Origin of the sequence: Citrobacter sp. wls718, from assembly GCF_005280945.1 — a bacterium.
In the GTDB taxonomy this organism is placed as follows: Bacteria; Pseudomonadota; Gammaproteobacteria; order Enterobacterales; family Enterobacteriaceae; genus Citrobacter; species Citrobacter gillenii.
Genome location: NZ_SZWV01000010.1, coordinates 1 through 56619, shown reverse-complemented (window position 1 = coordinate 56619; position 56619 = coordinate 1). Strand labels below are relative to the sequence as shown.

Annotated in this window: 55 protein-coding genes and 1 pseudogene (1 of these 56 only partly in view); 25 read left to right on the top strand and 31 right to left on the bottom strand. The window is 51.9% G+C overall.

Going from position 1 to position 56619, the window contains the following annotated elements; all coding sequences use genetic code 11:
- From recG to gmk, 5 genes are all read right to left on the bottom strand, one after another.
- Window positions 1–1331, bottom strand: the 5' portion of a protein-coding gene (gene recG, locus FDW95_RS02010; protein WP_115257159.1) for an ATP-dependent DNA helicase RecG. The gene continues 751 nt to the left of window position 1, outside the view; only the first 1331 of its 2082 coding nucleotides appear in the window; the start codon lies at window positions 1329–1331; the stop codon falls past the left edge of the window.
- Window positions 1332–1336: 5 nt separating this feature from the next.
- Window positions 1337–2026, bottom strand: a complete 690-nt coding sequence (trmH, locus tag FDW95_RS02005; protein ID WP_096759065.1) for a tRNA (guanosine(18)-2'-O)-methyltransferase TrmH — start codon at window positions 2024–2026, stop codon at window positions 1337–1339.
- A 127-nt stretch (window positions 2027–2153) separates the two neighbouring features.
- Complete coding sequence (gene spoT, locus FDW95_RS02000; protein ID WP_096759066.1) at window positions 2154–4268, bottom strand: bifunctional GTP diphosphokinase/guanosine-3',5'-bis pyrophosphate 3'-pyrophosphohydrolase; 2115 nt, start codon at window positions 4266–4268, stop codon at window positions 2154–2156.
- A gap of 18 nt (window positions 4269–4286) precedes the next feature.
- Entirely contained in the window at window positions 4287–4562 is a 276-nt protein-coding gene (rpoZ, locus tag FDW95_RS01995; RefSeq protein ID WP_002442542.1) for a DNA-directed RNA polymerase subunit omega, read from the bottom strand.
- A gap of 54 nt (window positions 4563–4616) precedes the next feature.
- Window positions 4617–5240 (bottom strand): guanylate kinase, encoded by a 624-nt coding sequence (gene gmk, locus FDW95_RS01990; protein ID WP_005122601.1) that lies wholly within the window; start codon window positions 5238–5240, stop codon window positions 4617–4619.
- A gap of 261 nt (window positions 5241–5501) precedes the next feature.
- Here gmk and ligB point away from each other — a divergent pair, with 261 nt between their 5' ends.
- Window positions 5502–7181: an NAD-dependent DNA ligase LigB gene (ligB, locus tag FDW95_RS01985; protein ID WP_115257160.1), complete on the top strand. Its 1680-nt coding sequence runs from the start codon at window positions 5502–5504 to the stop codon at window positions 7179–7181.
- Here the strand turns inward: ligB and FDW95_RS01980 are convergent.
- Entirely contained in the window at window positions 7178–7795 is a 618-nt protein-coding gene (locus FDW95_RS01980) for a trimeric intracellular cation channel family protein (protein ID WP_096759068.1), read from the bottom strand. The two genes, ligB and FDW95_RS01980, sit on opposite strands and share 4 nt — an antisense overlap.
- Before the next feature lie 259 nt (window positions 7796–8054).
- Complete coding sequence (locus FDW95_RS01975; RefSeq protein WP_096759071.1) at window positions 8055–8918, bottom strand: YicC/YloC family endoribonuclease; 864 nt, start codon at window positions 8916–8918, stop codon at window positions 8055–8057.
- Between the two features lie 125 nt (window positions 8919–9043).
- Here FDW95_RS01975 and rph point away from each other — a divergent pair, with 125 nt between their 5' ends.
- Together rph and pyrE are read left to right on the top strand one after the other, a co-directional pair.
- Window positions 9044–9760, top strand: a complete 717-nt coding sequence (gene rph, locus FDW95_RS01970) for a ribonuclease PH (RefSeq protein WP_115257161.1) — start codon at window positions 9044–9046, stop codon at window positions 9758–9760.
- Window positions 9761–9825: 65 nt separating this feature from the next.
- Complete coding sequence (pyrE, locus tag FDW95_RS01965; protein ID WP_115257162.1) at window positions 9826–10467, top strand: orotate phosphoribosyltransferase; 642 nt, start codon at window positions 9826–9828, stop codon at window positions 10465–10467.
- 89 nt (window positions 10468–10556) lie between these two features.
- Here the strand turns inward: pyrE and slmA are convergent, their stop codons facing one another.
- The 3 genes from slmA to coaBC form a co-directional block, all read right to left on the bottom strand.
- Window positions 10557–11153: a nucleoid occlusion factor SlmA gene (gene slmA, locus FDW95_RS01960; protein ID WP_096759074.1), complete on the bottom strand. Its 597-nt coding sequence runs from the start codon at window positions 11151–11153 to the stop codon at window positions 10557–10559.
- Between the two features lie 116 nt (window positions 11154–11269).
- Window positions 11270–11728 (bottom strand): dUTP diphosphatase, encoded by a 459-nt coding sequence (dut, locus tag FDW95_RS01955; RefSeq protein WP_003827259.1) that lies wholly within the window; start codon window positions 11726–11728, stop codon window positions 11270–11272.
- Window positions 11706–12926, bottom strand: a complete 1221-nt coding sequence (coaBC, locus tag FDW95_RS01950) for a bifunctional phosphopantothenoylcysteine decarboxylase/phosphopantothenate--cysteine ligase CoaBC (RefSeq protein ID WP_115259885.1) — start codon at window positions 12924–12926, stop codon at window positions 11706–11708. The genes dut and coaBC overlap by 23 nt, the downstream gene beginning before the upstream one ends.
- 169 nt (window positions 12927–13095) lie before the next feature.
- Between coaBC and radC the strand changes: the two genes are divergently transcribed.
- The 4 genes from radC to mutM all read left to right on the top strand — a co-directional run bounded on the left by radC (window position 13096) and on the right by mutM (window position 15362).
- Complete coding sequence (gene radC, locus FDW95_RS01945; protein WP_096759076.1) at window positions 13096–13761, top strand: DNA repair protein RadC; 666 nt, start codon at window positions 13096–13098, stop codon at window positions 13759–13761.
- Between the two features lie 275 nt (window positions 13762–14036).
- Window positions 14037–14273 carry a 50S ribosomal protein L28 gene (rpmB, locus tag FDW95_RS01940; RefSeq protein WP_003024071.1) on the top strand — a complete coding sequence of 79 codons (237 nt, stop codon included), beginning with the start codon at window positions 14037–14039 and terminating at the stop codon, window positions 14271–14273.
- A gap of 13 nt (window positions 14274–14286) precedes the next feature.
- Entirely contained in the window at window positions 14287–14454 is a 168-nt protein-coding gene (gene rpmG, locus FDW95_RS01935; protein WP_003024094.1) for a 50S ribosomal protein L33, read from the top strand.
- 98 nt (window positions 14455–14552) lie between these two features.
- On the top strand, window positions 14553–15362 hold the full coding sequence (gene mutM / locus FDW95_RS01930) for a bifunctional DNA-formamidopyrimidine glycosylase/DNA-(apurinic or apyrimidinic site) lyase (RefSeq protein ID WP_115257164.1): 810 nt from the start codon (window positions 14553–14555) through the stop codon (window positions 15360–15362).
- A gap of 14 nt (window positions 15363–15376) precedes the next feature.
- On the opposite strand, the gene coaD is transcribed toward mutM, so the two are convergent.
- Together coaD and waaA are read right to left on the bottom strand one after the other, a co-directional pair.
- Entirely contained in the window at window positions 15377–15856 is a 480-nt protein-coding gene (gene coaD / locus FDW95_RS01925) for a pantetheine-phosphate adenylyltransferase (RefSeq protein WP_115257165.1), read from the bottom strand.
- A gap of 8 nt (window positions 15857–15864) precedes the next feature.
- Window positions 15865–17142 (bottom strand): lipid IV(A) 3-deoxy-D-manno-octulosonic acid transferase, encoded by a 1278-nt coding sequence (waaA, locus tag FDW95_RS01920; RefSeq protein WP_115257166.1) that lies wholly within the window; start codon window positions 17140–17142, stop codon window positions 15865–15867.
- 412 nt (window positions 17143–17554) lie between these two features.
- Between waaA and FDW95_RS01915 the strand changes: the two genes are divergently transcribed.
- From FDW95_RS01915 to FDW95_RS01900, 4 genes are read left to right on the top strand one after another with little or no spacing between them, the layout of a single operon-like run.
- On the top strand, window positions 17555–18679 hold the full coding sequence (locus tag FDW95_RS01915) for a glycosyltransferase family 4 protein (protein WP_115257167.1): 1125 nt from the start codon (window positions 17555–17557) through the stop codon (window positions 18677–18679).
- On the top strand, window positions 18672–19469 hold the full coding sequence (rfaP, locus tag FDW95_RS01910; RefSeq protein WP_115257168.1) for a lipopolysaccharide core heptose(I) kinase RfaP: 798 nt from the start codon (window positions 18672–18674) through the stop codon (window positions 19467–19469). The genes FDW95_RS01915 and rfaP overlap by 8 nt, the downstream gene beginning before the upstream one ends.
- Window positions 19470–19499: 30 nt before the next feature.
- Complete coding sequence (locus FDW95_RS01905) at window positions 19500–20519, top strand: glycosyltransferase (RefSeq protein ID WP_115257169.1); 1020 nt, start codon at window positions 19500–19502, stop codon at window positions 20517–20519.
- Window positions 20520–20564: 45 nt separating this feature from the next.
- Window positions 20565–21575: a glycosyltransferase gene (locus tag FDW95_RS01900; RefSeq protein WP_115257170.1), complete on the top strand. Its 1011-nt coding sequence runs from the start codon at window positions 20565–20567 to the stop codon at window positions 21573–21575.
- Window positions 21576–21602: 27 nt separating this feature from the next.
- Here the strand turns inward: FDW95_RS01900 and FDW95_RS01895 are convergent, their stop codons facing one another.
- From FDW95_RS01895 to rfaD, 7 genes are read right to left on the bottom strand one after another with little or no spacing between them, the layout of a single operon-like run.
- A complete protein-coding gene (locus tag FDW95_RS01895) occupies window positions 21603–22547 on the bottom strand; it encodes a glycosyltransferase (RefSeq protein ID WP_115257171.1) in 945 nt (314 codons plus the stop codon).
- Window positions 22548–23603 (bottom strand): lipopolysaccharide core heptosyltransferase RfaQ, encoded by a 1056-nt coding sequence (rfaQ, locus tag FDW95_RS01890; protein ID WP_137363395.1) that lies wholly within the window; start codon window positions 23601–23603, stop codon window positions 22548–22550.
- Window position 23604: 1 nt separating this feature from the next.
- Window positions 23605–24618, bottom strand: a complete 1014-nt coding sequence (locus tag FDW95_RS01885) for a glycosyltransferase family 2 protein (RefSeq protein WP_115257173.1) — start codon at window positions 24616–24618, stop codon at window positions 23605–23607.
- Window positions 24611–25894: an O-antigen ligase family protein gene (locus FDW95_RS01880; RefSeq protein WP_170972973.1), complete on the bottom strand. Its 1284-nt coding sequence runs from the start codon at window positions 25892–25894 to the stop codon at window positions 24611–24613. Before FDW95_RS01880 ends, FDW95_RS01885 begins: the two co-directional genes overlap by 8 nt.
- A gap of 16 nt (window positions 25895–25910) precedes the next feature.
- Window positions 25911–26879: a lipopolysaccharide heptosyltransferase RfaC gene (gene rfaC, locus FDW95_RS01875; protein ID WP_115257174.1), complete on the bottom strand. Its 969-nt coding sequence runs from the start codon at window positions 26877–26879 to the stop codon at window positions 25911–25913.
- A gap of 3 nt (window positions 26880–26882) precedes the next feature.
- Complete coding sequence (gene rfaF / locus FDW95_RS01870) at window positions 26883–27929, bottom strand: ADP-heptose--LPS heptosyltransferase RfaF (RefSeq protein WP_137363394.1); 1047 nt, start codon at window positions 27927–27929, stop codon at window positions 26883–26885.
- Between the two features lie 2 nt (window positions 27930–27931).
- The gene (rfaD, locus tag FDW95_RS01865; protein WP_115257176.1) at window positions 27932–28864 is read right to left on the bottom strand and encodes an ADP-glyceromanno-heptose 6-epimerase; all 933 of its coding nucleotides are present in this window, start codon (window positions 28862–28864) and stop codon (window positions 27932–27934) included.
- 214 nt (window positions 28865–29078) lie between these two features.
- On the opposite strand from rfaD, the gene kbl reads away from it, so the two are divergent.
- The 3 genes and pseudogenes from kbl (at window position 29079) to FDW95_RS01850 (ending at window position 32540) form a co-directional block, all read left to right on the top strand.
- Complete coding sequence (kbl, locus tag FDW95_RS01860) at window positions 29079–30275, top strand: glycine C-acetyltransferase (protein WP_115257177.1); 1197 nt, start codon at window positions 29079–29081, stop codon at window positions 30273–30275.
- Window positions 30276–30284: 9 nt separating this feature from the next.
- Window positions 30285–31310, top strand: a complete 1026-nt coding sequence (tdh, locus tag FDW95_RS01855) for an L-threonine 3-dehydrogenase (protein WP_115257178.1) — start codon at window positions 30285–30287, stop codon at window positions 31308–31310.
- 192 nt (window positions 31311–31502) lie between these two features.
- Window positions 31503–32540, top strand: a pseudogene (locus tag FDW95_RS01850) (glycosyltransferase).
- Here the strand turns inward: FDW95_RS01850 and FDW95_RS01845 are convergent.
- Genes FDW95_RS01845 through gpmM form a run of 3 tightly spaced genes read right to left on the bottom strand, consistent with a single transcriptional unit; the run spans window position 32541 to window position 36314 of the window.
- Window positions 32541–33473, bottom strand: a complete 933-nt coding sequence (locus tag FDW95_RS01845) for a divergent polysaccharide deacetylase family protein (RefSeq protein ID WP_115257179.1) — start codon at window positions 33471–33473, stop codon at window positions 32541–32543.
- A 3-nt stretch (window positions 33474–33476) separates the two neighbouring features.
- Window positions 33477–34736 (bottom strand): murein hydrolase activator EnvC, encoded by a 1260-nt coding sequence (gene envC / locus FDW95_RS01840; RefSeq protein ID WP_232058724.1) that lies wholly within the window; start codon window positions 34734–34736, stop codon window positions 33477–33479.
- A 33-nt stretch (window positions 34737–34769) separates the two neighbouring features.
- Window positions 34770–36314, bottom strand: a complete 1545-nt coding sequence (gene gpmM, locus FDW95_RS01835; protein ID WP_096759095.1) for a 2,3-bisphosphoglycerate-independent phosphoglycerate mutase — start codon at window positions 36312–36314, stop codon at window positions 34770–34772.
- Between the two features lie 248 nt (window positions 36315–36562).
- On the opposite strand from gpmM, the gene FDW95_RS01830 reads away from it, so the two are divergent.
- The 5 genes from FDW95_RS01830 (at window position 36563) to cysE (ending at window position 39710) form a co-directional block, all read left to right on the top strand.
- Window positions 36563–36994 carry a rhodanese-like domain-containing protein gene (locus FDW95_RS01830; RefSeq protein WP_096759096.1) on the top strand — a complete coding sequence of 144 codons (432 nt, stop codon included), beginning with the start codon at window positions 36563–36565 and terminating at the stop codon, window positions 36992–36994.
- 28 nt (window positions 36995–37022) lie between these two features.
- Window positions 37023–37274, top strand: a complete 252-nt coding sequence (grxC, locus tag FDW95_RS01825; protein ID WP_003024152.1) for a glutaredoxin 3 — start codon at window positions 37023–37025, stop codon at window positions 37272–37274.
- A 47-nt stretch (window positions 37275–37321) separates the two neighbouring features.
- Window positions 37322–37789 carry a protein-export chaperone SecB gene (gene secB, locus FDW95_RS01820; protein ID WP_096759097.1) on the top strand — a complete coding sequence of 156 codons (468 nt, stop codon included), beginning with the start codon at window positions 37322–37324 and terminating at the stop codon, window positions 37787–37789.
- On the top strand, window positions 37789–38808 hold the full coding sequence (gene gpsA / locus FDW95_RS01815; RefSeq protein WP_115257180.1) for an NAD(P)H-dependent glycerol-3-phosphate dehydrogenase: 1020 nt from the start codon (window positions 37789–37791) through the stop codon (window positions 38806–38808). The genes secB and gpsA overlap by 1 nt, the downstream gene beginning before the upstream one ends.
- A gap of 80 nt (window positions 38809–38888) precedes the next feature.
- Window positions 38889–39710 (top strand): serine O-acetyltransferase, encoded by an 822-nt coding sequence (cysE, locus tag FDW95_RS01810; RefSeq protein ID WP_096759099.1) that lies wholly within the window; start codon window positions 38889–38891, stop codon window positions 39708–39710.
- 179 nt (window positions 39711–39889) lie between these two features.
- Here the strand turns inward: cysE and trmL are convergent, their stop codons facing one another.
- The 6 genes from trmL to FDW95_RS01780 all read right to left on the bottom strand — a co-directional run bounded on the left by trmL (window position 39890) and on the right by FDW95_RS01780 (window position 46199).
- Entirely contained in the window at window positions 39890–40363 is a 474-nt protein-coding gene (gene trmL / locus FDW95_RS01805; RefSeq protein ID WP_115257181.1) for a tRNA (uridine(34)/cytosine(34)/5-carboxymethylaminomethyluridine(34)-2'-O)-methyltransferase TrmL, read from the bottom strand.
- A gap of 46 nt (window positions 40364–40409) precedes the next feature.
- Window positions 40410–41750: an aromatic acid/H+ symport family MFS transporter gene (locus tag FDW95_RS01800; protein ID WP_115257182.1), complete on the bottom strand. Its 1341-nt coding sequence runs from the start codon at window positions 41748–41750 to the stop codon at window positions 40410–40412.
- A 209-nt stretch (window positions 41751–41959) separates the two neighbouring features.
- Window positions 41960–43150, bottom strand: coding sequence for an FMN-dependent L-lactate dehydrogenase LldD (gene lldD / locus FDW95_RS01795; RefSeq protein ID WP_096759102.1), 1191 nt, complete (start codon window positions 43148–43150; stop codon window positions 41960–41962).
- Complete coding sequence (gene lldR / locus FDW95_RS01790; protein ID WP_096759103.1) at window positions 43147–43923, bottom strand: transcriptional regulator LldR; 777 nt, start codon at window positions 43921–43923, stop codon at window positions 43147–43149. The genes lldD and lldR overlap by 4 nt, the downstream gene beginning before the upstream one ends.
- A complete protein-coding gene (gene lldP / locus FDW95_RS01785; RefSeq protein ID WP_096759104.1) occupies window positions 43920–45575 on the bottom strand; it encodes an L-lactate permease in 1656 nt (551 codons plus the stop codon). Before lldP ends, lldR begins: the two co-directional genes overlap by 4 nt.
- 261 nt (window positions 45576–45836) lie before the next feature.
- Window positions 45837–46199, bottom strand: a complete 363-nt coding sequence (locus FDW95_RS01780; RefSeq protein WP_096759105.1) for a YibL family ribosome-associated protein — start codon at window positions 46197–46199, stop codon at window positions 45837–45839.
- A gap of 292 nt (window positions 46200–46491) precedes the next feature.
- Here FDW95_RS01780 and FDW95_RS01775 point away from each other — a divergent pair, with 292 nt between their 5' ends.
- The gene (locus FDW95_RS01775) at window positions 46492–46698 is read left to right on the top strand and encodes a hypothetical protein (protein ID WP_096759106.1); all 207 of its coding nucleotides are present in this window, start codon (window positions 46492–46494) and stop codon (window positions 46696–46698) included.
- A 12-nt stretch (window positions 46699–46710) separates the two neighbouring features.
- Here the strand turns inward: FDW95_RS01775 and mtlR are convergent, their stop codons facing one another.
- The 3 genes from mtlR to mtlA form a co-directional block, all read right to left on the bottom strand.
- Window positions 46711–47301 carry a mannitol operon repressor MtlR gene (gene mtlR, locus FDW95_RS01770; protein WP_096759107.1) on the bottom strand — a complete coding sequence of 197 codons (591 nt, stop codon included), beginning with the start codon at window positions 47299–47301 and terminating at the stop codon, window positions 46711–46713.
- Window positions 47298–48446, bottom strand: a complete 1149-nt coding sequence (mtlD, locus tag FDW95_RS01765; RefSeq protein ID WP_115257183.1) for a mannitol-1-phosphate 5-dehydrogenase — start codon at window positions 48444–48446, stop codon at window positions 47298–47300. Before mtlD ends, mtlR begins: the two co-directional genes overlap by 4 nt.
- A 128-nt stretch (window positions 48447–48574) precedes the next feature.
- Window positions 48575–50488 (bottom strand): PTS mannitol transporter subunit IICBA, encoded by a 1914-nt coding sequence (gene mtlA, locus FDW95_RS01760; RefSeq protein WP_115257184.1) that lies wholly within the window; start codon window positions 50486–50488, stop codon window positions 48575–48577.
- A gap of 530 nt (window positions 50489–51018) precedes the next feature.
- On the opposite strand from mtlA, the gene FDW95_RS01750 reads away from it, so the two are divergent.
- The 5 genes from FDW95_RS01750 (at window position 51019) to selB (ending at window position 56523) form a co-directional block, all read left to right on the top strand.
- Window positions 51019–51375 carry a DUF3302 domain-containing protein gene (locus FDW95_RS01750; protein ID WP_115257185.1) on the top strand — a complete coding sequence of 119 codons (357 nt, stop codon included), beginning with the start codon at window positions 51019–51021 and terminating at the stop codon, window positions 51373–51375.
- A gap of 2 nt (window positions 51376–51377) precedes the next feature.
- Window positions 51378–52514: an HlyD family secretion protein gene (locus FDW95_RS01745; protein WP_115257186.1), complete on the top strand. Its 1137-nt coding sequence runs from the start codon at window positions 51378–51380 to the stop codon at window positions 52512–52514.
- A 70-nt stretch (window positions 52515–52584) separates the two neighbouring features.
- Window positions 52585–53193, top strand: coding sequence for a glutathione S-transferase (locus FDW95_RS01740; RefSeq protein WP_115257187.1), 609 nt, complete (start codon window positions 52585–52587; stop codon window positions 53191–53193).
- Between the two features lie 97 nt (window positions 53194–53290).
- Window positions 53291–54682: an L-seryl-tRNA(Sec) selenium transferase gene (selA, locus tag FDW95_RS01735; RefSeq protein WP_115257188.1), complete on the top strand. Its 1392-nt coding sequence runs from the start codon at window positions 53291–53293 to the stop codon at window positions 54680–54682.
- On the top strand, window positions 54679–56523 hold the full coding sequence (gene selB, locus FDW95_RS01730; protein WP_115257189.1) for a selenocysteine-specific translation elongation factor: 1845 nt from the start codon (window positions 54679–54681) through the stop codon (window positions 56521–56523). The genes selA and selB overlap by 4 nt, the downstream gene beginning before the upstream one ends.
- The last annotated feature ends 96 nt before the right edge of the window (window positions 56524–56619 follow it).

Below are 56619 nucleotides of genomic sequence, written 5' to 3'. Positions count from 1 at the left end.
TCGAGATCGGCGTAGGCGGTCATTGCCAGAGTACGCGGGATCGGCGTGGCAGTCATGATCAGCTGATGCGGGTGGAAACCCTGCTGCTGACCTTTTTCCCATAGAGCCAGACGTTGATGAACGCCAAAGCGGTGCTGTTCGTCGATAATCACCAGCGCCAGACCATTGAACTGAACCTGCTCCTGAAAAATGGCGTGTGTACCGACAATCATCTGTACCTGCCCGCTGGCAATGGCTTCCTGTTGGGCAAGACGCGCTTTACCTTTCTGCTTACCGGCCAACCAGCCGACTTCAATGCCAAGTGGGGCAAACCAGCTACGGAAGTTATTCGCATGCTGTTCGGCCAGTAGTTCGGTTGGTGCCATCAGCGCTACCTGCTGACCGTGGGCAATAGCCCGTAGGGCAGCGAGCGCGGCGACCAGGGTTTTACCAGATCCGACATCACCCTGTACCAGGCGCATCATCGGGACATCCAGCGCCATGTCGCGTTCGATCTCAGCGGTCACCCGCGCCTGTGCGGCTGTGGGCTTAAAGGGTAACGCGGCCAGCAGCTGGTTTTTCAACGTATCGTTGGCACTCAGTGACTGGGCATGAAAACGCTGCGCCCCGGCGCGCAATGCCAGCATACTGAGGTTATGGGCTAAGAGCTCTTCGAGGATCAGGCGCCGCTGCGCCGGATGTTGTCCGGTTTCTAGATCGCTGAGCTGTAACGATGGCGGTGGACGATGCAGCGTGCGCAGCGCTTCCGGTAGGCTCATCATGCCCTGTAACAGTTCGGGCGGCAGCAGTTCGGCAATGGCGCAGGTATCGAGCAAATCCAGCGCCTGATCGGTAAGTTTGCGCAGCGTAGCCTGCTTAACCCCTTCCGTGGTTGGGTAAACTGGCGTGAGCGTTTCCTGCAGTTCCGGGGTGCTGAGATCGCCCTGTACGCGGTATTCCGGGTGGATCATCTCTGCCCCGTATTTCCCGCGCTTGGCTTCACCGTAGGCCAGCACTCGCCGACCTGTCGCCAGGCTATTTTTCATTGCCGCGCTGAAGTTGAAAAAACGCATCGTCAGGATGCCGGAACCGTCGCTTATCTGGCAGGTCATCATTCGCCGACCACCGAAGGTGACAGTGCAGTTCAGCACTTCTCCTTCTACGGTGGCGTAGACGCCCGGCAAAAGCTCGCCAATTGGGTACAGATGCGTGCGGTCTTCATAACGCAGAGGAAGGTGTAACAGGAGATCCTGTACGGTGTGCAGGCCGATTTTAGCCAGTTTACTGCTTTGCGCTGCGCCAACGCCCGTCAGGGAATTAAGTGGAATGGCATCCAGTAAACGGCCTTTCATCGGATTTATCTCGCTGACTGCATAGTGGCCCACCACGCGGCATCGGCTTCAATTTCGCCCTGCGTATTGACGTGGGGGTAAGGGAGACCTTTGCGCTTTGCGACGTTGGCCAGCACCGGATAACCCCCTTCGAAAAGCAGGCGCTGCTGCTCGTCTTCCGGCAGCATGCTGTTATCTCGCTGGTACATGCCGGCGTTTTGCCGCTGGCGCTGTGCTTCATACAGAATGAGTGCGGAGGCAACCGAGACATTCAATGACTGCACCATGCCGGTCATAGGAATGATGATATCCCGATCCGCAAGGTCTAACGCTTCCTGGGTGATGCCGGTTTTTTCCTGACCCATCAGGATGCAGGTGGGGCGCGTGTAATCAATTTCGCGGAAATCGACAGCTTTATCAGAGAGATGCGTCGCCAGAATCTGCATGCCCTGATTTTTTAAATGGGTGACCGCATCGCCAATAGTCGGGTGGGTCTTAACTTGCACCCAGCTGTTACTGCCTGCGGCAGAAGAGAGCATGGTGCGCATGCGGCTACCCGGCCAGACGGCGTGGACTTCGTGCACGCCGACCGCGTCTGCGGTACGAACGATCGCAGAAACATTATGAGGTTTATGGACCTGCTCCATGCAGACGGTCAGATCGGGCTGACGCCTGGCGAGCATTTCACAAATACGCGCATAACGGTTTGAGTTCATTACACTTCATCCTTCGAACTGCCTCGGCGTTGGCTGCACTTACTTACCCCAGTCACGTACTTCTGTACGCTACTGGGGATTCATTCGCTTGCCGCCTTGATGCAATTCGAATGATTTTGTGTAAGCGCTAATTTCTATTACGTGTGACTTTAATAACGTCCGGCATTACGCGGATTTTGCGCATGATATTCGCCAGATGCACGCGATCGCGAGCGGTCAGGCGGATAAAGGCGCTGTAGACGCGACCGTCTTTTTCTTCCGTATTCAGGCTTTGAATATTGGAAGTCGTGGTGTTGATTGCCGCCGTCAGGTTAGCCAGAGCACCCTGGTGGTTAAACATCTCCACCTTGATTTCGGTGATGAATTCCTGCTCCGTTTCTTTGTCCCATTCTACCGCCATAAACTTCTCTGGCTCTTTCTGGTAACCACGGATGTTACGACAGGATTCATGGTGAATGACCAGACCTTTCCCCGGGCTGACGTGGGCGATAATCGGGTCACCTGGGATGGGACGACAGCATTTCGCGAAGGTGATCAGCACACCATCAGCGCCTTTGATCGGCAGATGGCCGTGGCCGGATTGCGCAGGAACATTCGCAGATGCGTCACCCTGCTGGAGGTTCTTCGCTACCACCACGCTCATGGCATTCCCCAGGCCGATTTCCGCGAGCAGATCGTCAAGCGTGGCGAGCTTCATGCGCTCAAGCTCACGCTGGATGCTCTCCTGCGGGATCTCAGCCAGTTTACGGCTGCCGCCTAAGGCATGGTTAAGCAGACGGCGACCCAGGCTAACGGAATCATCGCGCTTGAGGTTTTTCAACAGCTGGCGAATTTTGGCGCGGGCTTTCGAGCTAACGACAAAGTTAAGCCACGCCGCATTCGGACGCGCGCCCGGAGCGGTAATGATCTCAACAGTTTGGCCGCTGGAAAGCGACTGCGAAAGCGGGTAAGGCTGTCTGTCGACGCGTGCACCGACGCAGGCATGACCGATGTCGGTATGCACGGCATAAGCGAAATCGACAGGTGTTGCACCGGCAGGCAGTTCAACAATGCGCCCTTCCGGTGTGAAAACATAAATCTCATCCGGGAAGAGATCAGATTTGACGCTTTCAATAAATTCAAATGAGCTACCGGCACTCTGCTGCAGTTCCAGCAGGCTTTGCATCCAGCGCTGTGCGCGGATTTGCGCTGTGGTGCTGCTTTCACCGCCGTGCTCTTTATATGCCCAGTGCGCAGCAACCCCCATCTCCGCCATTTGGTCCATGTCTTCAGTACGAATTTGTACTTCAACCGGAACCCCGTGCGGACCGATCATCGAGGTGTGCAAAGACTGATATCCGTTCGCTTTCGGAATGGCGATATAGTCTTTCACGCGACCAGGACGGGGTTTGTACAGGCTGTGCATTTGACCAAGTACGCGATAACAGGTGTCGGCGTCGTGGACGATAACGCGAAACGCGTAGATGTCCATGATCGAGTGAAAACGCTGCTCTTTGAGCACCATTTTGCAGTAGATCGAGTACAGGTGTTTCTCGCGACCGCTTACGCGACACGGAATGCCTGCCTCCTGCAAACGCCCTTCGATTTCCGAGAGGATTTTTTGAATCATCTCTTTGCGGTTGCCGCGTGCGGCTTTAACCACTTCTTTAATCACGCGATAGCGGTTCGGGTACAGCGCTTCAAAACCCAACTCTTCCAGCTCGGTTTTAATGTGATGTATACCTAAACGGTGCGCCAGCGGACTGTAGATTTCGAGGGTTTCGCGGGCAATACGGCGACGTTTGTCCGGGCGTAATGAGCCCAGCGTGCGCATATTGTGGGTACGGTCGGCAAGTTTGATGAGAATGACGCGGATATCCTGCACCATCGCCATAATCATCTTGCGAAAGTTTTCGGCCTGCGCCTCTTTCTTATCGCGGAACTTAAGCTTATCAAGCTTCGATACCCCTTCAACCAGTTCTGCAACGCTTTTACCAAAAAGCTGTTCCATGTCCTGGTAGGTGGCGGGGGTATCTTCAATCACGTCATGCAGCAGCGCAGCCATTAGCGTTTCATAGTCGAGTTTCATCTCGGCCAGAATGCAGGCTACTGCTACCGGGTGCGTGATATAGGGTTCACCGCTTGAACGTGTCTGGCCCTCGTGAGCGTCACGTGCAACGAGATACGCCTGCCGAAGACGCTTAATCTGGTCTTCCGGCAGGTAGTTTTGAATCAGTTGATTCAGGCTTTCAAACAGATACAAGGGCGACCCGCTTTGTGATTAACGACGACCTTCAGCAATAGCGGTAACGGCTTGTAATTCAGCGGCTTCCTGCTCTTGCTGTTCCTGGCGCTCACGCACGTCGAGGATCTGGTTGTTGATCAGACCTTCTTCGATTTCGCGCAGCGCGATTACGGTAGTTTTATCGTTTTCTTCTGGTACAAGCGGATCCTTTCCGCCTGTCTGCATCTGACGAGCGCGACGCGCGGCGACCAGTACCAGGTCAAAACGGTTACCAATTTTCTCTACAGCGTCCTGAACAGTTACGCGTGCCATACTTAAAATGCTCCACAGGTGAAGAAATGACTGGGCATGATACTGAATGTGGGTTCAGTCTGCCAACAGTTTGCTGATTAAAGCGTCATGGCGCTGCTTTTGGCGGCTCATGCGCAGACGTTCGGCGCGAATGATCGTTTTCAAATCGCCCAGGGCAGTATCAAAATCATCATTCACAATCAGATAATCATATTCGGCGTAATGGCTCATTTCTGCAACAGCTTGTGCCATACGTTTTGCGATCACTTCTTCGCTATCCTGACCACGCCCACGCAGGCGACGGTCCAGTTCAATCTTAGAAGGCGGCAAAATAAAAATACTGCGTGCATGCGGCATTTTTTCACGAATTTGCTGCGCACCTTGCCAGTCGATATCTAAAAAGACATCTACGCCCGATGCCAGTACTTGCTCAATTGCCTCACGCGAGGTGCCGTAGTAATTGCCGAATACCTCTGCGTGTTCCAGAAACGCATCTCTGCCAATCATGGTCCTGAATTCATCATGGTTCACAAAGAAATAGTGTTCACCATGCACTTCCCCCGGGCGCGGTGCGCGCGTGGTGTGCGAAACAGAAACCTGGGTGTCATACAACGGTTGGGTCTTTAATAAAGCCTGAATCAGGCTGGATTTACCCGCGCCACTGGGGGCAGAAACAATATAAAGCGTGCCTTGAGCCATGAGTATCTTATGTATGTGATTGTCGAAAGAGAGCCTACATACGGGCTTATTATACACGTAGCCGCTATACGACGTAGTCTTTGTCACACTTTTTGCGCAGGATTATTGCGTTTTGCGTATCTTTTTCCTGTTTTATCGCAGAGTTGCTGCAACAAGTAAAAATGACCGGAAAGCTCCTCGCAGGATGGCTTTTTACCACTCGGATTCTCTGCCGCTTCGCGCTATACCTGCCGCGTAATACAACCTACAGCGGAGGTAGTGATGGCAATAAGGAAATACATGGTGCTGATTTTGCTGCTAGGGCACTTACCCGTATGGGCTGTGTGCCCGGTCTGGTCGCCAGCCAGGGCTCATGAGGAAATTTCACAGCTACAACGGCAGATAACCCAGTGGGATGCCAGCTACTGGCAGCAGGGGGTCAGTGCTGTAGACGATGGCGTTTATGACCAACTCAATGCGCAATTACGGCAGTGGCAGCGCTGTTTTGATGAGGAGCCTCAAGCCGAGGTGGTTGCCCCACCGATTAGCGGGACGATATCGCATCCCATTCCCCATACCGGTGTCCGTAAACTTGCAGATAAACCCGCGATACAACAATGGTTACGTAACCGCAGCGATGTATGGGTACAACCGAAGGTCGATGGGGTTGCGGTGACGCTGATTTATAAGGATGGCAGTCTTGTCAGGGCGATTAGTCGCGGAAATGGACTTAAAGGGGAAGACTGGACCCAGAAGGTTCGTCGGATCCCTTCCATACCGCAGACAACTAAAGGTCTGCTGGCGAACAGCACCTTACAGGGTAAAATATTTCTACAGCAGGAGGGGCATATCCAGCAAAAGAGAGGCGGAATGAACGCCCGCTCGAAGGTGGCAGGAATGCTGATGCGTCAGGATAATCCAGAGTCACTACACTCCCTGGCTGTTTTCATCTGGGCTTGGCCTGATGGCCCAGAGGCGATGCAGGAAAGACTCACGCTGCTCGCTGATGCGGGGTTCGGTTTTACACAACACTATACTCAGCCCGTGAATAATGCAGATGAGGTCGAGCGTGCCCGTACACATTGGTGGACTTCTACATTGCCTTTCGTGACGGATGGTGTGGTGGTGCGCATGGCAAAAGAGCCGCCAGCACGAAACTGGTTACCCGGACAGGGCGATTGGGTGGTGGCCTGGAAATATTCTCCGGTCGCTCGCGTGTCCGAGGTCATGGATATTCAGTTTTCTGTTGGTAAAAGTGGGAAAATTGCCGTGGTCGCAATACTGGCACCTGTCATGCTGGATGATAAACGGGTGCAGCGTGTCAATGTCGGCTCTGTAAGGCGCTGGAATGAATGGGATATTGCCCCAGGCGATCACCTCCTGATAAGCCTGGCCGGACAGGGCATTCCTCGCATCGATGAAGTTGTCTGGCGCGGCACTCAACGTACTAAACCTACGCCCCCAGAGGGGCACTTCAATTCATTGACCTGTTTTTATGCCACGCCTGAGTGTCAGCAACAGTTTGTTGCTCGACTGGTCTGGCTGAGTGCAAAAGAGGTGCTGGATCTTGAGGGTATCGGCGAGGCGGGATGGCGGGAACTCCATCAGGCGTATCGCTTTGAACATATCTTTTCGTGGCTGGCATTAACCCCAGAGCAATTACAGTCCGCGCTTGGGGTAAGCAAGGGAGAGAAGTTGTGGCATCAATTCAATCTGTCACGGCAGCGTCCTTTTACTCGCTGGCTAATCGCCATGGGTATACCGTTAACACAGGTAACACTTAACGTCAGTCACAAGAGTACCTGGCGGCAATTACAGGCGTGCGATGAGAGCCGTTGGCGCCAGCTTCCCTCCACGGGGGAGCGTCGTGCCAGACAGGTGATTCAATGGCGGGATAATCGGCAAGTCAACGCGCTGAGCAACTGGTTGGCCGCTCAGCGCGTTACCGGATTTATGCCTTAGTGGCCTTCATGGTGATAATAGAACACCGGCAGCCCTAGCTTCAGGCGCAGCGCCAATAATCGCGCAGTAAAGCCGAATAGCAGGGTGGAGATAACGACCACATCGTGATTGGAAACATAATGTTGTAGCACGATGTACAGTACGGCAGCGGCAAATGACACCCCGGCATACAGTTCTTTCTGGAACACCAGCGGAATGCGTTTGCAGAACATATCGCGCAATACGCCACCAAAGACACCGGTGGTGACTGCTGCTACAACGGCAATGATTGGTCCATGTCCCATATCAAGTGCAACCTGTGCGCCGATAATCGAGAACACCACCAGGCCTAGTGCATCCAGTACGAGGAAAATCTTGCGCAGGTAGGGCATGACGGGAGCAATAATTGTGGTTAGCACCGCGGCGGTCGCCACAATAATGACGTACTCAGGATGTTTCACCCAGCCGAGAGGATAATGGCCGAGAAGAATATCACGGACGGACCCGCCGCCAATGGCTGTCGCGGTGGCAATAATAATAACGCCAAATGTATCCATGCGACGACGGCCTGCCGCCAGTGCACCCGTCATGGCTTCAGCAGTGATGCCAATTAAGTATAAAACGTGTAACAGCATGTATTCCCCCTGATTTCCTGGGGGCTAAGGTTAGCGATTTGTGCTCGTTGTCACGATTGAGATTTTCTAAGGCGAAGTGGTTTTAATAACTACAGCTAATGCGAATTTACTAAGCATGCCAGATGGTATGCACTTTAAGCTATAAAAACTGAGCATAGATGATGAGAAAATATAATTCGAAGTGGCGATAAAATAAGCGGATAGTTGAAAAGCAGGCGTAGCGCCGCCATTTTATCGACGGGCTACGTGAGGAGATGACCTATTCGATGTTCTGAATCTGCTCGCGCATTTGCTCGATCAATACCTTCAGCTCAATGGCTGAGTTAGTCACTTCGGCATTGATGGATTTAGAGGCGAGGGTGTTCGATTCACGGTTGAATTCCTGCATCATAAAGTCCAGACGACGGCCGACCGCCTCTTTTTTCTTCAGGATGTTATAGGTTTCTTTAACGTGGGCTTCCAGACGATCTAATTCTTCCGCCACATCGATACGCTGCGCCATCAGCACCAGCTCTTGTTCAAGACGGTTATTTTCCAGTTGAACCTGTGCGTCTTCGAGTTTGGCAACCAGACGTTCACGCTGCCACTGCAGGATTTCCGGCATATGCGCGCGGACTTTCGCCACTTCGGTGCTGACGCCTTCCAGACGTTGTTCGATTAACGCTTTTAGCGCCTGGCCTTCGGTTTCACGTGCGACAATAAAGTCGTCCAGCGTGCCATCGAGCGCGGCAAGGATCTCTGCGGCAATAGCGTCCAGGTCTTGTTCCTGGGCCGCCATGACACCCGGCCAGCGCAGGATATCAACCGGATTAATTTCGCCTTCATCGCTCTGCATCTTGACCCAGTTTGCGGCGGTGACGAGCTGTTTAGCGAGTTTTTCATTCAGGAGCAACTCACCTTGCGCGCTGGCATCAGGCTCAAAACGCAGCGTACATTCGATTTTACCGCGTGTCAGACGCGTGCGGATGCGTTCGCGTACAACAGGCTCAAGACTACGGAACTGTTCCGGCAGGCGAAAATAGGTTTCCAGATAACGCTGGTTTACCGAGCGCATTTCCCAGGTAGCGCTACCCCATTCACCCTTGATTTCACGCCGGGCGTAGGCGGTCATGCTGCGGATCATAGACGTTCCTGTTTTTGAAGATGAGATGGGAGGATTATAGCCATCCATGTCTTGTCAGGATAGGAATAACCGTCGGAACTCCGTATAATGCGCAGCCACATTCGTTTCAAGCCGGAGATTTTATCATGCGTCCAGCAGGTCGTAGTGCCAACCAGGTGCGTCCCGTCACCCTGACCCGTAATTATACAAAACACGCTGAAGGCTCCGTGCTGGTCGAATTTGGTGATACCAAAGTACTGTGCACCGCCTCGATTGATGAAGGCGTGCCGCGCTTTCTGAAGGGCCAGGGACAAGGCTGGATCACCGCAGAATATGGCATGTTACCGCGTGCGACTCATACCCGTAACGCGCGTGAAGCGGCGAAAGGTAAGCAGGGCGGCCGTACCATGGAAATTCAGCGTCTGATCGCGCGTGCGCTGCGCGCCGCCGTTGACCTGAAAACGCTTGGCGAATTCACCATCACCCTGGACTGCGACGTGATTCAGGCAGACGGCGGTACCCGTACTGCATCCATTACCGGTGCTTGTGTTGCGCTGGCTGATGCGCTGAACAAACTGGTTGCCAGCGGTAAGCTGAAAACCAACCCAATGAAAGGGATGGTTGCTGCGGTGTCCGTGGGTATTGTGAATGGCGAAGCGCTCTGCGATTTAGAGTACGTTGAAGACTCTGCGGCAGAAACCGACATGAACGTGGTGATGACCGAAGACGGTCGCATTATTGAAGTGCAGGGCACGGCGGAAGGCGAACCGTTCAGCCATGAAGAACTTCTCACCCTACTGGCACTGGCCCGAGGGGGAATTGAATCCATCATAACGACGCAGAAGGCGGCGTTAGAAAATTAATTTTAAAGGCGACTGATGAGTCGCCTTTTTTTTGTCTGTTATAAAGTGAGATGAGGAGCGAATCCATGAAACCGTATCAGCGCCAGTTTATTGAGTTTGCGCTTAGCAAGCAGGTACTAAAGTTCGGCGAGTTTACGCTGAAATCCGGGCGTAAGAGCCCCTATTTCTTCAACGCTGGACTGTTTAATACCGGGCGTGACCTGGCACTGTTAGGCCGTTTTTATGCCGAAGCGCTGGTGGATTCCGGTATTGATTTCGATTTGCTGTTTGGCCCTGCGTACAAAGGTATTCCTATTGCCACAACGACCGCCGTTGCGCTGGCAGAACACCACGATAAAGATTTGCCGTACTGTTTTAACCGTAAAGAGGCGAAAACCCACGGCGAAGGTGGTAACCTGGTCGGCAGCGCATTGCAGGGCCGTGTGATGCTGGTGGATGATGTGATCACCGCCGGTACGGCGATTCGTGAGTCGATGGAGATAATCCAGGCGAATGGTGCGATGTTAGCTGGGGTTCTGATTTCTCTCGATCGTCAGGAACGGGGTCGTGGTGAGATTTCCGCTATCCAGGAGGTGGAGCGTGATTATGGGTGCAAGGTCATTTCAATCATTACCCTGAAAGACTTGATTGCGTATCTGGAAGAGAAGCCGGAGATGGCGGAACATCTGGCCGCAGTGCGGGCGTATCGCGAAACGTACGGCGTATAATCAGAACTGCCGGATGGCGCTACGCTTATCCGGCCTACGCACTTTCTGTAGACCCGGTAAGCGTAGTAGCGCCACCGGGCAATCAGCGATTACTGCAATTGTGCGACTATCAGCGGCCAGCGGATGTCAAAATCGTCCGTTGGACGGTATTTAAATTCGCTGCGCACAAAACGAGACAGCATACCTTCACAGAAAGCCAGTAACTGGCTGGCCAGCAGCGTTTCATCCATGGCGTAACCTTCACCTTCACGCATCCGTTTTTCTCGCAGGACCTGACGCAGCTGGGCCTCGATGCGTTCAAACAACTGATTAATGCGGCCCTGCAGACGATCTTGCTCAAACATCAGTGCGTGACCGGTCAGAATACGCGTCAGGCCGGGGTTACGTTCACCGAACCCTAAAATCAGCAACACGATCAGACGCAGGCGTGCGCCGGTGTCTTTTTCATCTTTCAAAATCAGGTTGATACGGGTAATCAGACTATCTTCGATAAACTCAATCAGGCTATCGAACATGCGGGTCTTGCTGGGAAAATGGCGATACAATGCCGCTTCGGAAACGCCAACAGAGGCTGCCAGTTTTGCTGTCGTAATGCGTTGGCTTCCATCGCTGGATTCAAGCATCAGTGCCAGAGACTGAAGTATTTCTTCGCGACGATTCCTTTTCGCAGTTTGCTTTTCTACCATGTTACAAAATACCCCTGAAAATAAGCACTTGCCAGGCAGGCATCCACACAGCGACCGCAAACGACGGTTTGCGGTATGTTATTGCGTTATTACGCTGTGGGATACTTCTCTACGGGTTACTTGCGCCCGGAATGGCCGAAGCCGCCTTCGCCACGATCGGTGGCTTCAAATTCTTCCACCAGATTAAATTCAGCCTGCACGACCGGCACAAAGACCATCTGTGCAATACGCTCACCCGGCTCGATAGTGAAGCTGTCCTGGCCACGGTTCCAGACAGATACCATCAGTTGGCCCTGATAATCGGAGTCAATCAAGCCGACCAGGTTGCCAAGTACGATACCGTGCTTATGGCCCAACCCGGAGCGTGGAAGCATTACCGCCGCCAGCGAAGGGTCGGCGATATGAATGGCTAACCCGGTTGGCACCAGCGTCGTCGCGCCCGGAGCCAGTTCTACGGCGTCATCAAGACAGGCGCGCAGGTCAAGTCCGGCAGAGCCAGAGGTGGCGTACGTCGGGAGCGGAAATTGTTGCCCTACGCGTGGGTCCAGAATCTTAACGTCGATTTTTTTCATCATAACGGGTCACGATCTCGTCGAGTAATAATTGGCCCAGGAGTTCTTTACGCTCAAGCGGTAAGACTTTATCTCCATCCTGCCAGAAAAGGTGTAATGCGTTGCTGTCGCTGTTAAATCCTTGAGTAGATAGTGAAACATCGTTTGCACAAATCACATCAAGGTTTTTGCGGATACGTTTTTGCCGGGCATATTCTTCCACATTATTTGTTTCGGCGGCAAACCCAACGACAAAAGGACGATTAGCATTGAGTGCGGCAACCCCGGCGATAATATCCGGGTTTTTGACCATTTTTACTGTGAATTCATCACCCTGCGTCGCCTGCTTTTTGATTTTTTCATGGGCTACGGTTTCTGCGCGATAATCAGCGACGGCGGCACAGCCGATAAAAATATGCTGTTGCTGTACGACTGATTGCACGGCAGCTTCCATTTCGAGCGCCGTAACGACATCAATACGCTGCACCAAAGGCGGCGTGGCTAATGACACGGGACCTGACACCAGCGTGACATTAGCGCCGCGCTTTGCTGCCGCAGCGGCGATGGCGAAACCCATCTTTCCGGAACTGTGGTTAGAAATGTAGCGCACCGGATCAAGCGGCTCGCGTGTTGGGCCAGCCGTAATCATGATGTTGAGATGTTGCAGGGAATTGACAGGTGAAAAATGTTCCGCCGCCATATCCACAATGGTTAACGGATCCAGCATACGGCCAGGGCCAACATCGCCACAGGCCTGGCTGCCGCTGTCGGGTCCCCAAATGAGCAAGCCACGTGACGCGAGAACGCCGAGATTGTGCTGTGTTGCGGCGGCTCGGTACATCTGCTGGTTCATGGCCGGTAAGACGGCAACAGGCGCAGGCGTTGCCAGGCAGATCGTTGACACCAGATCGTTGGCCATGCCAGCGGCAACGCGCGCAATCAAATCAGCCGTGGCGGGGGCCAGGATAACTAAATCGGCCCATTTCCCGAGTTCAATATGACCCATCGCAGCTTCTGCTGCGGGGTCAAGCAAGCTGTCGGAAACGGGGTAGCCCGAAACCGCCTGTAAGCTCAGGGGCGTAATAAACGCTTTTGCCGCCTCGGTCATTGCCACGCGGACGTCTGCGCCACGTTCCCGTAAACGGCGTACCAGCTCGGGGGTTTTGTATGCAGCAATACCGCCACTGACACCAATTACGATTTTTTTACCGGCCAGGCTCATCATGATCTTTCCTGTTGGATTTCACCAGAAGGCGGATATTTTATCACAATCCTCAATGCGACGTGCTTTTGCCGGGAAGCACTTTGCGAGGCGTCACGAAGAAGTGAAAACAGGACGTCGCTTCATGGCGGGTGTTATGTAACCATTCGCGGGCTAAGGGAGGAGAAGCATGGAAGAGATGGAATGTTCGATGCCCCGGGAAAAAATGATGGCTCTGGGGGTAGATTCGCTGACGGATGTTGAGCTATTGGCACTTTTTTTACGTACCGGTTCGCGAGGGAAAGATGTCCTGACGCTGGCAAAAGAGATACTGCAAAATTTTGGTTCTCTGTATGGTCTGTTATCGGCCGATTACATGGATTTCAGCCAGGTTCAGGGTATTGGCGTGGCGAAGTATGCCCAGCTAAAAGGTATTGCCGAATTGGCAAAGCGTTACTACAACGTGCGCGTGATGGAAGAACGTTCGCTACTGAGTCCCGAAATGGCGCGTGAGTTTCTGCAAAGCCAGTTCTCGCAAGAGGAACGAGAGATCTTTCTGGTGATCTTTCTTGATGCTCAGCATCGTGTGATTAAACACAGCACACTTTTTTCTGGCACGCTCAGCCACGTCGAGGTACATCCGCGAGAAATTGTCCGTGAGGCGATAAAAATGAATGCGTCGGCGCTGATCCTTGCGCATAATCACCCTTCGGGGTGTGCAGAGCCGAGTAAAGCGGATAAACTTATCACCGAGCGTGTTGTGAAATGCTGTCAGTTCATGGATGTCCGGGTGCTTGATCATCTAGTAATTGGGCGCGGAGAGTACGTTTCTTTTGCGGAACGCGGTTGGATTTAACGCACTTTACGCGATCCATCGGGATCTTTGTCTGTTCGGGACTTGAGCACATCGCTGACTCAGCGTATACTACGCCACCTTTGAGAATCTCGGGTTTGGCATTTGGGCCTGGCAATCGAGAGTTCGCAAATATACGAAATCATTCATTCGGTATCCAACGTTGATGCAGTATGAAAGATTGAGTGTATTGAACTGCGATAACCGGGCTGAGAAGCCTGACGAGGCGCCAATACCCCATACGAAGCTCGAGCTAATTTGATTTTTGGAGAATAGACATGTCCCGAGTCTGCCAAGTTACTGGCAAGCGTCCGGTGACCGGTAACAACCGTTCCCACGCACTGAACGCGACTAAACGCCGTTTCCTGCCTAACCTGCACTCTCACCGTTTTTGGGTTGAGAGCGAGAAGCGTTTTGTCACCCTGCGTGTATCTGCTAAAGGTATGCGTGTTATTGATAAGAAAGGCATCGAAACAGTTCTGTCTGAACTGCGTGCCCGTGGCGAAAAGTACTAAGAGGAAATAAATCATGGCTAAAGGTATTCGTGAGAAAATCAAGCTGGTTTCTTCTGCTGGTACTGGTCACTTCTACACCACCACGAAGAACAAGCGTACTAAGCCGGAAAAACTGGAACTGAAAAAATTCGATCCAGTTGTCCGTCAGCACGTTTTATACAAAGAAGCGAAAATCAAATAATTTTCGCTTTGATGTAAAGAAAAACCCTGCCTCGGCGGGGTTTTTTGTTTTCTGGCCGTCCCCATATTAATGAGACCTGATACACCGCCGGAGATGCTATGCCTGAATTACCTGAAGTCGAAACCAGCCGCCGTGGTATTGAGCCGCATCTCGTTGGGGCAACGATTCTGCACGCCATTGTGCGTAATGGGCGTCTGCGTTGGCCGGTATCAGAAGAAATCTATCGTCTTAGTGATAAGCCTGTGCTTAGCGTACAACGTCGTGCGAAGTATCTGCTTTTAGAGCTAGCGGATGGCTGGATTATCATTCATCTGGGCATGTCAGGCAGTTTACGTATTCTTCCTGAAGAACGCCCGGCAGAAAAACACGACCATGTGGATTTGGTGATGAGCAATGGCAAAGTCCTACGCTATACCGATCCCCGGCGGTTTGGGGCGTGGTTATGGACCAAAGAACTGGCGGGACACAATGTTCTCGCGCATCTTGGCCCGGAGCCGCTGAGCGATGATTTCAACGCCAGTTACCTCCAGCAGAAATGCGCGAAGAAGAAAACGGCGATTAAACCCTGGCTGATGGATAACAAGTTAGTGGTGGGGGTTGGCAACATCTATGCCAGCGAGTCGCTGTTTGCGGCTGGTATCCATCCTGACCGCCTGGCATCGTCGCTGTCGGTATCTGAGTGTGAGCTGTTGGTGCGCGTTATCAAGGCGGTTTTGCTTCGCTCTATCGAGCAAGGGGGAACGACGCTGAAGGATTTTCTGCAAAGTGACGGCAAGCCGGGCTATTTTGCCCAGGAGTTGCAAGTCTATGGGCGAGAAGGTGAGCCTTGCCGTGCATGCGGCGCGCCGATCGTTGCGACAAAACATGCACAGCGAACGACATTCTACTGCCGTCGCTGCCAGAAATAGCGTAGATAACGCCTTTACTTCAGCTTGACCATTAACGCCTGGTGCACGTTCGCCGGTAAAAAGTGGGTCACGTCCCCCTGATGGCGGGCGACTTCTTTAACCAGCGATGATGAGATAAATGACCATTCTTTGGAAGGCATCAAAAAGACGCTTTCCAGCTGCGGCATCAGGTGGCGATTCATGTGCGCCAACTGCATTTCATACTCAAAATCTGCCACGGCACGCAGCCCACGAATCAGAACATTTGCCTGTTTATCGCGGGCGAAGTTTGCCATTAAGTCGCTAAACCCCAGTACTTCGACATTGTCGAGATGCGCCGTTGCCTGCTGTGCCAGCTCAACACGCTCTTCCAGAGTAAACATCGGTTTTTTACTGGGACTTGCGGCAATCGCCAGAATCACGTGATCGAACATGCTTGTTGCACGCGTCACAATATCGATATGGCCGTTAGTAATGGGATCGAAGGTTCCTGGATAAATTGCCCGTTTTTGCATGACAACCCTCAGTGCGTTTTGGGTGGCAGGTAAGGTTCCAGCAGCTGCAGCAGACGCTGTAGCGCGCCCTGGTTTTGATACAGAACTTCAACTGCATGACGACCATAGAAATTACGATAATCTGCATCGGTCAGCAACGACGAGATCTCTTTCACCAACGTGGTGGTATCGGTGACGGTGATCAATCCACTTGCCTGCTCAAGTCGGGCGCAAATATCTTTAAAATTAAAGGTATGTGGTCCCATCAGTACGGGAATCGCATGCGCTGCAGCTTCTAATGGGTTATGACCCCCACGTTCAACCAGTGAGCCGCCGACGAATGCCAGGTCGGCAATGCCGTACAGCAGCATCAGTTCGCCCATCGTATCGCCAATAACCACCTGAGTACCTGAGGACGGGACTTCTCCCGAGGACCGTGTGGTATAGCTTAGCCCAGCCTGGCGTACGAGGTTAATGGCATCCGGAAAACGTTCCGGATGTCGTGGAACCAGAATCAGTAACAGATTCGGGAACTGATTTAATAATGCCTGATGCGCGGCGACGATAATGCTTTCTTCACCATCGTGTGTGCTGGTAGCAATCCATACCGGGCGATGTGGTGCCCACTGGCGACGTAACGTGATCGCTTTAGCGGCCAACTGCGGGGTGACGGAAATATCAAATTTTAGACTGCCGGTGACGGTCACCTGATTGCTCTTTGCACCAAGCGTAATAAAGCGTGCACCATCTTCTTCATTTTGTGCGGCAATCAACGTAATACGACGTAGTAATCTGCCAACAAATTTACCCAGTTTCGCGTAGCCTGCGGCCGAACGGGCGGAAAGTCGGGCGTTAGCAATGACCAGAGGAATATGACGTTTGTGGAGTGCCGCGATCAGATTTGGCCACAACTCGGTTTCCATGATTAACACCAGTTTGGGGTCAACTTTGTTCAGGAAACGGTTGAGTGCATCGGGTAAATCGTAAGGTAAATAGACGTGTTGAACGTCAGTACCAAATGCAGACTGGACGCGCTCTGAGCCGGTTGGTGTCATGGTGGTAACCGTGATCGGCAGGTCCGGGTAACGATGTCGCAGGGCGCGGACTAATGGGATCGCCGCCAGTGTTTCGCCCACGGACACAGAATGCAGCATGATGCCGCCTGGCTTTAGTGGACGACGATAAAATCCGTAGCGTTCACCCCAGCGTTTACGGTAGGCCGGAGCCTTACGACCGCGCACCCAAAGCCGTATCCAGATCAAGGGCTGAATAAGGTAGAAAAGGGCGGTGTAAAGCAATTCGAGCATAATAGTGGCTAACCTAGGGATGTGCTGGGGATTCTATGTATTTAACTGTGGCTTTACCATCATTTTTATCCAGGTTGTACCAAAACGCTTGTGTTGACAAGGCATTGTTATGCCTGGCGGTCGTTTCAAAAAACACCTGCTTCCAATATTAGGGCTTAACTTCTCGTGCGATACGACTTTTACGATGAAATTGAATTTATATTATGTATCTGTTTTTTATATTAAATTTAATTTTTTTGTTCAAAAAACATTCAGTTCGGATTGAGTGATAATCAATGATATACTATTGCGCAATTTCTGGTAGTTTGCGGCCGAAGCATGTGGAGTAATCTTTGGGTAGCGCAAGTAAGGATTACAGTCCCCTTATGTATCTGGCTTGGTATGCCTGGCGACACGATGCGGATATTAATGCATGATCATTGCTTTTTGTTTGTACAAGTATTTTCCTTATGGTGGATTGCAGCGTGATTTTCTGCGGGTTGCGCAGACGGTTGCTGCACGGGGACATCATGTTCAGGTCTTTACCCAACAATGGCAGGGGGAGCGCCCTGAAGGCTTGGAAATTATACTCGTTCCAGTTACATCCAGAACAAATCATGGGAAAAATGAGCAATATCATCAATGGGTTCAACAGTATTTTAGCCAACATCCTGTTGATCGTGTTGTTGGTTTTAATAAAATGCCTGGGCTGGATGTGTATTATGCAGCCGATGTCTGTTATGCCGAAAAAGTTGCCCGTGAAAAAGGTTTTTTTTACAAGCTGACGCGGCGTTATCGCCATTATGCCTCGTTTGAAAAGGCGGTATTTCAGCAAGGTTCTCATACCACATTACTGATGTTAACCAACAAACAAATTGGCGATTTTAAACGTCATTATCATACCGAGAATCCACGTTTTCGTATTTTACCACCGGGTATTTACCCTGACCGAAAGTACAGCCAGCAGCCTGAAAACAGTAGACAGATTGTCAGGGAAAAAAATGATATTGGTCTCGATCAGTTCTTCCTTCTGCAGGTAGGTTCAGATTTCAAGCGTAAAGGTGTGCTGCGTACATTGCAGGCTCTGGTGTCTTTGCCTGAACCTCTACGCCAGCGTACGCGGTTGATGGTCGTCGGTCAGGATAAAGCAGATCGTTACCGTGCTCAGGCTCGCCAATTGGGTATTGAAAAACAAGTACAGTTTTTCTCGGGGCGGGATGATATCTCCGAATTGATGTCTGCTGCGGATTTGTTACTGCATCCTGCTGTTCAGGAAGCTGCTGGGATTGTCTTATTAGAGGCAGTAGTTGCAGGGTTGCCGGTGTTAACCACGGAAGTATGCGGGTATGCTGACTATATCAATGCTGCCCAATGTGGCGTGGTTATTCCTGAACCGTTTGTGCAGAACAACTTGAATTCAGCACTTTTCGATGCGTTGCAAAACAATGAGCAAAGAAGTCGCTGGGCCGGAAATGCACGGCATTTTGCTGATACAGAAGATCTCTATAGTCTGGCTGACAGGGCTGCAGACATCATTTTAGGCATTGAGAATGATTGAATTAAAAGAACCCTTTGCCACGCAGTGGCAGGGAAAAGATCCGTTTACAGAAGTCGCTAAACTGGATGGTGAGGTTTTTCGTGCGTTGGAAACGCGACGTACTCTACGTTTTGAGATGATGGGGAAAGGATATTTTCTTAAATATCATCATGGAACCACGCTCAAAGAAGTGGTGAAAAACCTGATTTCGTTACGTATGCCAGTGCTGGGGGCCGATCGAGAGTGGTTAGCTATTCATCGTTTGCAAGCGTTGAATGTTGATACCATGACCGGGGTGGCGTTTGGACAGAAAGGACTGAATCCATTAGAGCGTACGTCATTTATTATCACTGAAGATCTCTCTCCTGCTATCAGCCTCGAAGATTTTTGCGCTAGTTGGAGTGTTGAACGCCCTAATTTTGTATTAAAACGGACCATTATCACCCGCGTGGCAGAAATGGTGGGTAAAATGCATCGTGGTGGGGTGAACCATCGTGACTGTTATATCTGTCACTTTTTGCTTCAACAACCTATGCCCTCAAAAATTGAGGATATTAAACTCTCGGTGATCGATCTGCATCGTGCGCAAATACGCCAACATGTACCTCGCCGTTGGCGCAATAAAGATTTGATTGGGCTCTATTTCTCATCACTTGAAATCGGGCTGACATCAAGAGATATCTATCGATTTTTACGTGTTTACTTTGCCATGCCGCTACGTGAAATTTTCCGCCAGGAAGTTAAATTGTTTGAACAAGCCGTTACGAAAGCGCAAAAAATCAGACAGAGAACAATAAGAAAAGCGCTCTAAAGTACATATTAATTTTGAGGCCATTGCACTATGAACATCGATTTTCAGCAAGTAATTATTCAAAAGCATTTGATTGACAGTTCTACGCACGAAAAGAACAAAAAACTAAATATTGCGTATGGTGTTGATCGTAATTTTTTATTTGGTTCTGGCATCTCGATGACCTCAGTGCTGGTAAATAACCCTGATATTGATATCCACTTCTATATAGCAACAGACTATGTCGATGATGACTATCTGGAAAGTGTAAAACGACTGACGCAGATGTACAGTACGACGGTGACGGTTCTGGTTTTCGATAATACTGCATTTCGAAAATTACCGAGCACTAAAGCCTGGACCTATGCAATGTATTATCGCTACTTTGCATTTGAGTATTTAAGCACTGAAATTAGTTCAGTGCTGTACCTTGATGCCGATGTGGTTTGCAAAGGTTCTTTACGAGAACTTACTGAAATTAATTTTTGTGGGGAATATGCCGCTGTAATCAATGATATTGATGAAGTGCGTATTAAATCTGGTACCAGACTTGGCATTCCTGAGTTGAGTAATGGGTATTTTAATTCTGGCGTGGTGTTTGCCAACCTGGCCGTCTGGCGAGAGCAACAACTACTAACTAAAGCCTTTTCTATTTTAGAAGAGCGCCAAAGGGAGCTTCTTTATTTTGATCAAGATGTTCTTAATATATTATTTGTCGGTAATGTGATTTTCCTGAGAAGAGACTTTAACTGTATTTATGGTGTTGATCAGGAACTGAAAAATAAGAATGATGAAATTTACAAAAACTATATCACTGATGATACAGTGTTAATTCATTATGTTGGAGTAACAAAGCCATGGCATACATGGGCTAAATATCCAGTAGCTAAGTTTTTTATTGAAGCATATCAGAAATCCGCATGGGCGGAAAAATCTTTATTGAATGCAAATACGGCGAAGCTATATAAACGTAAATCGCGGCATGAAAAAGTGCAGCGGAAATATATCCGTTCTGTGCTAAGCCACGTTATGTATATAAAAAATAAACTACATAATGCACGGTCGCACTAGTTTGCTGTGCAGATAATTTTCAGATAGCATAAAAAGGTGTAGTACATGAATTTTGATTGTCATCAGTCTATCAAGGATACCATTGAGATCTGTGGTGCTCCAACAGATCATACCCCGCAGCTCAATATTGCATGGGGGGTTGATCAGAATTTTATGTTCGGAGCGGCAGTTTCGATGTCGTCCGTTTTACTACATAATCAAGATATCAGCATTCATTTTCACCTTTTTACTGATTATATTGACTTAGATTATCGGCAACGGCTTGAAAAACTAGCAAAACAATTTTCTAGTAATATAACGGTCTATGTAATGAATGCTGAAGGACTAAAGGTCTTGCCATGCGGAAATGCCTGGTCTCATGCGACTTATTTTAGATTCATTGCATTCGAATATCTTAGCGAAAAAATCGATAGTCTACTCTATATTGATGCCGATGTGGTATGTAAGGGTTCGTTGATTGATTTAACGAATATCAAATTTGGGCATCATGTAGCTGCAGTTATCCAGGATGTTGATGATAGTCGCTCATATGCAGCTACTCGTCTTAATGTTCCAGAGTTTAATGAGCAATATTTTAATGCTGGGGTTGTTTTTGCCAATTTAAAGGAATGGAAGGAGCAACAATTTTTCTCTAAAGCATTTTCTACTCTTTTAGATAAAACTAAGAAATTTGCGTTTCTTGATCAGGATGTTTTAAATATCATGTTTTTGGGGAAAACTATTTTCTTACCACGAATTTATGATGCAATATATGGTATTAAACAAGAACTTAAGAGCAAAGATCTTTCAAAGTATAAAGAGTATATAACACCTGAAACCATTCTGATCCATTATATAGGCGTGACTAAACCATGGAATTCCTGGGCTAACTACCCTTCTGCAGTGTACTTTGTTGAGGCATGGAAAGCCTCCCCTTGGGCGGATGTTCCCTTGCTGCCAGCCAGAACGCCAAAACAGTATAAAAAGAAATCACGGCATGAAAGGCTACAAGGAAAATATTTCGCTTCAATAATTAGCTATATCGGCTATTTACGTACAAAGTTACAAAGTAAGTAAAAAAACTCCCGAAAGGGAGTTTTTTATTTAGCGCAGTTTTGTCTTGAGATATTTCATATACCATTTGAAAGAAGCGCAGTAATTTCCCCTTTTGGCTTCCTGACGCGAGTAAACCCGATAATCAGTAGGCCTCATTCGCGGGGCATAAGAGCGCATTTCTGTGTTCTGCCATGGTGTAAAATGATGGTAGAAAAGATACAGCTGCTGTGAAAGCCCTGTGTGTTCTTTATACCATGGCTTTCTTCCACCGGTGAAATGGATAATGCGTGGCAGGTTATCTTTTTGATAGAAGAAGCTATCTTTCTGTTGATCGTTAAACCAGTTAAACAAAAAATTCCATCGATTATCAATAAATTTGACGTTGCCATCCATTGCAATATTTAGAGCATCTTGATCAAAGTAAGGTAGATTTTTTCCCTGTTCAAATAGTACAGTATTTGCTTTGTTTTCGATGTCGAATTTAATCCAATTCGCAATATTAATATACAAAAAACCGGCATTGAAGTAATGACCTGTACTGAGACCTAGGCGTTTGGCATTTTTTGTATCATGGATATCGAGCGAGTCGTGGCTGGCTGCGCAAATGACGTTACTGATATCAATACTGTTAATATCATTGAGTTTATCAAAACACAGAGTGTCGGCATCTAAATAGATAAAGTGCTCAACTTTATCTTTCAGTAAGCGCGGAACGGCAAGGCGCATATAAGTTGAACGGTTCAGGTGTTTGATTGCAAAGTCATTGTTATATTTTTCAATCTCTTCTTTATCAATATTGACAACCTGAATTTTATCACTGGTGGAGCGTAGCTTATCAATCTCTTTATCAGTGACGTCATAGACAAAAACGAAAAATGACAGGTCTTGTCCTGGGTTGTTCATTATGACGGACATAATGGACACTGCTACATATTCCAGATAGTTGGCATCTGTACAGTAAGCAATATTAATAACGTTATTTTTGTTGTCCATTTATGCTTTCTCATTGCCTTTATTATTGCCACTATCATGAAGTACCATATCGATAGCGTCAATCACAGCTTGTTCTGGTACCCATGTTAAATATTTTTTTGACCTGTCGAGTTCATCTCTGGAAGGCATTGGATGGTAATCGCCAGCCCAAATCAACACGGCTTTATCTGACCATGGTCTCCATTGCTGATAATTGGTAGCGCCAAACAGGCAGACCTGTGGTGTTCCTAACGCTGCCGCCATATGCATAGGCGCAGAATCGACCCCGATGTAAAGAACTGCATGGTCGATCAACGCAGCCAATTGCAGGAAGGTTGTTTTGCCTGCCAGTGTCAGGTCAGGAGAAACCTGGCACAGTTCTGCGATGCGTTGAACCTGCTGTTGCTCCCCTAATGCTGGCCCACAGGTAAGATAAATATGCAGGCCTTGTTGATGCAGATGGTCTATGACATGTGCGAATTTATCATCATCCCAACATTTAAACTCTTGCCTTGCCGTAGGCTGAATAACAACATATTTTTGCGAAGATAGTGCAGGCAGCTGGGATACTAAATGTTGATAGTCATCCGGACGATAACACAACGACATCTCTTTCTTGAGCTCTGCTTCACCAAAGCCAACCCCTTTCAATATAGATAAATTTTGCTCAACGACATGTGTTCCAACGGAGGGCGTTATGTGTGTAAAAAGCCGATTCCATTGATTTTTGTCACGTTCAAACGCAACCGAGGGACGATGCAGGGAGGCTATAAGGGCTGCAATAGGCCACTGCTCTGTTAAGTTGACGATAAGATCATAGTGATTTTTCTTTAGTTGTTGACGCACCGATAGGTAATTTTTCGTAGTCGCCAGCAAACCTTTCTTTTTCTCGATGAGGTAAAAATCATTGATATCTTTATTCGCGGCTACGATTGCTTTGGTATCTTTATATAGAAGCAGATCGATTTTAGCCTGCGGATAGCGGGCTCGAATGCTGGCAATGACGGGGGTGATCAACAGTACATCCCCGTAAAATTTGAGCTTGCAGATAAGAACTCTGTCCACTTTATCAAACATGTTAAAGTCCCTTTCGAAAAAATAAATTCTTGCAGGTATTTATAATTTTAAAACGTATTTCAGAAATGGAACGATCAATGTGTGGATATTTCATTTTATAAATGATCTTTTTCTTAATAATTCGCGTGTCGCAGCATGCCAGCGCGTTGTGAATATCATTTAGCATGCTTTCGTTATAGCGATAATAGCCTTTTTTCTTACGCAGTAGTTTGCGTCCTTCGAGAAAACAATTGATGATCATGAGCGTAGCAACAGTGCGTTTGGCACTATTTTCGTTGATATAGTTATACATTTTTCGCATGGCGAAGAAGATACTATCCGCATCGCTATCAATAATATTCTCGGTAATACTTTTATCATTTACCCGGTAGTAGTAAAGATTATTTTCGATCTTTAAAATCTTATGGCATTTAAAATATTGAAAAGGACAGAAAATCATATCTTCATAGCGACGATGTTCTTCAAATCGATCTTCACCGATCACATCACGATGAAAAATCTTCGTCATTAAGTGCCACTGACCGGCACGAAAAATTGGGAATAGTGGCGCATAGTTGTCATTTTCTAAAGTCACTTCGTGCTGGACGATAGTCTTTTCCGTATCAGAAGTATTCTTATGCAGATTTTTTATATTACGGGTTAGGTTAAATTCAATAATATCATATTTTTCGTCTCTTAATTTAGGGAGGAGAATAGAAAAATAATCACGGCAGACAATATCATCGCTGTCCACAAAACCAATATATTTTCCCGTCGCATGAGCCAGTCCAACGTTACGGGCGATTGCAACACCTTGATTATTTTTGCTTATATATCTGATGTTCTTGCAATTTTTTTCACGATAAAATGTACTAACACGTTCTTCGGTCAGATCGGTTGAGCCATCATTAACAATGATTACCTCCACATCGTCAGTGATACTCTGGTGTATCGATGCCAGTGTTTCTGCGATGAATTCCGCATTGTTGTATGTCGGTATAATAATGCTCAGTAAATAACCTGAAGCGTTAATCATGGCATCGCTCTCTCGTTGGATTCGAGGTCAGCATTGCTGCTATACACAATGCTAGTACGCTGCTCAAAGCTTCACCTTTGGCATATAATAATAAATCACTTAAGCCATAGATAGCGATAGCACCTGCGATGACAAACAACAGAGAACTACGTTGCCAGTAAGCCCTTAAGAACATGGCAGTATAGAGCAAGAGTAGCACAATCACCCCAAGGATGCCCTTCAGCGAAAAGGTATCAACGATTTCGTTATGCAGATGGACGTTAAGGAACTCAAGCGCCCCTTGCAGAGAGGTATCTTGCACAGTAAGACGCTGAATTTCTGCACCACGTTGTTCAAGTGACTGCCCCCAGAGATGTACTTTCCCTGCCTCAATACCTGCTCGTTGCATTGCAAGTCGCGCGCCAATAGAGGTATTACTATTGTTCTGGCTGTAGGAATGCAAATCGACCATCATGTTCTGGTAACGATTTTCAATAATTGATTTAAGCGGAATTGACGCTACCCCTACCAGTATCACGAAGCCCAATAATGCTTTGAACAACATGATACGGTTGTGACGATGGTGCATGAGAAACAGGCTGATACTCAGGATCGGGTATACCAAAATAGCCGCCCGAGTTTGCGTGGTAATAATAACCGCCAGCGATATTAAGAAATGTAACAGATACAGTGAAACGGTATGTTTTATACGCAGGTTGATAATGGCCTGAGATGCCAATAAGCCAATCAATGTCAGCGCATAAGCGGTACCAGTCTGGTGCTCAAAGCCGAGAGCAACACGATAATCCAAAGGATTAGGGGCACCGGCTAGCTGGTAGCCTGCAAAAAGATACAGGCCAATTGCCGTAACAATAACCCAGATGCTGGTGACACGGGTTTTGGTTTCGCTGGGTGCTCGCGAGGTTAATGCGGTGAGAACCAGTGCGGCAAAGATCATGACTTTACCCCCGTTCTGATACGAACGGTAGGCGCCGGTAAAGGCAGATCCGGGTTGCTTAAAGATGTCCACCCAGATAATTTGCACTAAGCCAAAAAGCAACAGCATAAAAGGCAAGATCAGATTTTTTTTGTTGCCGAGCACATACTTTATATTTTTGCCAATCAACGGCAGAGACAGGGCCGCACAGGCAATAAATACCTTCAGTGCCTCATCGGGATTGACCAGCACCATCGCAAGGGTGACAAGGATCCCCGTGTAAAATAGCTGATATAGAAAATTAAATGGGTTGTTTTTTGTATTATCGATAAAGCGAGAAAACATGTTTTGGCAAAGCATGGTTCATCTCTTAAAGTTAAAGCAAATTAATATCAAGCAATGATGCGTTGATGCTGCTGGCATCGAGATCCTGTAAATTACCGGATTGACTCTGCTGTGCGTATTGATTCTTCCCATACCCACCAATCAGCCCAGGGTCTGTTGGGCCATACAGGGTAATGTTCGGGCGATCCAGCGCTGCGGTTAAATGGCTGAGCCCTGTATCCACCGACACGACAAACTTTGCCCCCGCCAACACACTTGCGATCTCTTCCAGACTCATCCGCGGCAGGACATCGACGTAGTTAAAACCGTCAGCCAGTCTTTTGGCGCGCGCTTCTTCATGAGGCGCCCCCCAGGGCAGCTTAATGCGTATTCCGGCGTTATGTAACTGGCCAATCAGCTCCCGCCAGTTGGCTTCCGGCCAATGTTTATCGTCACGGGTTGTCGCGTGTAAAAATACCGCATATTGGCCTGCATCAGCATTAAGATCGTTCAAGAAATGCTGCGCGATAGCATAATCGCCCTGCGACTGTGGTTTGGTATACCCCAAACTTTTCGCAAACAGTTCCCGCGTACGTTCAACGGCATGCTGCTGCCTGGCAATATGATGCTTACAGTTATAAAACAGGCTTGCCAGTGGCTCGCGAGCCGTGCTCCAGTCCATGCCATGCTTGATGCCGCGCCCCAGACGCGTAACCAGAGCGGCACTTTTAACCAGACCTTGGGCATCGATTATCGCGTCATACTGCTGTAAACGCACCGCATTGCGAAACGCTTTACGCTCGGCTTTAATCGGTGCTGAAAACCAGGCTTTACGCCAGCGGCGAATCGCCACGGGGATCACCCGGTCAACGGCTGAATGCCAGGATGGGATTTGCGCGAACCCTTCTTCAACCACCCAGTCAAACTGAATACCTGGAATTGCCCGCTGCGCATCGGTTAGCGCAGGCAATGTATGCAGTACATCGCCCATCGACGATGTTTTAACGATCAGAACCCGCATCCGTCAGGCTTCCTCTTGTAACAACAGGTCGTTCAGTTCTTCAAGAACGCGCTGAGGAGTGATGTCAATCAGGCTCTGATGATACCCTTGCGCCGCATTGCCCTTACGCACTTTGTGATAACCCGTTATCAGGCGGATCACACGTGCTTTATGGGAAAGAGGCGGAGTAAAGTCCGGGCTGCTGGGGCCGTACAGAGCGACCAGCGGACGGTTCAACGCGGCGGCTACGTGCATTAATCCTGAGTCATTGGTGACTACCGCTTTACAGGCGGCGAGAAGAATAACGGCCTGCTCGAGCTGCGTTTCACCCGCCAGATTACGGCACCATGCCTGCTGTTCGGTGTTGAGTGTCGCCAGAATTTCATTACCGGCTTCATGATCTTTGGCTGAGCCAAACAGTACGATCTGATGACCTTCGTCGATCAGCTGCTTTGCCAGTTCCGCATAGTGATAATGCGGCCAGCGTTTGGCCGGACCAAATTCTGCCCCAGGACAAAAACCGATGATCGGGCGTTCAGCACAGAGAGAGAACTGGCTACAGGTCAGTGATTTTTCACCTTCGCTGACTTGCAGCTGCGGCCATAACAGCGGCTGCGGTAAATCTTTCGCTGAAAGCATTACGCCTTTATCGTAGGCCAGCGCTACATAGCGCTCGACCATCAGCGGCCAGGCTTCTTTATCCAGCACGCGTGCATCATTGAGCAGCCCGTAGCGCATCTCACCGCGCCATCCGGTACGATGGGGAATGCCCGCAAAGAACGGCACCAGTGCTGACTTAAATGAGTTCGGCAGCACGAAGGCACGATCGTAGCGTTTTTCACGCAGACTGTGGCCGAGTTTACGCCGTTCACCGATCTCCAGCGCACCGTGTCCTAGCGGCATGGCAATCGCGTCGTTGACTTCAGGCATGCGCGACAGCAGCGGACGACACCATGCCGGTGCCATCACGTCGATTATCGCCTGGGGATAGCGCGCCTTGAGCGTGCGATAGAGACTTTGCGACATCATCATGTCGCCAACCCAGGACGGGCCTATCACCAAAATTTTCATACTTACGCGTCGCGGTTCAGCCAGGCCATATATTCCGTTACGCCTTCGGCCACGGTCTTAAACGGCTTGTCGTAGCCTGCTGCGCGCAGGTTAGTCAGATCCGCCTGAGTAAACGCCTGGTAGCGGCCTTTCAGTTTTTCCGGGAACGGAATGTACTCAATGCTGCCTTTTTTATGGTAAGCCAGCGTAGCATCCGCCACGGCCTGGAATGATTCCGCGCGACCGGTACCGAGGTTAAAGATACCGGATACACCATTTTCCAGGAACCACAGGTTAACTGCGGCAACATCGCCAACATAGACGAAATCACGTTTGAAGTTTTCGCTGCCTTCAAACAGTTTTGGCGTTTCGCCATTGTTGAGTTGGGTATTGAGATGGAAAGCCACGCTTGCCATGCTGCCTTTGTGGCCTTCACGCGGTCCGTAAACGTTGAAATAGCGGAAGCCAACAATCTGCGAATCCGCTTCTGGCAGGATCTGACGAACATACTCGTCGAACAGGAACTTTGAGTAGCCGTAAACGTTCAGCGGTTTTTCATATTCACGGGATTCGATGAAGTCAGAAGTACGCCCGCCGTAAGTGGCTGCAGAAGAGGCGTACAGGAACGGAATTTCGCGTTCCAGGCAGTAGTGCAGCAGCTCTTTGGAGTATTGATAGTTATTGTCCATCATATACTTGCCATCCCACTCGGTGGTGGAAGAGCATGCGCCTTCGTGGAAAATTGCTTCGATATCGCTGAATTCTTCACCGGCCATAATCTGGATCAGGAAGTCTTCCTTATCCATGTAGTCAGCAATATTCAGGTCCACCAGGTTAACAAATTTAGTGCCGTCTTTCAGGTTGTCCACCACCAGGATATCAGTGATGCCTTTATCATTCAGTGACTTAACGATGTTGCTGCCGATAAAGCCCGCGCCGCCGGTAACGATGATCATAAATGTAACCTTCGAATTATGGAGTCAGAGACAATCTCAGACACGAATACTTCTATCATATCACTACATGGCCCTGGCTTCAGCCATTCACCGATAAGCCGTGCGGGTACACGTGATTTATGCTTCATTTTGAAGAAGTGATGACGCGTCATCTCGTATCAATGTATAGCTTTGGGTAATATGTGCTGAAATTTGCCCAGTCTGGAGAATTGCAATGCGTGGGAATTTTTACAAGCAGTTAACGAACGACCTGGAAACCGCACGTGCGGAAGGGCTGTTTAAAGAAGAACGCATTATTACGTCTGCGCAGCAGGCGGATATCACGGTAGCTGATGGAAGCCACGTGATTAACTTTTGTGCGAACAACTATCTGGGACTGGCTAACCACCCGGAACTGATTGCAGCGGCAAAAGCGGGTATGGATTCTCACGGGTTTGGCATGGCTTCGGTGCGCTTTATCTGCGGCACCCAGGACAGCCACAAGCAGCTGGAGCAAAAACTGGCGGCGTTCCTCGGTATGGAAGATGCCATTCTTTATTCTTCCTGCTTTGATGCTAACGGCGGCCTGTTCGAAACGCTGCTGGGCGCAGAAGATGCGATTATCTCCGATGCCCTGAACCACGCCTCTATCATCGACGGCGTTCGTTTGTGTAAAGCGAAGCGTTTCCGTTACGCCAATAACGATATGCAGGAACTGGAAGCGCGCCTGAAAGAAGCGCGTGAATCTGGGGCGCGTCATGTGCTGATTGCTACCGACGGCGTGTTCTCGATGGACGGCGTGATTGCCAACCTGAAAGGCGTCTGCGACCTGGCGGATAAGTACGATGCACTGGTGATGGTTGATGATTCCCACGCGGTGGGTTTTGTCGGCGAAAACGGCCGCGGTTCCCATGAATACTGCGAAGTGATGGGGCGTGTCGACGTCATTACCGGTACGCTGGGTAAAGCACTGGGCGGCGCGTCCGGTGGTTATACCGCAGCGCGTAAAGAAGTCGTGGAGTGGCTACGTCAGCGTTCCCGTCCGTACCTGTTCTCCAACTCACTGGCTCCGGCGATTGTGGCGGCGTCCATTAAGGTGCTGGAAATGGTTGAGTCCGGCCATGACCTGCGCGATCGCCTGTGGGCAAACGCCCGTCAGTTCCGTGAGCAAATGTCCGCCGCTGGCTTTACGTTAGCCGGTGCCGATCACGCGATTATTCCGGTGATGTTGGGTGATGCAGTCGTTGCACAACAGTTCTCCCGTGAACTGCAAAAAGAAGGTATTTACGTTACCGGCTTCTTCTATCCGGTGGTTCCGAAAGGCCAGGCGCGTATCCGTACCCAGATGTCTGCGGCGCATACCCCTGAGCAGATTACGCGTGCTGTTGACGCGTTCACACGCATTGGTAAACAACTGGGCGTTATTGCCTGAGGATGTGAAATGAAAGCGTTATCCAAACTGAAAGCGGAAGAAGGCATTTGGATGACCGACGTTCCTGAACCGGAAGTCGGTCATAACGATTTGCTGATTAAAATCCGTAAAACAGCCATCTGCGGGACTGACGTTCACATTTATAACTGGGATGAATGGTCGCAAAAAACCATCCCGGTTCCAATGGTTGTTGGGCATGAGTATGTCGGCAAAGTAGTCGGCATCGGCCAGGAAGTGAAAGGTTTTAAAATCGGCGATCGCGTGTCGGGTGAAGGCCACATTACTTGCGGGCATTGCCGTAACTGCCGTGGTGGGCGTACTCACCTGTGCCGCAATACGACCGGTGTCGGTGTAAACCGTCCGGGTTGTTTTGCTGAGTATCTGGTGATCCCGGCGTTTAACGCGTTCAAGATCCCGGATAACATCTCCGATGATTTAGCCTCAATCTTCGATCCGTTCGGCAATGCGGTTCACACGGCACTGTCGTTCGATCTGGTCGGAGAAGATGTGCTGGTTTCCGGTGCGGGTCCTATCGGGATTATGGCGGCAGCCGTCGCGAAGCACGTTGGTGCACGGCACGTTGTCATTACGGATGTGAATGAGTATCGCCTTGAGCTGGCACGCAAAATGGGTATTACTCGCGCGGTAAACGTAGCGAAAGAGAACCTGACTGATGTCATGGCCGAGCTGGGTATGACCGAAGGGTTTGATGTGGGTCTGGAGATGTCCGGTGCGCCGTCAGCGTTTCGCGCCATGCTGGATACCATGAACCACGGCGGTCGCATCGCCATGCTGGGTATTCCGCCGTCAGACATGTCCGTCGACTGGACGAAGGTTATCTTTAAAGGGCTGTTTATTAAAGGTATTTACGGTCGAGAAATGTTTGAAACCTGGTACAAAATGGCTGCACTTATCCAGTCTGGTCTGGATTTGTCGCCAATCATCACCCATCGGTTCTCCATCGATGAGTTCCAGCAGGGCTTTGACGCGATGCGTTCAGGTCAGTCAGGGAAAGTGATCCTGAGCTGGGATTAACCGTTTCTGATTAATGGGTTCTGTGTGCTGTCCCCGGATATTTATGTTCATTAAATACCCGGGGATTTTTTTCTGGCGCGATCCCGCTTGTCTGGCGCATTTTAGGTCAAAGATAAGAATAACTTTCTCTGATCTTCTGCCGCGTAATATGCTAAAAATTGCCGTTAATTACATTGTTTGGCAGGATTTTATATGACCTATACTCCAGGCCTATTGAGCGTCATTATGCCGCTTTACAATACGGGTGAACCGTTCATTGCGTGTATGGATTCGCTGATCGCGCAAACCTGGAAAAATCTGGAGATCATCATCGTAAATGATGGCTCTACGGATAACTCGGCAGAGCTTGCTCAGGCCTATGCGGATCGTTATCCACACGTCCATTTGCTGCACCAGCGCAACGGGGGCGTCTCGGCAGCGCGAAATACCGGTATGGCGGTAGCAAAGGGCGAGTATATCGCTTACGTCGATGGTGACGACATTGCCTATCCGGAAATGTATGAAACGCTGATGAATATGGCGCTGCAGGACAATCTGGACGTTGCCCAGTGTAACGCCGACTGGTGTATTGCGGAAACGGGTCATACCTGGGCATCTATTCCCACCGATCGTATTCGTTCTACCGGCGTCATGACCGGGCCGGGCTGGCTGCGCAAAGCACTTGCCAGTCGTCGCTGGCGGCATGTGGTCTGGATGGGGGTTTACCGTCATCAAACCATCCGCGACGCTGGGCTAACCTTTCTTTCCGGTCTGCACCACCAGGATATTATTTGGACGACGGAGTTTATGTTTAACGCCAAACGCGCGCGTTACACGGAGGTTCCGCTGTATAAATATTTCCTGCACGGCGCGTCCGTCAGTCGCCTGCCGCGTACCGGAGAGAAGAACCTGGCCTATCAGCGCCACTACATCAAAATTACCCGCCTGCTGGATAAGATGAATCATGATTACGCCGGGCGTATTCCGATTTACCCTGAATTCAAACAGTAGGTGATTTACGAAGCGCTACGCGTATGCCATTGCATCCGCAAAGAGCCAGACGAAAAGATTCGCCAGCGCATGATTGCCGAGGTGTTTGTATCGGGTATGTTCAAGCGAATGGTGAGCAATATTTGCAGCGTTAAGCTGGGTTATCAGGTGCTGTTATGGGCCATCCGGTTTAGCAAGTGGCGCGATAAATCACTGACGCCACGCCGTCTGGCCCATGTCACGCTGGGTCTGAAAGACTGATTACGACCAGCCCTGCCACTGCAGGCGCATATATTGTACCAGCGTGCTTTGGGTGATGCTCTCACCGAGCACGCTAAAGAATCGGCTGGCGTAAACGGGTTCTAACGGTTGCTTCGGTTTGCACAGTTTCACCCCGCGGAAAGGATTACGCGGCGCATCAGGCGTGCTGTTTTTCGGTGGCGTCAGATTTGGCGTAGAGGTATCTACCTGTGGTTCATTGAGCAGGCTGCTTGGGCGAACCAGCGTAATGTCAGCGGGCAGGTTATAAACCATTTGCTGCAATACGCGTACCGTCGAAGGATGAGGGTGCCCAATCGCGATAGCGGAACCGTTGCGGCGTGCCAGTTCGACCGCGCGGTTAAACTGGCGGCGAATGTCCGCTTCGTTTTGCGTGTCGTCGAGGAAGACTTTGCGTTTGATCACTTTCACGCCCGTTCCTCCTGCCGCACGCATGGACTGGCTGTTACCGATGGTCATACTGTCCAGGAAATAAAGATCGTACCGTTCCAGTGCCTGCATCACTTTCTGCATGCCAAACAGGCTGGAGGTCATCGCGCTGCCCATATGGTTGTTAAGCCCGACGGCATACGGCACTTTGCTTACCGCATCGCGAATAATCCGCTCAATCTCGTCGCTGCTCATCTCCGGGCGCAGGGTATCTTTCTCAAGCGGTTGTTTGCTGAGAGGCGCCATCGGCATATGGATTAAGACTTCATGTCCGCTGTTATGCGCTTTGGTCGCCATCTCCCGTGCATGTGGTGCATTGGGCAGAACGGCAACGGAGATCGCAGAAGGCATCGCCAGCACCTGATTCTCGTTGTGCGGACGATAACCGAAATCGTCGATCACGATGGCAAGCTTACCGGCAAAAACAGAGGGAGCGAATGCCAGCAGGCTGGCGAGTGAGAATATTATGCGGCGAAACTGAGGCAAAACTTATCTTCCCAACCACGGCTGTGGATTGACCGCCTGACCCTGGCGACGAATTTCGAAATAGAGTGCGGGTCTGCCCTGACCGCCGCTGCTACCCACCAGGGCAATCGGCTGTCCGGCACGCACCTGCGTACCTACGCTGACCAGCGCGCTTTGGTTATAGCCGTACAGGCTCATATCGCCTTTACCGTGCTCAACCACGACCACCAGACCATAACCCTGAAGCCAGTCGGCCAGAATAACGCGACCATCGGCAATGGCTTTCACTTCGGTGCCTTCAGATGCGCCAATGACCATCCCTTTCCAACGTAGCTCACCTTGCAGCTGTTCGCCATAACGATGCAGCGTTGGGCCACGGACGGGCCAGAATGCCTGACCGCGCGGCGAACCTAACCCCCCGGTACGGGACATCAAGGATTTTTCGTTTTCGGTCGGCTTGTAGGTCGACCCTTTGCGCGATGCATCCTTTTGCTTATCGCGCACCGCCTGTGCTTCGCGGGCTTCACGTTCAGCGCGCGCTTTGGCGGCGGCCTCGGCCCGTGCAAGGCTGCTGCGTAGGCGGGATTCGTTGGCGCGCAGTTCGCTGAGCTGCTGCTGGCCCTGCTGAATGGAGGACTCCAGCCCAGCGAGCGTTTTTTGGCGCTCGTTACGCGCCTGTTCCAGCTTGGCCTGTTGAGCGCGCTGCTCGTACAGCAGCGTTTGCTGCTCACTCTGTTTATCTTCCAGCTCGGCTTTCTGCGAATCGACCTCTTCGCGGGTTTGCTTCAACTGGGCGATGGTTTCCTGCCGCGCCTGGTTCAGATAGCCAAAATAGGCCTGCAGGCGCTGCCCGCGCTGACTCTCTTCGCCACTGAGGATTAACTGAATGCCGGTGTGCTCACCCTGACGAAACGCGGCGTCCAGTTGGGCGGCCAGGCTGCGTTCCTGTGCTGCTCGCTGCTTTTCCAGCTTCGCGAGGGCGGCGTTCATTTCGGCAATTTGCGCATTCAGTTGCGCCAGTGAATTTTGCGTTTCGCGCAGCTGTCGTGCCGCAACGGCGATGGCCTGTTCCTGGGCTTTAAGCTGGGCGAGGAGGGTGGAACGTTGCTGTTGTTGCTGGCGTACCGCGCGTTCTTTTGCCGCGATATCGGCCTGAATAGATTTGAGCTGGTCGCGTTCGTCCGCGTGGGCGGAAAAGGCGCACAACAATACGCCAGCGCTAATCACGCTGGCGTATAACAAGGGCCTGACTGAAAACCTACGCGGTTTTGCGGCCCATGTGATGGTATTAATCGCCTTTCCCCTCATGGGGAGGGATTATTCCACGATGAACAGCGGCTTACCAGTCATCTCTTGCGGGATTTCCATGCCCATCAGCGTCAGCATGGTCGGGGCGATATCGGAAAGTTTACCGCCATCGACAGCTTTGACGTTTTTACCACCGACATAAATCAGCGGAACCGGCAGGTTGGTATGTGCAGTATGTGCCTGACCGGTAGACGGATCGCGCATTTGCTCAGCGTTACCGTGGTCTGCGGTGATCAGCAATTGGCCGCCAACGGACTCAACCGCTTTGGCCACTTGCTCAACGCAGTGATCCAGCGCTTCAACCGCTTTAACCGCAGCATCCATTACCCCGGTATGACCGACCATGTCGCCGTTCGGGTAGTTACAGATGATGGTGTCGTATTTCCCGCTCTCAATCGCGGCAACCAGCTTCTCGGTCAGCTCTGCGGAGCTCATTTCTGGCTGCAGATCGTAGGTGGCTACTTTCGGCGAGTTGATCAGGATACGGTCTTCGCCTTTGAACGGCTCTTCTACGCCACCGTTGAAGAAGAAGGTCACGTGTGCATATTTTTCAGTTTCGGAAATACGCAGCTGGGTTTTGTCGTGCTTCGCCATCCACTCGCCGAGGGTATTCGCCAGAGACGTTGGTGGGTAAGCTACCGCTGTTTTGATGTCGGCCGCGTATTCGGTCAACTGCACAAAGTTGAGGTTAACCACTTTCTTACGCGCGAAGCCATCGAAGTCAGCGTTCACAAACGCGCGGGTGATTTCACGCGCACGATCAGCACGGAAGTTCATGAAAATCAGCGTATCGCCGTCTTCCATTGCGGCATCAGCCTGGCCTTCTGCGCGGATCACGGTCGCTTTTACGAATTCGTCGTTTTCATCACGAGCATAAGCGGCCTGCAGACCTGCTACTGCGGTGTCAGCCTGGAATTCACCCTGGGCCAGCGTCATCAGGTCATACGCTTTTTCAACGCGATCCCAACGGTTGTCGCGGTCCATGGCGTAGTAACGACCAATAATGGACGCAACGCGACCTTTGCCCAGCGCGGCAAATTTTTCTTCGAATTTTTGCAGCGACTTTTCAGCGCTGCGCGGTGGTGTGTCACGGCCATCGAGGAAGGCGTGCAGATAGATTTTTTCTGCGCCGCGTTCTGCCGCCAGCTCAACCATCGCCAGGATGTGATCTTCGTGGCTGTGTACGCCGCCCGCAGACAGCAGACCCATGATGTGTACTGCTTTGCCGCTATTTTTCGCCTGGTCGACCGCATCGGTCAGTACCGGGTTAGTGAAGAAAGTCCGTTCTTTAATTTCAACATCCAGACGGGTCAGATCCTGATACACGATACGGCCCGCGCCCAGGTTGACGTGACCCACTTCGGAGTTACCCATCTGGCGGTCAGGCAGGCCGACTTCCAGACCAGATGCGTCAATCAGGGTATGTGGACGTTTGGCCCACAGAGCATCCATAACCGGGGTTTTAGCATTAAAAATGGCGTTATCCTGGCTGTCTTCGCGATAGCCGTAGCCATCCAGAATCACCAGTACCATAGGTTTTTTAGAAACCGACATTGCGACAACCTCACACTTAATAGATAAAAATAATTGCGTAATTTTACTACAGCTGAATCGATAAAGTAGCCCCCGAAGATCAAATAATGGGGTATAGCACGTCAGGGAGGACTCGGATTTACGTTTTTTTTTCCGTAGCGCCCCGCAAAAATGCAATCCAATGCACGCTCTGGCTGTATTTGCGCCAACGCGCAGGTATACTCTTTCCCTGGTTTTTTTAATCACTGAGTCGGGAGTTGTTACCCCCCATGCAAGAAATTATGCAATTTGTTAGTCGCCACCCTGTCTTGAGTATCGCCTGGATTGCGTTACTGGCGGCTGTATTATTTACGACCATCAAAAGCCTGACCTCGAAAGTGAAGGTGATTACCCGCGGCGAAGCCACTCGTCTTCTCAATAAAGAAGATGCGGTTATTGTGGATTTACGTCAGCGTGATGACTTCCGCAAAGGCCATATCGCCGGTTCAACTAACCTGCTGCCGAGCGAAATTAAAGCCAACAACTTCGGCGAGCTTGAAAAACACAAAGCCAAACCGGTTATTGTGGTTGACGGTTCTGGCATGCAGTGCCAGGAATCTGCAACTGCGCTGATTAAAGCGGGTTTTGAGCAGGTGTCCGTGCTGAAAGACGGCGTAGCAGGCTGGAGTGGTGAAAACCTCCCGCTGGTACGTGGCAAGTAACACCGTAAGTTAATATCGGAGATAAGTCATGGCCAACATCGAGATCTACACCAAAGCAACCTGCCCATTTTGCCATCGCGCAAAAGCGCTATTGAACAGCAAGGGCGTGAGTTTCCAGGAACTTCCGATTGACGGCGACGCCGTGAAGCGCGAAGAGATGATCAAACGCAGTGGTCGTACGACGGTTCCGCAGATTTTTATTGATGCACAGCACATTGGTGGTTGTGACGACTTGTATGCGTTGGATGCGCGTGGTGGACTGGATCCCCTGCTGCGTTAAGGCGTACGGATAGTATTTAAAGGACAACACTAAAGGGTTTTCTAAACATGTCAGAACAAAATAACACTGAAATGGCTTTCCAGATCCAACGTATTTATACCAAGGATGTGTCTTTCGAAGCGCCAAATGCACCGCATGTTTTCCAGAAAGATTGGCAGCCAGAGGTTAAACTTGATCTTGATACTGCATCTACCCAACTGGCAGATGACGTGTATGAAGTTGTGCTGCGTGTCACCGTAACGGCTTCTCTGGGTGAAGAAACGGCGTTCCTGTGCGAAGTTCAGCAGGGCGGGATTTTCTCCATCAGCGGAATTGAAGGGACTCAGATGGCGCATTGCCTGGGTGCATACTGCCCGAACATCCTGTTCCCGTATGCCCGTGAATGCATCACCAGCCTGGTATCACGCGGTACGTTCCCGCAGCTGAACCTTGCACCGGTCAACTTTGATGCGCTGTTCATGAACTATTTACAGCAGCAGACTGGCGAAGGTACTGAAGAACATCAGGATGCCTGATGAATCAAAGTAATGCTTCAATGACTGTGATTGGTGCCGGCTCGTACGGCACCGCTCTTGCCATTACCCTGGCAAGAAACGGCCACCCGGTTATCCTGTGGGGCCATGATCCCAAACATATCGCAACGCTCGAGCACGATCGCTGCAACGTTGCGTTCCTTCCTGATGTGCCTTTTCCCGATACGCTGCGCCTGGAAAGTGATTTAGCCACTGCGCTGGCCGCCAGCCGTAATATTCTGGTGGTGGTGCCGAGCCACGTCTTTGGCGAAGTGCTGCGTCAGATCAAACCGTTGATGCGCTCTGATGCGCGCCTGGTTTGGGCGACAAAAGGCCTGGAAGCGGAAACGGGACGCCTGTTACAGGATGTCGCGCGTGAAGCTTTGGGGGATGCCATTCCGCTGGCGGTGATTTCCGGTCCTACGTTTGCCAAAGAACTGGCTGCAGGCATGCCTACGGCGATTTCGCTGGCGTCAACGGACGAGACGTTTTCTGACGATCTCCAGCAACTGCTGCACTGCGGCAAAAGTTTCCGCGTCTACAGTAACCCGGACTTCATTGGTGTACAGCTCGGCGGTGCAGTGAAAAACGTGATTGCCATTGGCGCAGGGATGTCTGACGGCATCGGTTTCGGTGCTAATGCCCGTACGGCATTGATCACTCGTGGGCTGACCGAAATGTCACGCCTTGGTGCGGCGCTGGGTGCCGATCCGGCGACCTTCATGGGCATGGCGGGTCTGGGCGATCTGGTGCTGACGTGTACCGACAACCAGTCGCGTAACCGCCGTTTTGGCATGATGCTCGGTCAGGGCATGGATGTTCAGGGCGCGCAGGACAAGATTGGCCAAGTGGTTGAAGGCTATCGCAATACGAAAGAAGTTCGTGAATTGGCGCACCGTTTTGGTGTCGAAATGCCAATAACCGAGGAAATTTATCAAGTATTGTATTGCGGAAAAAATGCGCGCGAGGCAGCATTGACGTTATTAGGTCGTGCACGCAAGGACGAGCGGAGCAACCACTAGCCGTAAGGAACCGTTTTACTATAACGACCCGACCCGCGTAGAACGGGTTGGTCGTTTTGCTACCTTCTGTGGAGTACGCAATGCCGTGTGAAGAACTGGATATCGTCTGGAAAAATATTAAAGCAGAAGCCCGGGCACTGGCGGATTGTGAGCCAATGCTGGCCAGTTTTTACCACGCAACGCTGCTCAAGCATGAGAATCTCGGCAGCGCGCTAAGCTATATGCTGGCGAATAAGCTTGCGTCGCCAATCATGCCGGCGATTGCTATTCGTGAAGTGGTGGAAGAAGCCTACGCCGCCGATCCGGAAATGATTGCCTCGGCGGCCTGCGATATCCAGGCTGTGCGCACGCGTGACCCGGCTGTCGACAAATATTCCACCCCGCTTTTGTACCTGAAGGGCTTCCATGCGCTGCAGGCTTACCGCATCGGCCACTGGCTGTGGCATCAGGGGCGTCAGGCACTGGCGATCTTCTTGCAAAATCAGGTGTCCGTGACTTTCCAGGTCGACATTCATCCGGCGGCAAAAATTGGTCGTGGGATCATGCTCGATCATGCCACCGGAATTGTGGTGGGTGAAACCGCGGTGATCGAAAACGACGTCTCGATCCTGCAATCCGTCACCTTAGGCGGGACCGGTAAAGCGGGCGGCGATCGTCACCCAAAAATTCGTGAAGGCGTGATGATTGGCGCGGGCGCAAAAATTCTCGGCAACATCGAGGTTGGGCGCGGGGCGAAAATTGGCGCGGGTTCTGTCGTCTTACAGCCCGTACCGCCACATACCACCGCCGCAGGCGTTCCGGCACGGATTGTCGGTAAACCTGACAGCGATAAGCCGTCCATGGATATGGATCAGCATTTCAACGGGATTCATCATACGTTCGAATGCGGCGATGGCATCTGATTTCGAGCTATCTTACTTGCCATATTGAACCTGGGCTGTGCTCGTCATCCTCACGTACTGCGTGTACGCTCCGGTGACTGTGCGCAGTCCGTGTGCAATCTGTCTGCGCCGATAACGCTCGAAACGAATAACATCAAATTAATGTAGGTCGGATAAGGTGCTAGCCGCATCCGACAAAATCAACTGCGTAATACGGCGCCCGGATACCCCAGCTGGCGCCAGGCCTCATACACCACCACCGACACCGCGTTAGACAGGTTCATGCTGCGGCTGTCCGGCATCATCGGAATACGAATTTTTTGTTCTGCAGGCAGCGCGTCGAGAATGCTGGCGGGCAGGCCGCGCGTTTCCGGGCCAAACATCAGATAATCACCATCCTGATAGCTTACCGCGCTATGGGCCGGCGTCCCTTTGGTGGTCAGCGCAAAAAGACGTTGCGGACTTTCTGCAGCCACAAAGGCGGCGTAATCAGGGTGGCGCAGTACGGCGGTAAATTCGTGATAATCCAGCCCCGCGCGACGCAGGCGCTTGTCGTCCCAGGTAAAGCCCATGGGCTCAATAATATGCAGACGAAAGCCGGTATTGGCGCAAAGGCGGATGATATTGCCGGTATTTGGCGGGATTTCTGGTTCGAATAAAACGATGTTAAGCATACTGCCCCCTTAATAACGGGGGGCAGGATAGCAGAAAGGACGGGTACTATGCGACGGTCAGAGGCTGCGGTTTATAGCGTTGCAGCTTATAAAGCGTTGCGGCAGCAGCCAGCAGCGCGGGAACGCTGAGGAACATCAATATGCTGTCAGCCTGCCATTGCAGAGAAAGTAATTGGGCGCTGGTCATGGTCCCGGCGACGCCACCAAAGCGGCCCACGCCCTGCATCCAGGCAATACCTGTTGCGCGACAGTGGGTCGGGTAAAACGTTGCCGCCAGCGTCTGTAGTCCGGACTGTGCACCGTTCATGGTGATCCCCATCAGGAAGATCAGGGCGCCAAACAGAATGATGTGGTTATGTTCAAACCCGAGCGCCAGTGCAAACAGCATTGTCAGGATAAAACCGATGGAGACGACTTTGTGTGCTTCCCAGCGATCCATCAGCCAGCCGGCCAGCAGGATCCCCGCGGTACCGCCGAAGGTGAACAGTGATGTCAGCCAGGCAGATTCTGCCAGCGGGTAACCCATTCCCAGCATCAGCGTCGGCATCCAGCTCAGCAGCACATAATAGATAACCAGCCCCATAAAGTAGGTCATCCACAGCATCAACGTGCCCGGCAGCCACGGCATGCTGAACAACTGCGCCACGCTGCCTTTTTTGACGTCAGTCCGTTCTTCATCCAGATAAAAATGGGTGACCTGGTCTATACCACCTGGCATAAAGCGACGGGCAATTCGTTTGACCTGCGCGATCTCTTTCCCGCGATGGACCAGATACTTGACCGACTCCGGCAGAAATAACACCAGGAGGATGGTCAGCGCCAGCGGGGCAATTGCCCCGGCGAGCAGGACGCTGTGCCAGCCGTAGTTAGGAATCAGCCAGGAGGAGATAACCCCGCCACCTGCTGCACCGAGCGGGAAACCGCAGTACATGGTGTTAATCGCCATCGAGCGGCAGCGTTTTGGCGCAAATTCTGACACCAACGTGATGGCGTTCGGCATTGCTGCACCCAGCCCGAGTCCGGTGAGAAACCGCCAAAACGTTAACATATTCAGCGTCTGGGCATAGGCGGTGCCCAGACTGGCGAGACCAAAGAACAGGCAGGAAAAAACCAGTACGCGTTTACGTCCCATGCGATCGGAAATTGGCCCGGCCAGCAGGGCGCCAAATGAGAGCCCCAGCAGCGCGGCGCTTAATACCGGCCCGAGATCTTGTTTCTTGATCCCCCAGTCGGCTGAGAGGGTAGGGGCAATGTAGCCCATCGCCGCCGTGTCGAAGCCATCAATGGCCAGCACCAGAAAGCCAAGGACGATGATGACCCAATGAAAGCGTGAAAAAGGACTGTCATCTATCGCCTGCTGGATATTCACTTTACCGGAATAAACCATGTCACCCTCGCCCGTTATGATGGTTGTTGTCGTGTGGATTATTATTGTGTGGGTTGTTGTTGTATTAGCTTGTATATACATTTGGCAGGTGAATAAAAAGTTGTCAAATATATTGAGTGTAAATGTTAACTGGTCGTTATTTTTGCATAAAAAATGGCCGGGCTGAGAACAGGCCGACCATTCAGAGTGTAGGGTTTTACGGGGTACGGTTACGCGGCGCTACCCTGGACGAGAGGTGCCAGAGCGGCGGGCAGTTGCTTTCCCAGCTCTTGTACCAGTGAGTCACGGCTGATTTCACGAATGGATTTTGCACCGGTCAGCGTCATCGCCACTTTCATTTCTTTCTCAATAAGGTTCAACAGGTTAGCGACACCTGCCTGACCGTGGGTCGCCAGTGCATACAGGTAAGCACGGCCCAGCAGTACGGTATCTGCACCCAGTGCAATCATGCGCACCACGTCCAGGCCGTTACGGATGCCGCTGTCTGCCAGAATCGCAATATCGCCTTTCACCGCGTCGGCAATGGCGGGCAGCGCACGCGCAGAAGACAGCACGCCGTCCAGCTGGCGGCCGCCGTGGTTCGAGACCACGATGCCGTCGGCGCCAAAGCGTACGGCGTCGCGGGCATCTTCCGGGTCGAGGATCCCTTTGATTACCATCGGACCGTCCCAGAATTCACGGATCCACTCGAGGTCTTTCCAGGAGATGGACGGATCGAAGTTGTTTGCCAACCAGCCGATGTAATCCTCCAGGCCGGTGGGTTTACCCAGGTAGGTCGAGATATTGCCTAAATCATGCGGACGACCGTTCAGGCCAACGTCCCACGCCCACTGCGGATGGGTTACCGCCTGCCAGTAACGGCGCAGCGCGGCATTCGGACCGCTCATCCCGGAATGTGCGTCACGGTAGCGTGCGCCGGGCGTGGGCATATCGACGGTAAAGACCAGCGTGGAGCAACCCGCTGCTTTAGCACGTTCCAGCGCGTTACGCATAAAACCGCGATCGCGCAGGACGTACAGCTGGAACCACATCGGACGCTTGATCGTCGGGGCAACTTCTTCAATCGGGCAGACGGAAACCGTCGAAAGCGTAAACGGAATGCCTTTGGCGTCAGCGGCAGCGGCGGCCTGAACTTCGCCCCGGCGGGCATACATGCCGCACAAGCCAACCGGCGCTAATGCCACCGGCATCGACAGTTTTTCGTTGAACAGGGTGGTTTCCAGACTCAGGTCGGCCATGTTCTTCAGCACGCGCTGGCGTAGTGCCACCTCCGATAAATCTTCGACGTTACGGCGCAGGGTATGCTCTGCATAGGCACCACCGTCGATGTAGTGGAACAGGAAGGGGGGCAGAATGCGCTGGGCTGCGGCGCGATAATCGCTGGCTGCTGAAATAATCATGAGTTGTTCTCCCTGCTAATTTCATTATGGTCACCGGGCAGACGGGTAATACGCGCCTGGCGGGCCTGGTCTTCATCAAAGCGTTTAATGGTGGTGTGGACAAAGCTGAGGTGCGCCATCATCGCCTTACGTGCGCCATCAGCGTCGCCGGCGACAATCGCGTCCAGCACGGCAAGGTGCTGTGCTGTGAGCTGTGAAAACACAGGTGGCACCAGGTACATACGCTGGCGGCTCTGTTTTACCGAGGACTGCAATACGTCGAAGAAACCGCGCATGGTCTGGAGCAGCACCACGTTGTGCGACGCTTCCGCAATGGCGAGGTGAAAGCGAACGTCTGCTTGTGAGGCGAGATCCGGGTCCTCACTCTGCGTGGCCTCAAAACAGAGCCTGATTTTCTCTTTGTCGGCAGTTGTGGCGCGCATCGCGGCATGCCACGCGGTGCTGGCCTCAATGGCGTGGCGGGCTTCGAGAATATCGAAGCTGTAATCCGGGTCATCCGCCATCAGGCTTTTCAGCGGCTGAACGATGTTTTGTTCGGACCAGGCTTCATGCTGCCAGCGGACAAACGTCCCGCCGCCGCGACGGCTGAGCAATACGCCTTCACTGACCAGCTTTGCCAGCGCCTCGCGCAGTGAATTACGCGACACGCCGAGCTGTACGGCCAGCTGGCGCTCGGCGGGCAACTTCATGCCCGCCTCCAGCTGTTGTTCTTCAATCAGCGCCCGCACGCGAGTAGCGACCTCGTCGGACAGGCGTCTGGGCATCACTATCATGGGATCATCCAGGTTAAGACATAGGCCTGAAGCGTGGTAATCACACCCACCATACAGGTGAATATCAGGCTGTGTTTCACGGTAAAGCGGAACAGGTCAGACTCTTTACCCACCAGCCCCACGGCCGCACAGGCGATGGCGATAGATTGCGGGGAGATCATCTTGCCGGTTACGCCACCGGTGGTATTTGCCGCCACCAGCAGTACATCGGAGACACCGATTTGCTGCGCTGCCGTTGCCTGCAGGGCTGCGAACAGTGCGTTAGAAGAGGTATCTGACCCGGTCAGGAATACGCCCAGCCAGCCGAGGAACGGCGAGAAGAAGGTAAAGGCGCTGCCGGTGTGTGCCAGCGCTAATGCCAGCGTCGAAGACAGGCCTGAGTAGTTAGAGATAAATGCGAATGCCAGTACCATCCCGATGGAATAGATGGGCAACGCCAGCTCTTTCAGCGTGCTGCCGAAGGTTTGCAGGGCGGCAGAGGGCTTCATTTTCAGCCAGACGATAGACAGCAGGGCGGCAAACAGAATGGCGGTGCCGGTCGCTGAGAACCAGTCAAACTTGTATACCGCCGCGTAGGCCGTGGCTTCGTGTACCACCGGCGGCATGCGGGCCACCAGTTTGTCGAGGAACGGTACCGGAACATTCACCACCCAGTGATACATCGCGCCGCCAGGGGCAAACAGCGCTTTAAACGGTGGGATGCTCCACAGCGTGACCGTTGCTGTCAGAAACAGGAACGGTGACCAGGCGCGAACCACCTGGCCGGCGGTGTAGTGAGTGCGGGCCAGCGTTTGATCGACCTGTGAAGCACCCATGTCGCCAAAGCGGAAGATGCGTACCGGCTGCCAGCGTTTCAGGAACAGCGTCAGACATACCAGTGACACCAGAGAAGAGATGATGTCCGGCAGTTCTGGCCCGATAAAGTTAGAGCTGAGGTACTGCGCGATGGCAAAGGAGCCGCCTGCGACCATTACCGCCGGCCAGGTCTCTTTCACTCCGCGCCAGCCGTCCATAATCGCCATGATCCAGAACAGCACGATAATCGTCAGGAACGGCAGCTGGCGGCCTACCATCTGGCCGATTTCAAAACTGTCCAGCCCGGTAACCTGACCAGCAACCAGGATCGGAATACCCATTGCGCCAAACGCCACCGGTGCGGTGTTTACAATCAGGCACAGACCTGCGGCGTACAGCGGGTTGAAGCCCAGGCCAACCAGCAGTGCGGCGGTAATCGCCACCGGGGCGCCAAATCCTGCAGCCCCCTCGAGGAATGCGCCAAAGCAGAAGCCGACAATCAGCATCTGCAGACGCTGGTCCGGGGTAATCGACAGAATTGAGGAACGGATAATGTCGAACTGCCCGGTCTTGACCGAAATCTTATAGACGAATACGGCGGCGATGATTATCCAGGCAATCGGCCACAGACCATAGAAGAAGCCGTACACCACGGATGCCAGCGCGTGATCGACCGGCATTTTGTAGAACAGCAAGGCGACCAACAGGGCAATCCCTACCGTCCACGTCGCAGCGACATAACCTTTCAGCTTGAGCTTAATCAGCGCGAAGAAAAAGAACAGAATAGGGAGTGAGGCAATCAGGCTTGAAAGCCAGATGTTACCGGCCGGGTCGTAGTTTTGTTGCCAGAGATTCATTGCAGGTCTCCTGGGGGCCGCCGACATAATGCAATGAGTCTGTGCTCATCTCGTCGTCACACTATGTGTAAAAGTGGCCCTGCCAATATTGTTGTGTAGGGGTAATGACAACGAATGGTTAATCAAATGTTATTTATTGGCAACGGCATTGTAAGTTATTTTTAACGAAATGTGAGGGGGTATTCGGATCTGGCTAAAATTGGTAGGGCCAATTGGCGGGGAAATAGGAGACCGGGCAAACGGACGTTGCCCGGAGGGTGATCAAAACTCAGTCTTTGAAAAGCCAGTCATCTCTTTCAGGCCCATTTCACGACCCAGTTCGGTCATCGGGTGTACGATCACCAGACCGCGCACGCTTTTCTTCAGCTTGCCCATGTCGGCCTGCTCTTTTTTGGTGATGGCGCGACGGAACGGGAGCTTGCTGAGCTTTTGTGCTTCTTTGCTCAACTTCTGACCGTGAACTTCACGCAGGCGCACGATCTCGGCTTCCAGCGTTTCTTTTTCTTTTTCCAGCTCGGCATATTTGTCGGCGGCTTCAACCAGTGACAGGTCTGCCTGCTGGTGGCGGATGGCGTCCAGGCGATCGCTCAGACGTTTAATTTCGTTTTTTTCGACTTCTTTCATAGGATAGCTTCTGCTAAAAATAGGATGAATATCCTATAGTATGCGCGCAGAGGGGGATTATTCTCAACTAATCGAAGATAAATAATCAAATGCTGCAAGTATTATTTCGCTAATGAAAATGTTAGCTGTTTGATTAAAAAGGGATTTTAAGAAATAAGATCGTTGATGGTGCTTTTTGTCGGTGGCGGCATAGTGAAGCACGTTTTCCTCAATATAATTAACCATCCGATCCTAAACTTAAACCATCGACCGCGCAGGCGGGTCGCGGATAATACATGGAGGATGAATCATCATGGCGAAAATAGGTGAGAACGTTTCGATTCTTATTGATAAAACCATCGATTTTATGGCGTCAAGCCAGGCTTTTCGTGAGTACTTGAATAAAACGCCGCCGCGTAACACGGTGCCTTCTGAAGTCCCGCAGGAAAACGTGCCGCTGTATCTGCAGCGTCTGGAGTACTATCGCCAGCTGTATCGACCGCAGCAGGATGAGAAGTAAATCGGTATGACGTTATTTCTGAAAGGCTTTCTTTAAGCTGATTTTAGAAATCAGCTCGGTCAGAGAGAGCACCATGGTTGAGCGTACCATTTGCTGGTAGCGCTGGATTTGCATGGCGTACAAACCCGAGTCTGAGGTATCAAACTGGGGCGGGGGCGGGAGCGCCGTCACGCAGTGCAGTTCACCAAACGGTCCGAGAATTTCGTCGTCGGTGAACGCATATTCATTACCGTCGTGATTCAATTCCTCACGCAGCGCCATCAGCAGTTCCGCATCTTCATACTCAGGGCGGCTGAGCACACCCAGGCCGTAGATCAGCTTCAGACGGACCGACAGATCGCCCAGCGGCCCGTCGCCGTCGAGCAACGGTTCCACTGCATATTTAACCGCGTAGTCGTCTTTGCGAAATACCTGAAGCACCAGGATATTCACCGCCTCGGTGAGTAAATCTACGGCGGTGATGAGGAAGCTGCGTACGGTTTTGCCAGCATTCAGACGCTCAAGCACACGATTTTCAAAGGCCTGCGTTTGTTCCATTATTGCCTGCATATCTGACAATCTGATATTCGGGCGCAGGCTGACCTGCGCCGCACTGTGGATCATTTGGTTGCGTTATATACGTTAACCGCCTCCGCCACCACGTCGCTGTTGGCATCCAGCCCGGAAACCTGAGCCAGCGCGGCCTGTGGGCCTTTTTCGTCAATCAGCGCTGCCAGTTCCTGCGCCTGCGGGTCTTCTTCACTGCGGTAATGCATCGCCGCAGCAATACCCTGCACCAGATTAACGTGCGGCAGGCCGTACTCCAGCGTGTCGAGCAGCGGCTTGATTAAACGGTCGCCTGCGCTCAGTTTACGCAGCGGCTGGCGGCCCACGCGCTCAACGTCATCTTTCAGGTACGGGTTTTCGAAACGACTGAGGATTTTCTGAATGTATGCTGCATGTTTTGCCGCATCAAAGCCATAGCGTTTGATCAGTACCGCGCCGCTCTCTTCCATCGCACCTTTTACCACTGCGCGGATTTTCTCGTCGAGAATCGCGTCACGGATGGTCTGATGACCGGTCAATTTTCCGAGGTACGCGGTTATAGCATGCCCCGTGTTCAGCGTGAAGAGCTTACGTTCGACAAATGCCATCAGGTTATCAGTTAATTCCATTCCCGGGATGTTTGGCAACTCGCCTTTAAACTGGGTTTTGTCGACAATCCACTCGCTGAAGGTTTCTACGGTCACTTCCAGCGGGTCATTGGTGGCAGAGGCGGAAGGCGGAACAATACGGTCTACGGCAGAATCGACAAAACCAACGTGTTCTTCAACCCAGGCTTTATCCGCATCGTCCAGCGCGTTCAGCACGTGGCCTTTCAGCTGGGTGGTGCCGCGCACCATGTTTTCACAGGCAATAATATTCAGAGGGGTGCTAATACCCTGCGCTTTACGCTTGACCAGCCCTTTGGCGATGGCAGGCGCAATGCGCTCCAGCACGACCGGACCAACCGCGGTGGTCACGAGATCAACCTGGGCAATCAGTTCAACGACATCGTCGCCGATGCTGCTGACGGCGTTAACGCCGGAAACGGTATCAACCTGCTCATTTTCACCGACAACATGAACCTGATAGCTATGACGGGCATTCAGGGCGTCGAGAACCACCTGATTTACATCCGCAAAAGTCAGTTGTATCCCCGCGTCTGCCAGCAGTTTGCCGATAAAGCCACGACCGATATTACCTGCGCCAAAATGTAATGCTTTCATAGTATTAACCTTCATTAATGTTTTTACCCAAGAGGGCTGGGGTGAGGCTTTTCCCTCAACCTAACCCTCTCCACAAGGGAGAGGATTTTGTAGGCCCGGTAAGCATGAGTCCTACCGGGCAATAACGCTTACTTACGACCTGCCAGCAGTTCCAGCACTTCATCCACGCTGGTGGTCTGCGCCAGACGTTCGATCACGGATTCATCATCCAGCGCGTTGGTCAGGCTGGTAATCACCTGGATGTGCTCATTGTTACGCGCGGCGATACCAATCACCAGGCGGGCAATGTCGTCTTCTTCTTCACCGAAGCGCACACCTTCCGGGTACTGACAGAACACGATGCCGGTTTTCAGCACGCGATCTTTAGCTTCGATGGTGCCGTGCGGTACCGCAATGGACTCACCCAGGTAGGTAGAGGTCAGTTTTTCGCGATCCAGCATTGCCTGGACGTATTCCGGCTCAACATAGCCGCCTTTCACCAGTTGCTCACCGGCAAACAGAATGGCTTCTTCTTTGTTGGTGGCTTTACGGCCAAGGAAGATATTCTCCGCACCCAGTTTGAACAGGTTGTTATCACCTTCATCAAAACTGTCTTTCAGGTGGTCACGTACCTTCTCTTCGTTAACGTTGTGGCGCTGTGCGGCAACCAGACGCTCGGTCAGGCTGGTGTACAGACCGCTGTCGAGGAAGTTGGTCAGCGAAATGTGCTGCGCCTGCGGAACCTGGCGCATAGCGCGTTCGGTCAGGTCACGGTGTGTAATGACCAGATCCACATCCGGCGGCAGATTGTTAATCGCGCTGTTGGTGACGGAGATCTGAGACAGACCGGCATCCTGCACTTTCTTGCGCAGTACGCCTGCACCCATTGCGCTGGAGCCCATACCGGCATCACAGGCAACGATGATTTTACGCACATGGCTCAGGTCGTTGGTGACATCGCCCGCAGACAGCGGAGATGAACCTTTGGATTCTGCTTTCATGTCGTGCATGCGACGGGTCGCTGCATCAATGTCATCTTCTTCCTTCACTTTGCTGGTTTTCAGCAGAATGGCTGAGACCACAAAGGAGACCGCCATGGCCGCACAGATTGCCGCGATGTTAGCGAAGTACGCACCTTTTGGCGTCATGGCCAGTACGGCCAGGATAGAGCCCGGAGAGGCCGGAGAAACCAGACCGCCGCCGAGGATAGTCAGCGTAAATACGCCGGTCATACCGCCGAGGATAACGGCCAGGATCAGACGTGGGTTCATCAGCACGTACGGGAAGTAAATTTCGTGGATACCGCCCAGGAAGTGGATGATAGCCGCGCCGCCCGCAGACTGTTTAGCGCTACCGCGACCGAAGAACATGTACGCCAGCAGGACGCCCATACCCGGACCCGGGTTTGCTTCAATCAGGAAGAAGATGGATTTGCCCATCTCATGGGACTGCTGAATGCCCAGCGGTGAGAAAATACCGTGGTTGATGGCGTTGTTGAGGAACAGGATTTTCGCCGGTTCAACAAAGATAGACGCCAGCGGCAGCATGTCATGGACAACCATGAAGTTAACGCCTGCTGCCAGAATTTTGGACAGGGCTTCAACCAGTGGGCCAATGCCGAGGAACGCCAGGATAGCGAGGATCATCCCGATGATGCCGGCGGAGAAGTTGTTCACCAGCATCTCAAAGCCGGATTTAATCTTACCGTCAACCCAGTTATCGAAGTGTTTAATCGCCCAGCCGCCCAACGGACCGGCAATCATTGCGCCGAGGAACATCGGCATATCGGCACCGACGATCACACCCATTGTGGTGATGGCACCGACCACACCTCCGCGATCGCCACCCACCAATTTACCGCCGGTGTAACCAATCAGCAGCGGCAGAAGATAGGTGATCATAGGGCCAACGAGCTTAGCCAGCGTTTCGCTCGGCAACCACCCTGTCGGAATGAATAATGCGGTGATAATACCCCACGCGATAAACGCGCCGATATTCGGCATCACCATGTTGCTGAGGAATCGACCAAAGCTTTGCACTTTGATCTTAATATCGGATGACATAAAAACACCCCTTCTTATGTTTGCTATCGCGCAGGCTGAAAGCCCGAGGTTTGTTAATGTAGCGGCAGGAGGTAGCCGGACCCTGTAGATACTGCGAAATCTGGCACTGAATCGTTCAGCTGTCCAGTCGACGCCTTTTTATGTGATATTCGTCACGTAAATATAGGGTGTATGGCGGTAGTTAATGTGATATTCATCACAAAATGCCAGTACAAAAAAACACCTCACGGTTAGAATTCACCCAAAAAGGCAGAAAAATGTGAATTGGTTCACGTTTTATGTTGGCGTGTTTGTTGAGTCTTTGTGATCTGAATCACAAGAAATTTTCATCTGTTTTTTTCCCAGTGTGATCTGAAGCAGATTCTCCCCCGCCCATTTTTTGCGGAAAATAAAGCAACTTTTACTCAGAAAATATATTTTTTTTGTGGTATGGCAAAAATTGCCAACTCCAGTTATGTTCAAGACATCAGCCAGGGTACATACGGCTGCCAGCACAAAAAAACTCTAATTAGTGTGAATTCGAGGCAGGTATGTTTCTAAATTATTTCGCGTTGGGCGTGCTCATTTTCGTCTTCCTGGTTCTGTTCTACGGAATCATCGCCATCCATGATATTCCCTACAACATGGCTAAAAAGCGTAACCATCCCCATGCCGATGCGATTCATACGGCGGGCTGGATTAGCTTGTTTACGCTCCATGCCATTTGGCCGTTCCTGTGGATTTGGGCCACGCTCTACCAACCCGAACGCGGCTGGGGGATGCAAAACCACATTCAACCAACGACGGGCAACCCTGATATTGACGCTCTTGCGAAGCGCGTAGCCGATCTGGAACAAAAACTGGCTGCGGTGCAACCCGCCGCTGATAAGAACACGCAGGAGCGCTGATCATGGATCTGTTGATTGTTTTGACCTACGTGGCATTTGCTTGGGCCATCTTTAAGATATTCCGTATCCCGGTAAACCAATGGACGCTTGCTACCGCAGCTTTAGGTGGCGTGTTTATTGTTGCGGGCCTCATTTTATTAATGAACTATAACCACCCGTATACATACACCGCGCAAAAAGCGGTGATCTCCATTCCAATTACGCCGCAGGTTACGGGGATTGTGAGTGAGGTTACCGATAAAAATAATCAGCTGATTAAAAAAGGCGAGGTGTTGTTCAAACTCGATCCAGGCCGCTACCAGGCGCGCGTCGACAGGCTGCAGGCCGACCTGGTTACCGCAACGCACAATATCGATAATTTAAAAGCGCAACTTTCGGAAGCGGTCGCCAACACCACGCGAGTGTCTGCCGAGCGCGATCGTCTGTATAAAGATTATCAACGCTACCTGAAAGGCAGCCAGGCGAAGGTGAACCCGTTTTCTGAAAGCGATATCGACAACGCCCGCCAAAACTACCTGGCACAAGATGCGCTGGTGAAAGGCTCCGTTGCGGAACAAACCCAGATCCAAAGTCAGTTAGACAGCATGGTTAACGGCGAGCAGTCGCAGGTTGCCTCTCTGCGTGCTCAGCTTGCTGAAGCCAAATACAATCTGGATCAGACCGTCGTGCGTGCGCCAAGTAATGGCTATATCACGCAGGTGCTGATCCGTCCGGGGACCTATGCCGCTGCGCTGCCTCTGCGACCGGTGATGGTCTTTATTCCGGAACAGAAACGCCAGATTGTGGCCCAGTTCCGCCAGAACTCATTGCTGCGTCTTGAACCGGGCGATGAAGCGGAAGTGGTGTTTAATGCGCTACCAGGCCAGGTTTTCTCCGGTAAATTGACCAGCATTCTGCCGGTTGTGCCGGGAGGCTCTTATCAGGCTCAGGGCGCATTGCAGTCCTTAACGGTGGTGCCGGGTACCGATGGCGTGCTGGCAACGATTGAACTGGAGCCGAATGCCGAAGTTGACGCCTTACCGGACGGCATTTATGCCCAGGTGGCGGTTTACTCCGACCATTTCGCCCACGTGTCGGTGATGCGTAAAGTACTGCTGCGTATGACCAGCTGGATGCATTACCTTTATTTGGATCATTGAGACCGTCGTCACCTGCCATTTGCCGTGGCCTGAGCCATACTGATATTTTTGTTGGCAAAAAGGACACGGCATGAAACTCATTGGTAGCTACACCAGCCCTTTTGTGCGAAAAATCTCTATTCTGTTGCTGGAAAAGGGCATTACCTTCGAATTCGTTAATGAACTCCCCTACAACGTCGAAAACGGCGTGGCGCGCTACAACCCGTTAGGAAAAGTGCCCGCGCTGGTCACCGATGAGGGCGAGTACTGGTTCGATTCGCCAATCATCGCCGAATACATTGAGCTGCTGGATATTGCGCCAGCCATGTTACCGCGCGATCCGCTGGCGGCGCTGAAGGTGCGTCAGATTGAAGCGCTGGCGGACGGTATTATGGATGCTGGACTTGTCTCCGTACGTGAACAGGCCCGGCCAGCCGCACAGCAATCAGAAATCGAACTGCTGCGCCAGCGCGAGAAAATTACCCGCAGCCTGGATGTGCTGGAAGGCTATCTGGCAGACGGTACACTGAAAACGGACACGGTGAATCTGGCCACCGTCGCCATCGCCTGCGCCGTGGGTTATCTCAATTTCCGCCGCGTCGCACCCGGCTGGTGTGTTGACCGACCGCGACTGGTCAAACTGGTGGAAACGCTCTTTCAGCGTGAGAGCTTTGCCCGCACAGAACCGCCAAAGGCTTGATGCGTATTATGTCCGCCTGAGCAAACTCACGGTACAATCCCCCCATATTGCTATCCCTCTCCCCGGCGGAGAGGGCCACCAACAGCCAGGCCCTTTCATGACAACCGACATGCGTTCACTCTACAGCCAGCTTCCTGCGATCGATCGTTTATTGCGCGACAGCGCCTTTCTTGCCTTACGTGAGTCTCACGGTCATACCCGGGTGGTGGAGCTTCTTCGCCATATGCTCGACGAAGCCAGGGAAACGATTCGCGACACGCAGGCACTCCCGGCGTGGAGTGACGACTGGGCGCAAGAAGCCAGCGCCCGGCTGGAACGCGAGTCGCACAGCGCGCTGCGTCCGGTCATCAACCTGACGGGTACGGTGCTGCACACCAACCTGGGTCGTGCGTTGCAGGCGCAAGAAGCGATTGAGGCGGTGATGCAGGTGATGCACGCGCCGGTGACGCTGGAGTATGACCTCGACGGCGCCGGTCGTGGGCATCGCGATCGTGCGCTGGCGGACCTGTTGTGTCACATTACGGGAGCCGAAGATGCCTGCATCGTTAATAACAATGCGGCAGCGGTGCTGCTGATGTTGGCTGCAACCGCCAATGGTAAAGAGGTGGTGGTTTCACGCGGTGAGCTGGTGGAAATTGGCGGCGCATTTCGTATTCCGGACGTGATGCGCCAGGCCGGGTGCGTTCTACATGAGGTCGGTACCACTAACCGGACGCACGCCAGCGATTACCGTCAGGCAGTGAATGAAAATACCGGTCTGTTGATGAAAGTGCATACCAGCAATTACAGCATTGAAGGCTTTACCAAAACGGTGGATGAAGCCGAGCTGGCGGCGATCGGTCATGAGCTGGATATTCCGGTGGTGACGGATCTGGGCAGCGGCTCGCTGGTGGATCTCAGCTTGTACGGTTTACCCAAGGAGCCGATGCCGCAGCAGTTGATTGCCGCGGGTGTTAGCCTGGTCAGCTTCTCGGGCGACAAGCTGCTGGGGGGGCCGCAGGCCGGAATTATCGTCGGTAAGAAAGAGATGATTGCCTGGCTGCAGCGTCATCCGCTAAAACGTGCGCTGCGGGCCGATAAAATGACCCTGGCGGCACTGGAAGCCACTCTGCGGCTCTATTTACACCCGGAAGCACTGGCGGAAAAATTACCCACGCTGCGCCTGCTCACCCGTAAGGAAGAGGCGATCCGCGAACAGGCACAACGCTTACAGGCACAGCTCGAACAACATTATGGCGGCGAGTTTGCACTGAACGTGATGCCCTGTCTGTCGCAGATTGGCAGTGGTTCGCTACCGGTTGATAGACTGCCCAGCGCGGCATTAACCTTTACCCCGCATGACGGGCGCGGTAGCCGCCTTGAGGCCCTGGCTGCCCGCTGGCGCGCGCTACCGGTGCCGGTCATTGGGCGAATTTATGATGGCCGCTTATGGCTGGATCTGCGCTGTCTTGAAGACGAGCCCCGGTTTATGGAGATGATGCTGAAATGATTATTGCAACAGCCGGACACGTTGACCACGGAAAAACCACGTTATTACAGGCGATTACCGGTGTGAATGCCGATCGTCTGCCGGAAGAAAAAAAACGCGGCATGACCATCGATTTGGGCTATGCCTACTGGCCGCAGCCGGATGGCCGCGTGCTGGGGTTTATCGACGTTCCCGGACACGAAAAGTTTCTGTCCAACATGCTGGCGGGCGTCGGCGGCATCGATCACGCGCTGTTAGTGGTGGCCTGCGATGATGGCGTGATGGCGCAAACGCGGGAGCATTTGCAGATCCTGCAACTGACGGGCAATCCGCAGCTTACCGTGGCGCTGACCAAAGCCGATCGCGTGGATGACGCGCGTATTGACGACGTGCGTGCAGAAGTGCAGTCAACGCTGGCGAACTTTGGTTTTGCCGGGGCGACACTTTTCGTGACCGCCGCCAGTGAAGGGCTGGGTATTGATGCATTACGTGAGCAGCTGCTGCAGCTGCCTGCGCGAGAGCTGGCCTGCAATCACACCTTCCGGCTGGCAATTGACCGCGCCTTTACGGTGAAGGGGGCGGGCCTGGTAGTTACCGGCACGGCGCTCAGTGGTGAAGTGAACGTTGGCGACACGCTGTGGCTGACTGGGGTCAACAAACCGATGCGCGTGCGTAGTCTGCATGCGCAAAACCAGGCCACTGAGTACGCTCATGCCGGGCAGCGTATTGCCCTGAATATTGCCGGCGATGCGGAGAAAGAACAGCTCACCCGCGGTGACTGGCTGCTGTCAGATGCACCGCCGGATGCCTTGACCCGCGTCATTGTCTCTTTAGAGCACGCCGCCCCGCTGACACAGTGGCAACCGCTGCATATTCACCACGCGGCCAGCCACGTGACCGGGCGTATTTCCCTGCTCGAAGGGACGCTGGCGGAGCTGGTGTTTGATACGCCGCTGTGGCTGGCCGATAACGACAGACTGGTGCTGCGCGATATTTCTGCCCGCACGACGCTTGCAGGTGCACGCGTGGTGACGCTCAACCCGCCGCGTCGTGGCAAGCGTAAACCGGAGTATCTGCAGTGGCTATCGGCGCTGGAAAACGCACAGAATGACGGTGACGCGCTGGCAGTGCATCTGACGCGTGGCGCGGTGAACCTCCCCGATTTCGCATGGGCGCGCCAGCTTAACGGCGACGGGATGCGCCCGTTGATTGAGCAACATGGTTTTATTCAGGCTGGATATAGCCTGTTGAATGCCTCTGTCGCCGCCCGCTGGCAGCGTAAAATTTTGGATACGCTGGCGACGTACCACGAGCAGCATCGCGATGAGCCGGGACCGGGGCGTGAGCGTCTGCGGCGCATGGCGCTGCCGATGGAAGACGAAGCGCTGGTCCTGCTGCTGATCGAAAAAATGCGCGATAGCGGCGTTATCCATAGCCACCATGGCTGGCTGCATTTACCGGACCATAAGGCCGGCTTTAGCGATGAGCAGCAGGCCATTTGGCAAAAAGTTGAGCCTCTCTTCGGCGATGAGCCGTGGTGGGTGCGGGACCTGGCGAAAGAAACGGGCACTGATGAGCAGGCCATGCGTCTGGCGCTACGGCAGGCAGCGCAGCAGGGCATCATTACCGCGATCGTCAAAGATCGCTATTATCGTAACGATCGCATCGTGGCTTTTGCCAATATGATCCGCGAACTGGATCTGGAAAGAGGATCAACCTGTGCCGCTGATTTCCGCGACAGGCTGAATGTGGGACGTAAATTGGCTATCCAAATTCTGGAATATTTTGACCGTATTGGGTTTACCCGTCGCCGGGGAAATGATCATTTATTACGCGATGCATTACTGTTTCCCGAAAAGTAATGACACAATTAATTCATAGAAAACATGAATTAATACAAAATAGCGGTTGATTTATATAAGCACATTAGATTTTGGTAATGACTCCAACTTATTGAT

What these genes read in the sequence shown, in the direction of transcription:
- selA (WP_115257188.1), top strand. Translation starts at nt 53,291, where the DNA reads ATGACAACCGACATGCGTTCACTCTACAGCCAGCTTCCTGCGATCGAT.
- lldD (WP_096759102.1), bottom strand. Translation starts at nt 43,150, where the DNA reads ATGATTATTTCAGCAGCCAGCGATTATCGCGCCGCAGCCCAGCGCATT.
- rfaP (WP_115257168.1), top strand. Translation starts at nt 18,672, where the DNA reads ATGATTGAATTAAAAGAACCCTTTGCCACGCAGTGGCAGGGAAAAGAT.
- FDW95_RS01780 (WP_096759105.1), bottom strand. Translation starts at nt 46,199, where the DNA reads ATGAAAGAAGTCGAAAAAAACGAAATTAAACGTCTGAGCGATCGCCTG.
- FDW95_RS01830 (WP_096759096.1), top strand. Translation starts at nt 36,563, where the DNA reads ATGCAAGAAATTATGCAATTTGTTAGTCGCCACCCTGTCTTGAGTATC.
- FDW95_RS01975 (WP_096759071.1), bottom strand. Translation starts at nt 8,918, where the DNA reads ATGATCCGCAGCATGACCGCCTACGCCCGGCGTGAAATCAAGGGTGAA.
- FDW95_RS01740 (WP_115257187.1), top strand. Translation starts at nt 52,585, where the DNA reads ATGAAACTCATTGGTAGCTACACCAGCCCTTTTGTGCGAAAAATCTCT.
- gmk (WP_005122601.1), bottom strand. Translation starts at nt 5,240, where the DNA reads ATGGCTCAAGGCACGCTTTATATTGTTTCTGCCCCCAGTGGCGCGGGT.
- radC (WP_096759076.1), top strand. Translation starts at nt 13,096, where the DNA reads ATGGAAGAGATGGAATGTTCGATGCCCCGGGAAAAAATGATGGCTCTG.
- FDW95_RS01745 (WP_115257186.1), top strand. Translation starts at nt 51,378, where the DNA reads ATGGATCTGTTGATTGTTTTGACCTACGTGGCATTTGCTTGGGCCATC.
- trmL (WP_115257181.1), bottom strand. Translation starts at nt 40,363, where the DNA reads ATGCTTAACATCGTTTTATTCGAACCAGAAATCCCGCCAAATACCGGC.
- FDW95_RS01895 (WP_115257171.1), bottom strand. Translation starts at nt 22,547, where the DNA reads ATGGACAACAAAAATAACGTTATTAATATTGCTTACTGTACAGATGCC.
- kbl (WP_115257177.1), top strand. Translation starts at nt 29,079, where the DNA reads ATGCGTGGGAATTTTTACAAGCAGTTAACGAACGACCTGGAAACCGCA.
- cysE (WP_096759099.1), top strand. Translation starts at nt 38,889, where the DNA reads ATGCCGTGTGAAGAACTGGATATCGTCTGGAAAAATATTAAAGCAGAA.
- FDW95_RS01980 (WP_096759068.1), bottom strand. Translation starts at nt 7,795, where the DNA reads ATGCTGTTACACGTTTTATACTTAATTGGCATCACTGCTGAAGCCATG.
- rph (WP_115257161.1), top strand. Translation starts at nt 9,044, where the DNA reads ATGCGTCCAGCAGGTCGTAGTGCCAACCAGGTGCGTCCCGTCACCCTG.
- gpsA (WP_115257180.1), top strand. Translation starts at nt 37,789, where the DNA reads ATGAATCAAAGTAATGCTTCAATGACTGTGATTGGTGCCGGCTCGTAC.
- lldP (WP_096759104.1), bottom strand. Translation starts at nt 45,575, where the DNA reads ATGAATCTCTGGCAACAAAACTACGACCCGGCCGGTAACATCTGGCTT.
- FDW95_RS01775 (WP_096759106.1), top strand. Translation starts at nt 46,492, where the DNA reads ATGGCGAAAATAGGTGAGAACGTTTCGATTCTTATTGATAAAACCATC.
- FDW95_RS01885 (WP_115257173.1), bottom strand. Translation starts at nt 24,618, where the DNA reads ATGATTAACGCTTCAGGTTATTTACTGAGCATTATTATACCGACATAC.
- FDW95_RS01800 (WP_115257182.1), bottom strand. Translation starts at nt 41,750, where the DNA reads ATGGTTTATTCCGGTAAAGTGAATATCCAGCAGGCGATAGATGACAGT.
- slmA (WP_096759074.1), bottom strand. Translation starts at nt 11,153, where the DNA reads ATGGTAGAAAAGCAAACTGCGAAAAGGAATCGTCGCGAAGAAATACTT.
- coaD (WP_115257165.1), bottom strand. Translation starts at nt 15,856, where the DNA reads ATGCAAAAACGGGCAATTTATCCAGGAACCTTCGATCCCATTACTAAC.
- lldR (WP_096759103.1), bottom strand. Translation starts at nt 43,923, where the DNA reads ATGATAGTGATGCCCAGACGCCTGTCCGACGAGGTCGCTACTCGCGTG.
- gpmM (WP_096759095.1), bottom strand. Translation starts at nt 36,314, where the DNA reads ATGTCGGTTTCTAAAAAACCTATGGTACTGGTGATTCTGGATGGCTAC.
- rpoZ (WP_002442542.1), bottom strand. Translation starts at nt 4,562, where the DNA reads ATGGCACGCGTAACTGTTCAGGACGCTGTAGAGAAAATTGGTAACCGT.
- rfaC (WP_115257174.1), bottom strand. Translation starts at nt 26,879, where the DNA reads ATGCGGGTTCTGATCGTTAAAACATCGTCGATGGGCGATGTACTGCAT.
- coaBC (WP_115259885.1), bottom strand. Translation starts at nt 12,926, where the DNA reads ATGAGCCTGGCCGGTAAAAAAATCGTAATTGGTGTCAGTGGCGGTATT.
- grxC (WP_003024152.1), top strand. Translation starts at nt 37,023, where the DNA reads ATGGCCAACATCGAGATCTACACCAAAGCAACCTGCCCATTTTGCCAT.
- rfaD (WP_115257176.1), bottom strand. Translation starts at nt 28,864, where the DNA reads ATGATCATCGTTACCGGCGGCGCGGGCTTTATCGGCAGCAACATCGTT.
- mtlR (WP_096759107.1), bottom strand. Translation starts at nt 47,301, where the DNA reads ATGATCCACAGTGCGGCGCAGGTCAGCCTGCGCCCGAATATCAGATTG.
- FDW95_RS01750 (WP_115257185.1), top strand. Translation starts at nt 51,019, where the DNA reads ATGTTTCTAAATTATTTCGCGTTGGGCGTGCTCATTTTCGTCTTCCTG.
- secB (WP_096759097.1), top strand. Translation starts at nt 37,322, where the DNA reads ATGTCAGAACAAAATAACACTGAAATGGCTTTCCAGATCCAACGTATT.
- FDW95_RS01915 (WP_115257167.1), top strand. Translation starts at nt 17,555, where the DNA reads ATGATCATTGCTTTTTGTTTGTACAAGTATTTTCCTTATGGTGGATTG.
- dut (WP_003827259.1), bottom strand. Translation starts at nt 11,728, where the DNA reads ATGATGAAAAAAATCGACGTTAAGATTCTGGACCCACGCGTAGGGCAA.
- FDW95_RS01900 (WP_115257170.1), top strand. Translation starts at nt 20,565, where the DNA reads ATGAATTTTGATTGTCATCAGTCTATCAAGGATACCATTGAGATCTGT.
- rpmB (WP_003024071.1), top strand. Translation starts at nt 14,037, where the DNA reads ATGTCCCGAGTCTGCCAAGTTACTGGCAAGCGTCCGGTGACCGGTAAC.
- FDW95_RS01880 (WP_170972973.1), bottom strand. Translation starts at nt 25,894, where the DNA reads ATGCTTTGCCAAAACATGTTTTCTCGCTTTATCGATAATACAAAAAAC.
- mtlD (WP_115257183.1), bottom strand. Translation starts at nt 48,446, where the DNA reads ATGAAAGCATTACATTTTGGCGCAGGTAATATCGGTCGTGGCTTTATC.
- rfaQ (WP_137363395.1), bottom strand. Translation starts at nt 23,603, where the DNA reads ATGTTTGATAAAGTGGACAGAGTTCTTATCTGCAAGCTCAAATTTTAC.
- rpmG (WP_003024094.1), top strand. Translation starts at nt 14,287, where the DNA reads ATGGCTAAAGGTATTCGTGAGAAAATCAAGCTGGTTTCTTCTGCTGGT.
- trmH (WP_096759065.1), bottom strand. Translation starts at nt 2,026, where the DNA reads ATGAACTCAAACCGTTATGCGCGTATTTGTGAAATGCTCGCCAGGCGT.
- selB (WP_115257189.1), top strand. Translation starts at nt 54,679, where the DNA reads ATGATTATTGCAACAGCCGGACACGTTGACCACGGAAAAACCACGTTA.
- FDW95_RS01905 (WP_115257169.1), top strand. Translation starts at nt 19,500, where the DNA reads ATGAACATCGATTTTCAGCAAGTAATTATTCAAAAGCATTTGATTGAC.
- tdh (WP_115257178.1), top strand. Translation starts at nt 30,285, where the DNA reads ATGAAAGCGTTATCCAAACTGAAAGCGGAAGAAGGCATTTGGATGACC.
- rfaF (WP_137363394.1), bottom strand. Translation starts at nt 27,929, where the DNA reads ATGAAAATTTTGGTGATAGGCCCGTCCTGGGTTGGCGACATGATGATG.
- ligB (WP_115257160.1), top strand. Translation starts at nt 5,502, where the DNA reads ATGGCAATAAGGAAATACATGGTGCTGATTTTGCTGCTAGGGCACTTA.
- mutM (WP_115257164.1), top strand. Translation starts at nt 14,553, where the DNA reads ATGCCTGAATTACCTGAAGTCGAAACCAGCCGCCGTGGTATTGAGCCG.
- mtlA (WP_115257184.1), bottom strand. Translation starts at nt 50,488, where the DNA reads ATGTCATCCGATATTAAGATCAAAGTGCAAAGCTTTGGTCGATTCCTC.
- waaA (WP_115257166.1), bottom strand. Translation starts at nt 17,142, where the DNA reads ATGCTCGAATTGCTTTACACCGCCCTTTTCTACCTTATTCAGCCCTTG.
- pyrE (WP_115257162.1), top strand. Translation starts at nt 9,826, where the DNA reads ATGAAACCGTATCAGCGCCAGTTTATTGAGTTTGCGCTTAGCAAGCAG.